48 protein-coding genes and 4 tRNA genes (1 of these 52 only partly in view) are annotated in these 57,177 nt (G+C 68.6%); 29 read left to right on the top strand and 23 right to left on the bottom strand.

Features of this window, described 5'->3' with window-relative positions:
* Both AC3A4E_RS14115 and AC3A4E_RS14110 read left to right on the top strand, forming a co-directional pair.
* Positions 1-1,479, top strand: the 3' portion of a protein-coding gene (locus AC3A4E_RS14115) for an ESPR-type extended signal peptide-containing protein (RefSeq protein ID WP_487632130.1). 8,703 nt of this gene lie to the left of the window's left edge; only the last 1,479 of its 10,182 coding nucleotides appear in the window; its start codon lies beyond the left edge, outside the window; its stop codon occupies positions 1,477-1,479.
* Positions 1,480-1,549: 70 nt separating this feature from the next.
* Positions 1,550-2,395 carry an outer membrane protein assembly factor BamE gene (locus AC3A4E_RS14110; protein WP_487632129.1) on the top strand — a complete coding sequence of 282 codons (846 nt, stop codon included), beginning with the start codon at positions 1,550-1,552 and terminating at the stop codon, positions 2,393-2,395.
* A gap of 73 nt (positions 2,396-2,468) precedes the next feature.
* Here the strand turns inward: AC3A4E_RS14110 and recQ are convergent, their stop codons facing one another.
* On the bottom strand, positions 2,469-4,301 hold the full coding sequence (recQ, locus tag AC3A4E_RS14105; protein ID WP_487632128.1) for a DNA helicase RecQ: 1,833 nt from the start codon (positions 4,299-4,301) through the stop codon (positions 2,469-2,471).
* Between the two features lie 110 nt (positions 4,302-4,411).
* Between recQ and AC3A4E_RS14100 the strand changes: the two genes are divergently transcribed.
* Both AC3A4E_RS14100 and tkt read left to right on the top strand, forming a co-directional pair.
* Positions 4,412-5,764, top strand: coding sequence for a dicarboxylate/amino acid:cation symporter (locus tag AC3A4E_RS14100; RefSeq protein ID WP_487632127.1), 1,353 nt, complete (start codon positions 4,412-4,414; stop codon positions 5,762-5,764).
* A gap of 98 nt (positions 5,765-5,862) precedes the next feature.
* Positions 5,863-7,851, top strand: a complete 1,989-nt coding sequence (gene tkt, locus AC3A4E_RS14095) for a transketolase (RefSeq protein ID WP_487632126.1) — start codon at positions 5,863-5,865, stop codon at positions 7,849-7,851.
* Positions 7,852-8,025: 174 nt separating this feature from the next.
* On the opposite strand, the gene AC3A4E_RS14090 is transcribed toward tkt, so the two are convergent.
* Both AC3A4E_RS14090 and AC3A4E_RS14085 read right to left on the bottom strand, forming a co-directional pair.
* On the bottom strand, positions 8,026-8,343 hold the full coding sequence (locus AC3A4E_RS14090) for a BolA family protein (RefSeq protein ID WP_487632125.1): 318 nt from the start codon (positions 8,341-8,343) through the stop codon (positions 8,026-8,028).
* Between the two features lie 64 nt (positions 8,344-8,407).
* Entirely contained in the window at positions 8,408-10,396 is a 1,989-nt protein-coding gene (locus AC3A4E_RS14085) for an acetyl-CoA hydrolase/transferase C-terminal domain-containing protein (RefSeq protein ID WP_487632124.1), read from the bottom strand.
* Between the two features lie 207 nt (positions 10,397-10,603).
* Between AC3A4E_RS14085 and AC3A4E_RS14080 the strand changes: the two genes are divergently transcribed.
* Together AC3A4E_RS14080 and AC3A4E_RS14075 are read left to right on the top strand one after the other, a co-directional pair.
* A complete protein-coding gene (locus AC3A4E_RS14080) occupies positions 10,604-10,975 on the top strand; it encodes a BlaI/MecI/CopY family transcriptional regulator (protein ID WP_487632123.1) in 372 nt (123 codons plus the stop codon).
* The gene (locus tag AC3A4E_RS14075; RefSeq protein ID WP_487632122.1) at positions 10,962-12,206 is read left to right on the top strand and encodes a M56 family metallopeptidase; all 1,245 of its coding nucleotides are present in this window, start codon (positions 10,962-10,964) and stop codon (positions 12,204-12,206) included. Before AC3A4E_RS14080 ends, AC3A4E_RS14075 begins: the two co-directional genes overlap by 14 nt.
* A gap of 71 nt (positions 12,207-12,277) precedes the next feature.
* Here the strand turns inward: AC3A4E_RS14075 and AC3A4E_RS14070 are convergent, their stop codons facing one another.
* The 7 genes from AC3A4E_RS14070 to AC3A4E_RS14040 all read right to left on the bottom strand — a co-directional run bounded on the left by AC3A4E_RS14070 (position 12,278) and on the right by AC3A4E_RS14040 (position 18,272).
* Positions 12,278-12,892 carry a molybdenum ABC transporter ATP-binding protein gene (locus tag AC3A4E_RS14070; RefSeq protein WP_487632121.1) on the bottom strand — a complete coding sequence of 205 codons (615 nt, stop codon included), beginning with the start codon at positions 12,890-12,892 and terminating at the stop codon, positions 12,278-12,280.
* Positions 12,892-13,602 carry a molybdate ABC transporter permease subunit gene (modB, locus tag AC3A4E_RS14065; protein ID WP_487632120.1) on the bottom strand — a complete coding sequence of 237 codons (711 nt, stop codon included), beginning with the start codon at positions 13,600-13,602 and terminating at the stop codon, positions 12,892-12,894. The genes AC3A4E_RS14070 and modB overlap by 1 nt, the downstream gene beginning before the upstream one ends.
* A 3-nt stretch (positions 13,603-13,605) precedes the next feature.
* Entirely contained in the window at positions 13,606-14,406 is an 801-nt protein-coding gene (gene modA, locus AC3A4E_RS14060) for a molybdate ABC transporter substrate-binding protein (RefSeq protein ID WP_487632119.1), read from the bottom strand.
* Between the two features lie 27 nt (positions 14,407-14,433).
* On the bottom strand, positions 14,434-14,946 hold the full coding sequence (locus AC3A4E_RS14055) for a molybdopterin-binding protein (RefSeq protein WP_487632118.1): 513 nt from the start codon (positions 14,944-14,946) through the stop codon (positions 14,434-14,436).
* Positions 14,947-15,008: 62 nt separating this feature from the next.
* The gene (locus tag AC3A4E_RS14050) at positions 15,009-15,875 is read right to left on the bottom strand and encodes an MBL fold metallo-hydrolase (protein ID WP_487632117.1); all 867 of its coding nucleotides are present in this window, start codon (positions 15,873-15,875) and stop codon (positions 15,009-15,011) included.
* A 72-nt stretch (positions 15,876-15,947) separates the two neighbouring features.
* Positions 15,948-16,769 (bottom strand): S1/P1 nuclease, encoded by an 822-nt coding sequence (locus AC3A4E_RS14045; RefSeq protein WP_487632116.1) that lies wholly within the window; start codon positions 16,767-16,769, stop codon positions 15,948-15,950.
* 120 nt (positions 16,770-16,889) lie between these two features.
* A complete protein-coding gene (locus AC3A4E_RS14040) occupies positions 16,890-18,272 on the bottom strand; it encodes an L-serine ammonia-lyase (RefSeq protein ID WP_487632115.1) in 1,383 nt (460 codons plus the stop codon).
* A gap of 49 nt (positions 18,273-18,321) precedes the next feature.
* Between AC3A4E_RS14040 and AC3A4E_RS14035 the strand changes: the two genes are divergently transcribed.
* The gene (locus AC3A4E_RS14035) at positions 18,322-18,558 is read left to right on the top strand and encodes a glutaredoxin family protein (protein ID WP_487632114.1); all 237 of its coding nucleotides are present in this window, start codon (positions 18,322-18,324) and stop codon (positions 18,556-18,558) included.
* Between the two features lie 15 nt (positions 18,559-18,573).
* Here the strand turns inward: AC3A4E_RS14035 and AC3A4E_RS14030 are convergent, their stop codons facing one another.
* From AC3A4E_RS14030 to AC3A4E_RS14020, 3 genes are read right to left on the bottom strand one after another with little or no spacing between them, the layout of a single operon-like run.
* On the bottom strand, positions 18,574-19,131 hold the full coding sequence (locus tag AC3A4E_RS14030; protein WP_425491070.1) for a YceI family protein: 558 nt from the start codon (positions 19,129-19,131) through the stop codon (positions 18,574-18,576).
* Between the two features lie 4 nt (positions 19,132-19,135).
* Positions 19,136-19,720, bottom strand: a complete 585-nt coding sequence (locus AC3A4E_RS14025; RefSeq protein WP_487632113.1) for a cytochrome b — start codon at positions 19,718-19,720, stop codon at positions 19,136-19,138.
* On the bottom strand, positions 19,717-20,436 hold the full coding sequence (locus AC3A4E_RS14020) for a YceI family protein (protein ID WP_487632112.1): 720 nt from the start codon (positions 20,434-20,436) through the stop codon (positions 19,717-19,719). The genes AC3A4E_RS14025 and AC3A4E_RS14020 overlap by 4 nt, the downstream gene beginning before the upstream one ends.
* A 181-nt stretch (positions 20,437-20,617) precedes the next feature.
* Here AC3A4E_RS14020 and AC3A4E_RS14015 point away from each other — a divergent pair, with 181 nt between their 5' ends.
* The 11 genes from AC3A4E_RS14015 to AC3A4E_RS13965 all read left to right on the top strand — a co-directional run bounded on the left by AC3A4E_RS14015 (position 20,618) and on the right by AC3A4E_RS13965 (position 41,366).
* Positions 20,618-24,181, top strand: a complete 3,564-nt coding sequence (locus AC3A4E_RS14015; RefSeq protein WP_487632111.1) for a sensor histidine kinase — start codon at positions 20,618-20,620, stop codon at positions 24,179-24,181.
* A gap of 124 nt (positions 24,182-24,305) precedes the next feature.
* The gene (locus AC3A4E_RS14010; RefSeq protein ID WP_487632110.1) at positions 24,306-25,307 is read left to right on the top strand and encodes a ligase-associated DNA damage response exonuclease; all 1,002 of its coding nucleotides are present in this window, start codon (positions 24,306-24,308) and stop codon (positions 25,305-25,307) included.
* A gap of 40 nt (positions 25,308-25,347) precedes the next feature.
* Positions 25,348-27,054 carry a cisplatin damage response ATP-dependent DNA ligase gene (locus tag AC3A4E_RS14005; RefSeq protein ID WP_487632109.1) on the top strand — a complete coding sequence of 569 codons (1,707 nt, stop codon included), beginning with the start codon at positions 25,348-25,350 and terminating at the stop codon, positions 27,052-27,054.
* 101 nt (positions 27,055-27,155) lie between these two features.
* Positions 27,156-29,609 carry a ligase-associated DNA damage response DEXH box helicase gene (locus AC3A4E_RS14000; RefSeq protein WP_487632108.1) on the top strand — a complete coding sequence of 818 codons (2,454 nt, stop codon included), beginning with the start codon at positions 27,156-27,158 and terminating at the stop codon, positions 29,607-29,609.
* A gap of 7 nt (positions 29,610-29,616) precedes the next feature.
* Complete coding sequence (gene pdeM / locus AC3A4E_RS13995; protein ID WP_487632423.1) at positions 29,617-30,276, top strand: ligase-associated DNA damage response endonuclease PdeM; 660 nt, start codon at positions 29,617-29,619, stop codon at positions 30,274-30,276.
* 137 nt (positions 30,277-30,413) lie between these two features.
* Positions 30,414-31,337 carry a hypothetical protein gene (locus tag AC3A4E_RS13990; RefSeq protein ID WP_487632107.1) on the top strand — a complete coding sequence of 308 codons (924 nt, stop codon included), beginning with the start codon at positions 30,414-30,416 and terminating at the stop codon, positions 31,335-31,337.
* Between the two features lie 97 nt (positions 31,338-31,434).
* Positions 31,435-32,061 (top strand): hypothetical protein, encoded by a 627-nt coding sequence (locus tag AC3A4E_RS13985; protein ID WP_487632106.1) that lies wholly within the window; start codon positions 31,435-31,437, stop codon positions 32,059-32,061.
* 43 nt (positions 32,062-32,104) lie between these two features.
* A complete protein-coding gene (locus AC3A4E_RS13980; protein WP_487632105.1) occupies positions 32,105-34,108 on the top strand; it encodes a flotillin family protein in 2,004 nt (667 codons plus the stop codon).
* A gap of 81 nt (positions 34,109-34,189) precedes the next feature.
* Positions 34,190-39,523: a DNA repair ATPase gene (locus AC3A4E_RS13975; RefSeq protein WP_487632104.1), complete on the top strand. Its 5,334-nt coding sequence runs from the start codon at positions 34,190-34,192 to the stop codon at positions 39,521-39,523.
* Positions 39,523-40,266, top strand: coding sequence for a hypothetical protein (locus AC3A4E_RS13970; protein WP_487632103.1), 744 nt, complete (start codon positions 39,523-39,525; stop codon positions 40,264-40,266). The genes AC3A4E_RS13975 and AC3A4E_RS13970 overlap by 1 nt, the downstream gene beginning before the upstream one ends.
* Positions 40,263-41,366, top strand: a complete 1,104-nt coding sequence (locus AC3A4E_RS13965) for a toxic anion resistance protein (protein WP_487632102.1) — start codon at positions 40,263-40,265, stop codon at positions 41,364-41,366. The genes AC3A4E_RS13970 and AC3A4E_RS13965 overlap by 4 nt, the downstream gene beginning before the upstream one ends.
* A 66-nt stretch (positions 41,367-41,432) precedes the next feature.
* On the opposite strand, the gene AC3A4E_RS13960 is transcribed toward AC3A4E_RS13965, so the two are convergent.
* From AC3A4E_RS13960 to hemA, 10 genes are all read right to left on the bottom strand, one after another.
* The gene (locus AC3A4E_RS13960; RefSeq protein ID WP_487632101.1) at positions 41,433-41,768 is read right to left on the bottom strand and encodes a hypothetical protein; all 336 of its coding nucleotides are present in this window, start codon (positions 41,766-41,768) and stop codon (positions 41,433-41,435) included.
* A 137-nt stretch (positions 41,769-41,905) separates the two neighbouring features.
* On the bottom strand, positions 41,906-42,979 hold the full coding sequence (gene hemE, locus AC3A4E_RS13955) for a uroporphyrinogen decarboxylase (RefSeq protein WP_487632100.1): 1,074 nt from the start codon (positions 42,977-42,979) through the stop codon (positions 41,906-41,908).
* Positions 42,980-43,018: 39 nt separating this feature from the next.
* Positions 43,019-43,273 carry a WGR domain-containing protein gene (locus AC3A4E_RS13950; RefSeq protein ID WP_487632099.1) on the bottom strand — a complete coding sequence of 85 codons (255 nt, stop codon included), beginning with the start codon at positions 43,271-43,273 and terminating at the stop codon, positions 43,019-43,021.
* 26 nt (positions 43,274-43,299) lie between these two features.
* Complete coding sequence (gene aroB, locus AC3A4E_RS13945) at positions 43,300-44,394, bottom strand: 3-dehydroquinate synthase (protein ID WP_487632098.1); 1,095 nt, start codon at positions 44,392-44,394, stop codon at positions 43,300-43,302.
* Between the two features lie 52 nt (positions 44,395-44,446).
* Positions 44,447-45,040, bottom strand: coding sequence for a shikimate kinase (locus AC3A4E_RS13940; RefSeq protein WP_487632097.1), 594 nt, complete (start codon positions 45,038-45,040; stop codon positions 44,447-44,449).
* 86 nt (positions 45,041-45,126) lie between these two features.
* Positions 45,127-45,903: a polyphosphate kinase 2 gene (gene ppk2 / locus AC3A4E_RS13935; RefSeq protein WP_487632096.1), complete on the bottom strand. Its 777-nt coding sequence runs from the start codon at positions 45,901-45,903 to the stop codon at positions 45,127-45,129.
* Between the two features lie 24 nt (positions 45,904-45,927).
* On the bottom strand, positions 45,928-46,269 hold the full coding sequence (locus AC3A4E_RS13930; RefSeq protein WP_487632095.1) for a helix-turn-helix domain-containing protein: 342 nt from the start codon (positions 46,267-46,269) through the stop codon (positions 45,928-45,930).
* A complete protein-coding gene (gene moaB / locus AC3A4E_RS13925; RefSeq protein WP_487632094.1) occupies positions 46,269-46,790 on the bottom strand; it encodes a molybdenum cofactor biosynthesis protein B in 522 nt (173 codons plus the stop codon). The genes AC3A4E_RS13930 and moaB overlap by 1 nt, the downstream gene beginning before the upstream one ends.
* Before the next feature lie 93 nt (positions 46,791-46,883).
* Complete coding sequence (gene prfA, locus AC3A4E_RS13920) at positions 46,884-47,966, bottom strand: peptide chain release factor 1 (RefSeq protein WP_487632093.1); 1,083 nt, start codon at positions 47,964-47,966, stop codon at positions 46,884-46,886.
* A complete protein-coding gene (hemA, locus tag AC3A4E_RS13915) occupies positions 47,944-49,242 on the bottom strand; it encodes a glutamyl-tRNA reductase (protein ID WP_487632092.1) in 1,299 nt (432 codons plus the stop codon). The genes prfA and hemA overlap by 23 nt, the downstream gene beginning before the upstream one ends.
* A gap of 91 nt (positions 49,243-49,333) precedes the next feature.
* Here hemA and AC3A4E_RS13910 point away from each other — a divergent pair, with 91 nt between their 5' ends.
* The 11 genes from AC3A4E_RS13910 (at position 49,334) to AC3A4E_RS13860 (ending at position 57,023) form a co-directional block, all read left to right on the top strand.
* Positions 49,334-51,028, top strand: a complete 1,695-nt coding sequence (locus AC3A4E_RS13910) for a tetratricopeptide repeat protein (RefSeq protein WP_487632091.1) — start codon at positions 49,334-49,336, stop codon at positions 51,026-51,028.
* Entirely contained in the window at positions 51,025-51,702 is a 678-nt protein-coding gene (lolB, locus tag AC3A4E_RS13905; RefSeq protein ID WP_487632090.1) for a lipoprotein insertase outer membrane protein LolB, read from the top strand. The genes AC3A4E_RS13910 and lolB overlap by 4 nt, the downstream gene beginning before the upstream one ends.
* Entirely contained in the window at positions 51,699-52,571 is an 873-nt protein-coding gene (ispE, locus tag AC3A4E_RS13900; RefSeq protein WP_487632089.1) for a 4-(cytidine 5'-diphospho)-2-C-methyl-D-erythritol kinase, read from the top strand. The genes lolB and ispE overlap by 4 nt, the downstream gene beginning before the upstream one ends.
* A 63-nt stretch (positions 52,572-52,634) precedes the next feature.
* Positions 52,635-52,707 (top strand) — tRNA-Gln (locus AC3A4E_RS13895).
* A 90-nt stretch (positions 52,708-52,797) separates the two neighbouring features.
* The gene (locus AC3A4E_RS13890) at positions 52,798-53,757 is read left to right on the top strand and encodes a ribose-phosphate diphosphokinase (RefSeq protein WP_487632088.1); all 960 of its coding nucleotides are present in this window, start codon (positions 52,798-52,800) and stop codon (positions 53,755-53,757) included.
* Between the two features lie 83 nt (positions 53,758-53,840).
* Positions 53,841-54,497, top strand: a complete 657-nt coding sequence (locus AC3A4E_RS13885) for a 50S ribosomal protein L25/general stress protein Ctc (protein ID WP_487632087.1) — start codon at positions 53,841-53,843, stop codon at positions 54,495-54,497.
* Positions 54,498-54,542: 45 nt separating this feature from the next.
* Positions 54,543-55,121 (top strand): aminoacyl-tRNA hydrolase, encoded by a 579-nt coding sequence (pth, locus tag AC3A4E_RS13880; protein ID WP_487632086.1) that lies wholly within the window; start codon positions 54,543-54,545, stop codon positions 55,119-55,121.
* Positions 55,122-55,350: 229 nt separating this feature from the next.
* A complete protein-coding gene (gene ychF, locus AC3A4E_RS13875; protein ID WP_487632085.1) occupies positions 55,351-56,442 on the top strand; it encodes a redox-regulated ATPase YchF in 1,092 nt (363 codons plus the stop codon).
* Positions 56,443-56,693: 251 nt separating this feature from the next.
* Positions 56,694-56,779, top strand: a tRNA-Tyr gene (locus AC3A4E_RS13870).
* A gap of 58 nt (positions 56,780-56,837) precedes the next feature.
* Positions 56,838-56,911, top strand: a tRNA-Gly gene (locus AC3A4E_RS13865).
* A 36-nt stretch (positions 56,912-56,947) separates the two neighbouring features.
* Positions 56,948-57,023, top strand: a tRNA-Thr gene (locus AC3A4E_RS13860).
* Positions 57,024-57,177: the final 154 nt, after the last annotated feature.

Raw genomic sequence — 57,177 nt, 5'->3', positions numbered from 1 at the left:
GATCTGGACAGCGTCACCATGGGCGACACGTTCATCGACACCACCGGCGTCGCGATCGGCACCGACGTGCATCTGGGCAGCACCGGTCTCGTGATCGCGGGCGGCCCGAGCGTCACCGTCAGCGGCATCCACGCAGGGGGTCTGGTGATCACCGGCGTTGCGGCGGGCGAGATCAGCGCGGGCAGCCAGGAAGCGGTGAACGGCAGCCAGCTGCACGGGATGGGGGATTCGATCACCACCATCATCGGTGGCAATGCTGTCCTCAACCCGGACGGCACCATCACCACGAGCAACATCGGTGGCACCGGCCACGACAACATCGACGATGCGATCCGGTCGGCGAACGAGGCAGCCAATGCGGGCTGGACGGCCACCGATGCCAACGGCAACGACGCCAACATCGGACCGAACGGCACGGTGAACTTCACCGGCGACGGCAACATCAGCGTGGCCCAGACCGGTGCGGACAACAACGGCCAGATCGAGATCACCCTCAACCGCGACCTCGACGTGGACAGCATCACGGCTGGTGACACGGTCATCGATGCGGACGGCGTGCGCGTCGGCGACAACGTGCATCTGGGCGACACCGGTCTGGTGATCGAAGGCGGTCCGAGCGTGACCGTCGACGGCATCGATGCGGGTGGACAGGTCATCGGCAACGTGGCCGCGGGCGTGGCCGACACGGATGCGGTCAACGTCGGTCAGCTCAACGAACTGGCGGGCACCGTCATCGACAACGATGCGCGGGTGACCAACCTGGAGAACGGCGCTTCCGGTCCGTTCCAGGTCAGCCAGGACGCCAGCTTCGTGCCGCCGGCACCGACCGGTGAGAACTCTGCAGCAGGCGGCATCGCCGCAGAAGCCAGCGGTGCGAACGCCACCGCGCTGGGCAACCAGTCGGTCGCCAGCGGTGCGAACAGCACGGCAGTCGGTCAGGGTGCGCAGGCGACCCACGGCAACAGCGTGGCGCTGGGCCAGGGATCGGCAACCACTGTCGGTGCCCAGACCGGTTACGACGCCGCCTACGTGGGCAAGAGCGACTCGGCCGGCGAGGTCAATGTCGGCAATCGCACGATCAGCGGCGTGGCGCCGGGCATGGCGGGGACCGACGCGGTCAACGTCAACCAGCTCAATGCCGGTGTCAGAAGCGCGGTGGTCACCGCGAACGACTACACCGACCAGCGCTTCAACCAGATCCAGGGCGACATGTGGCAGATGAACCAGCGCGTGGATGACCTCGAGAAGAACATCAACTCGGGTGTGGCCACCGCGATGGCCATGCGCCAGGCGCCTTACGTGGCAGGTGCGACCACCTATTACGCCGGCTTCGGTGCCTACAAGGACCAGGGCGCGCTGGGTGTGAGCCTGCGGCGGACGGCCGACAACGGCCGCTGGAGCCTGGAAGGTGGTTTCTCCACCAATCGTGACGGCGCGGGCGGCTACATCGGCGTCAGCGGCGTGCTCGGCAGCAAGTGATCAGGCGCCGCCGCTCCGGCCAGACCGGAGCGGCGGCATCGCTGGATTCGAATCGAAAGGAATGACTCAGATGTCACACAACACCATGATCCGGCAGCCGCTCGCGCTTGCGCTGCTGTCGATGTCCGCACTGCTTGCCCACGCGTCCGACGTGACGCTCCCCGATGGCGAGGTTCCGGTGCAGGGCGTCGTCGGCGGGACCGAATTCCCCGCGATGGACCGCGCCTGGTTGCGCGACGGTGATTTCGTCAACGTTGCCAACCTGCGCCAGATCGGGCGCGGCATGAGCAAGAACCAGATCCGAGCACTGCTGGGCAATCCGCACTTCAGCGAAGGCATTGCAGGCGTCTCGCGCTGGAACTACGTGTTCAACTTCCGCACCGGCGTGGACACCCATGTCACGTGCCAGTACCAGCTCAACTACGGGCGCGATGCGGGACGCTACCAGGTCGAGTCGATCCACTGGGACGGCCCCGCCTGCCTGGACACGCTCAACGCAGCACCTGCACCCGCACCTGTGGCGGCCGCGGTGGAACCGGTCACGCATACGCTGTCGGCCGATGCACTGTTCGCCTTCGACCGCTCCGGCGTGCAGGACATCCTGCCGCAGGGGCGCAACGAAGTGGCCGCGCTTGCAGCCAGCCTCAACGACGCGGGACAGGTGCGCATCACCGTGGTCGGCCATGCCGATCGCCTGGGCGATGCGGCGTACAACCAGCAGCTGTCGGAGCAGCGCGCCGATACCGTCCGGCATCTGCTGGTCGAGAACGGCGTTCCGGCTGCCGGCATCACCGCCTACGGTCGCGGTTCGACCCAGCCGGTGACCCGTTGCGATGCGGGTCTGCCCCGCACCGGTCTGATCGAATGCCTGCGGCCGGACCGGCGGGTGGAGATCCAGGTCAGCGGCCAGCGCTGACCTGACGGACTCCGGCGACGACGGCCCCGTCTTCCGCGCATGCCTCCGGTATGCACGGAGGCGGGGCTTTCGTCTAATCAGCGTCCAGCACTGCTTCCAGCACGGCGTCGCCGTAGCGCTCCAATTTGCCGCTGCCCACGCCGCCGATACCGCCGAGCTGACCGTGGCTGATCGGCCGCAGCCGTGCGATCTCGCGCAGCGTGGCGTCGTGGAAGATCACGTAGGCGGGCACGTTCTGCTCGCGCGCCAGGCGGCCGCGCAATGCACGCAGTGATTCGAACAGCGGGCGGTCGGCCGGTGCGAGGTCGATGTCGGCGCCGGTCGCGGCGCGTGTGGTCCGTGAGCGCTCCTTCGTGTTCGTTGGTTTGCGCAGCATCACCTGCGTCTCGCCCTTGAGCACGCCGCGGCTGGCTTCGGTCAGGCGCAGGCCGCCATAGCCTTCGGCGTCGACATCGAGCAGGCCTTGCGCGACCAGCTGGCGCAGCACGCTTTTCCAGACGCGCGCGTCGACATCGGTGCCGACGCCATAGGTGCTGAGCTGGTTGTGGCCGAACTGGCGGATACGCTCGCTTTCGCTGCCGCGCAGGATGTCGATGATGTGCGCGGCGCCGAAACGCTGGCCGCTGCGGTAGACGCAACTGAGCGCCTTCTGCGCGGGTACGGTCGCGTCCCACGCGGCGGGCGGGTCGAGGCAGTTGTCGCAGTTGCCGCAGGGCTGGCCTGCGCCCTTGGCCGCGTAGTCCTCACCGAAGTTCGCCAGCAGCACCTGGCGACGGCAGCGCATCGTCTCGCAGTAGCCGACCAGCGAATCGAGCTTGCGGTGTTCGAGCCGCTTGCGTTCGTCGCCGGATTCGGACTGTTCGATCATCTGCCGCAGCAGCACCAGATCGCCGAGGCCGTAGCACATCCACGCATCGGCGGGCTCGCCGTCGCGGCCGCCGCGGCCGGTTTCCTGGTAGTAGCCCTCGATGGATTTCGGCAGGTCGGTGTGCGCGACGAAGCGCACGTCGGGTTTGTCGATGCCCATGCCGAACGCGATCGTCGCGACCACCACCACGCCGTCGCTGCGCAGGAAACGTCGCTGGTTGGCCGCGCGCAGCTCCGCGTCCATGCCGGCGTGATACGGAATCGCGTCGATGCCCTGGCCAGCGAGATACTCGGCCGTTTCTTCGACCTTGCGCCGCGACAGGCAGTAGACGATGCCGGCTTCGCCACGATGCGACTGCACGAAATCGAGCAGCTGGCGCTTGGCGTTTTCCTTCTGCACCACGGTGTAGCGGATGTTGGGCCGGTCGAAGGAACTGACGAAGCGGCGCGCGTCTTCCAGTTGCAGGCGCTCGGCGATCTCGCGCTGGGTCGGCGGATCGGCGGTCGCGGTCAGCGCGATGCGCGGCACGTGTGGCCAGCGCTCGTGCAGGATCGTCAGCTCGCGGTACTCGCGGCGGAAGTCGTGGCCCCATTGCGACACGCAATGCGCCTCGTCGATCGCGAAAAGCGCCAGCGGTGCGCGGTCGAGCAGCGACAGAAAGCGTGGGGTCAGCAGACGCTCGGGCGCGACGTACAGCAGGTCGAGTTCACCGGCCAGCAGCTCGCGCTCCACGCGCTGCGCGGTCTCGCCGTCGAGCGTGGAATTGAGGAACGCCGCGCGCACGCCCGACTGCAGCAGCGCGTCCACCTGGTCCTGCATCAGCGCGATCAGTGGCGACACCACGATGGCGACGCCGTCGCGCAGCAGGGCGGGCACTTGGAAGCACATGGACTTGCCGCCGCCGGTGGGCATCAGGACCAGCGCATCCTGGCCGGCGGCGACATGCGAGACGATCGCGGCCTGTTCGCCGCGGAACGCGGCATGGCCGAACACGCGCTGCAGGACCTCGAGCGCGGCGGCATCTGGAGAAGAAGACATCGCACAAGGATACCGGCTGTCCGGCGCGCGCCGGTCGCGCGCGCAGGTCGGATTTCCGGCCGCCCGGATGGTGTTTGTTAAGCTGCGCGATCTTCCAGCAGGACCCCCGCATGACCTCGACGCCCGGATCCGGCGGCATGCCGCTTCATACCAAGATGCTGATCGGCTTCCTCATCGGCGCGATCTCCGGTCTGGCGATCAACCTGCTGACCGGCCATCTGACCGTCGATGGCGTCCCGCCCGCGTTCTCCGGATGGGTCGAGGGCCTGATCCAGTACGTCACCGAACCGGTCGGCCAACTGTTCCTGCGTCTGTTGTTCATGCTGGTGGTGCCGCTGGTGTTCTCGGCGCTGATCCTGGGCGTGGTCGAGATCGGCGATCCGCGCGCGCTCGGCCGTCTCGGCGGCAAGACGCTGGTGTGGGTGTTCGGTACGACCTTTATCGCGGTAATCATCGGTCTGGTGGTGGTGTCGATCATCCAGCCGGGCGCGGGCATCGACCCCGCTCTGCGTGACGCGATGCTGTCGGACTCCGTCGCTACGGGCGCCACGATCGCCGAGCCGGCGAAGATCGGCCTCGTCGACATGCTGCTCAACATGGTGCCGCGCAACCCGATCGCCGCCGCCGCCGCGACCGATCTGATCGCGGTGATGGTGTTCGCGCTGCTGTTCGGCATTGCCGCGACGGTGGTCAACTCGCCGGGCACGCGCAGCTTCGTCGGCGCGGTGCAGGGCATCTACGACATCAGCCTGAAGCTGATCGACTGGGTGATCCGTCTGGCGCCGTACGCCGTGGCCGCGCTGCTGTTCACGCTGACCGCGCGCATGGGCCTGGGCTTGATGGTGCAGCTCGGCTGGTTCGTACTGACCGCAGTGCTGGCGCTGGCGCTGCACTTCTTCGGCACGTTCTCGCTGCTGATCGCGGTGCTCGGACGGCGCTCGCCGTTGGAGGTATTCAAGAAATCCCAGCCGGCGCTGCTGACCGCGTTCTCCACCTCGTCGAGCGCGGCCACGCTGCCGACCTCGCTGAAGACCGCGGAGGAAAACCTCGGCGTGCCGCGGCGCGTGGCGCGCTTCGTCTGCACGCTGGGCGCAACGGTCAACATGAACGGTACGGCGCTCTACGAGGGCGTGACCGTGCTGTTCCTCGCCCAGTTGTTCGGCATCGAACTCACCTTGCTGCAGCAGGCGATGATCCTGGTGATGTGCATCATGGGCGGCATCGGCGCGGCCAGCGTGCCGGGCGGCTCGCTGCCGGTGATCGCGACGATCCTGGTGATGTTCGGCATTCCGCCCGAGGGCATCGGCATCATCCTCGGCGTCGACCGTTTCCTCGACATGTGCCGCACGACGGTCAACATCGGCGGCGACATGGTCGGCTCGGTGGTGATCGGCCGCGGCGAAGCGGACGAGGACGACGACGCCGAACCGGTGACCGACCAGGCGCTGCCGCGCCCGGCCTGAGGTCGCATCACGCCGCTGCCGGGACATCCGCCGGGCAGCGGCGCGGCGCTCGTGGGACAATTGGCGGCTCCCGCCCGCTGCCGCCCGTCTCCGAGCCCATGACCACGTCGAACCGTCGCGAACTCGCCAACGCCATCCGTTTCCTCGCCATCGACGCCGTCGATGCCGCCAAATCCGGCCATCCCGGCATGCCGATGGGCATGGCCGACATCGCCGAAGTGCTGTGGAACGATCACCTCAGCCACAACCCGGCGAATCCGCAGTGGTTCAACCGCGACCGTTTCGTGCTGTCGAACGGCCACGGCTCGATGCTGCATTACGCGCTGCTGCACCTGTCGGGTTACGACCTGCCGCTGGAAGAGCTGAAGAACTTCCGCCAGCTGCACAGCAAGACCGCCGGTCACCCGGAGCGCCACGAGACGCCCGGCGTCGAAACCACCACCGGTCCGCTGGGCCAGGGCTTCGCGAACGCCGTCGGCTTCGCACTCGCCGAGCGTCTGCTCGCGCAGCGCTTCAACCGTCCCGAGTTCGCCGTCGTCGATCACCGCACCTGGGTGTTCATGGGCGACGGCTGCCTGATGGAAGGCATCTCGCACGAGGCCGCATCGCTCGCCGGTACGCTGGGCCTGGGCAAGCTGGTCGCGTTCTGGGATGACAACCGCATCTCGATCGACGGCAACACCGAAGGCTGGTTCACCGACGACACCCCGGCGCGTTTCGAGGCCTACGGCTGGCGCGTGATCCGCGACGTCGACGGCCATGATGCCGACGCGATTTCACGCGCGATCGAAGCCGCCACCGCCGAAGACGACAAGCCGGTGCTGGTGTGCTGCCGCACGACGATCGGATTCGGCTCGCCCAACCGCGCCGGCAAAGAGTCCTCGCACGGCGCGCCGCTGGGCAAGGACGAATCCGATGCCACGCGCGCCGCGCTCGGCTGGAACCACGGACCGTTCGACGTGCCGCAGGCACTGCGCGACGGCTGGCGCGCGGTCGAAGCCGGCCAGGTGCGCGAGTCGGAGTGGAACCAGCAGTTCGATGCCTACCAGGCCAAGTACCCGGACCTCGCTGCTGAACTGGTGCGCCGCTCGCACGGCGACCTGCCGGACGGCTTCGTCGAAGCGGCCGATGCCTTCATCGCCAAGCTGCAGAGCGACGGCCCGACGATCGCCTCGCGCAAGGCCTCGCAGATGGCGATCGAAGCGTTCGCGCCGCTGCTGCCGGAAATCATCGGCGGCTCGGCCGACCTGGCGCATTCCAACCTGACTCTGTGGAAGGGCAGCACGTCCGCAGCCAGCACCGATGCCAACGCGAACTACGTCTATTACGGCGTGCGCGAGTTCGGCATGAGCGCGATCGCGAACGGCCTCGCCCTGCACGGCGGTTTCATTCCGTTCGACGCGACGTTCCTGGTCTTCAGCGATTACGCACGCAACGCGGTGCGCATGAGCGCGCTGATTCCGGCGCACGCGATCCACGTCTACACGCACGATTCGATCGGTCTCGGCGAAGACGGCCCGACCCATCAGCCGGTCGAGCATCTCGCGTCGCTGCGCTACATCCCCAACAACGACGTGTGGCGTCCGTGCGACGCCGTCGAATCGGCGGTGGCGTGGAAGTCGGCGATCACCCGTCAGGACGGCCCAAGCTGCCTGATCTTCTCGCGCCAGAATCTGCCGCACCAGGCACGCGACGCGGCGCAGGTCGCCGACATCGCGCGCGGTGGTTACGTGCTGAAGGATTCGGTCGGCACGCCCGAGATCATCCTGATCGCGACCGGTTCGGAGATCGGTCTGGCGACCCAGGCTGCCGAACAGCTGGGCGATAACGTGCGCGTCGTGTCGATGCCCTCGACCGACGTGTTCGATCGTCAGGACGCGGCGTACCGCGAATCCGTGCTGCCGAACGCCGTGCGCAAGCGCGTCGCGATCGAAGCCGGCGTCACCCCGTTCTGGCGCGCCTACGTGGGTCTCGACGGCGCCGTGATCGGCATCGACACCTTCGGCGCCTCGGCACCGGCCGACAAGCTGTTTGCGCACTTCGGCATCACGGTCGAGAAGATCGTCGAGGCGGCGAAGGCGCTCTGATCGGAGGCTGCGATCTGCAGCAGTGAACGAAAAAGCCCGCGCAAGCGGGCTTTTTCATGGACATCTTTCCCATCGCGATGATGCGGTGCGCTTGAGTGCCACCGGTGCGGGGTTCCGGGTCACGCACGCAGGACGGGGCCCACTTCGCTGCGTCCGTTCTGCGCGGGCGCTGCCTCAAGCCGCCGGCTTGTCGTGCTTGCTTCCACCCCGGCAATGCGGCGAATCGGGCACCTGCACTTCGGCTGCCCATTCCTCGGGCGTGAACGTATGCAGCGCCAGTGCGTGGATCTGCTGCATCTGTGGGCCGAGCGCGCGATACACCGCCTGGTGACGCTGCAGCGCACGCTTGCCGTCGAACGCCGCGCTGACCACGACCGCCTTGTAATGCGTTTCCAGTCCGCGGCTGTGCATGTGGCTTTCGTCCTCGACATCGAGGTGCGTGGGCTCAAGTGCGGCAAGCGCATCGCGGAGCTGGTCGGCGCGGGTGGTCATGGTCGGGTCCTGCACGGGTGTCGTCGAACGAGATGGAGGCGCACTGCGCGTTCGCAACCGTGCCTCAGGCAGCGGATGTCGGCGCGATCACATCCTGCGGCGCACTGGGACGCTCAGTGCGGCTAAGTCCGAGCGACACCAGCCGCGCCATCAGATGTTCATTGAGGCCGCTGGGCGCCTGCAACCGCATGCGCGCGAGTGCCGGCGTGTCGTCGCCGATGCCTGCGCGCAGCGCGTCGAACACGGTCGCGAGTTTCCCGCGTCGCGTCGCGGTCTGCGTGCGCAGCCAGGCCAGTGCACGCAGCAGGCGCTGTTCGACGACATCGAAATCGCTGCCCAGCGGGTAGTCGGGCAGGCTGCCGTCGGCGCGCAGCGGCGCCAGCAACGTGCGCAGCGTGTCCGGCGTGTTGCGCTGCCAGGGTTCGGGCACGACGAAGCGCGCATCGAGCTTGCCGGCTGCCTGCGCACGCTTCACGAGTCCGGCCTGATGCGGGGCTTCGGCGACGCGCACCATCGCGCGGGTGCAGTCCTCGTCGGTCGCGCCGCGGATGTCGGCGATGCCGTACTCGGTGATGTAGACGTCGCGCAGATGCCGCGGGATCGTCGTGTGGCCGTAATTCCAGCGGATGTTGGCCTCGCGGCCGCCGCCCGCATCGCGCGCGGCGCGCAGCAGCAGCACCGAGCGCGCGTCTGGCAATGCATGGCCCATCGCGACGAAGTTGTACTGGCCGCCGACGCCGGACACCACGCGGCCGTCCTCCAGCGCGTCGGATACCGCCGCGCCGAGCGCGGTCGCCATCATGCAGCTGTTGAAGAAACGCGCATCGCGTCGCTGCAGGCGCTCGAGACCTTCGTCGAGACCGTAGAGCTCGTTGACCTCACCGACGCGTTTCATGCCGATGCCGCGACGGGTCTCGTCGTCGAGTCCGCGCAGCCAGGCATAGAAATCCGGCGAGCCGAGATAGAACGCGCCGTGCAGGAATTCACCGTCGCGGTCGATCAGCTCGCGGTCGAGCGCACTGAGCGTGCCGTCGTTGGCGCGCCGCATCAGCCCCGCCTTGTCGACGACACGACGCTTGATCACGCCCACTTCGACCAGGCGCTTGAAGCCCTCGTTGATCATCTCGCTGCAGCCGTAGAGGCCGGTCTCGAACGGGTCGAGTCCACCGACGGCCTGCACGGTGCGATGGGTGGCGAGATCGGGATCGAGCGCGTGCAGCACGCGCCGGTACGCCGCGTTGTCGGTGTGGCGCAGCGCCAGTGCATGGCACAGCGCATCGGCGAGTGCACCGATGCCGATCTGCAGCGTGCCGCCGTCGCGCACCAGCGTGCTGGCGTAGAAGCCGATCGCGTAGTCGGCATCCGACACCGGCTGGCGCGGCAGGCCGAACAGACGCGGGTAGGGCGGTGGCGGTGCGATCACGACGTCGAAGAACGCGGCGTCCACCGCCGCGGTGCCGTCGAGCCAGGGCAGCGCGGGATCGACTTCGCCCACGACCAGCGGCCGTGGATGGCCGGCCGCCACGAGCGCATCGATCGCATCGAACGTCAGATCGGTGTTGGACGACAGCGAGAACCGCGAGCCGTCGTCGTTGGCGGCGACCTTCTGCACCAGCACGTTGACGCCGCGGTCGGCGAGCGCGCGCGCCACATGCGTGTAGTTGAGGCTGGCGTAGCGGCGCTGCGCCTGGCGGGAGCCCAGCATCGCGCCGGACTGCATGTAGAACTCCTCGACCTCGACATGCGGCGGCAACGCGTTGCGGCGCAGCGCATCCACATACTTGAGCCGCACGAAATCCTCGCCGAAATGCCGCTTGGCGAAGGGCCCGATGAAGCGGCCTTCGAGGTCGTCGCCGGCAGACGGCGGATCGAGGGACAGCGCGGTGTAGAGGGTGAACGGGCGCGCGGGGTTCGCGATGGCGGCATCGAAGAGCGCGTTGAGCAGACGGTGCGGTTTGCCGATGCCGAGCGGTACGCCGACGTGCAAGGGGCCCTGCGTATGGCGTTCGATCCGCTCGACCGCGTGTTCCATGGAATCGACGAATTCTGTCATCCGTCGAGGATACGCAGCACGACGTGAATCCGGGGCCGGTCCTGCGCGACCTGCAGGGGCTGCGCACTGTCCGGCGAGCACCGGGTGGACCGGCGGGCTGCCGCGTGGACCGCATCCCATGGCGTCCGGTCGGATCGCCCGCACGGCTTGACAGCCGGTGCGTTTACGGGCGTAATCGAATATCGGATTACAGGTGTAAACGCAGTCATGCAGATCAGCGACGCCGAGGCCACCGTCATGGAAGTCCTGTGGGCACGCAGCCCATGCGGGGCCGATGACGTGGTCGCAGCCCTGGACGGGCAGCAGGACTGGGCGGAACCGACGATCAAGACGCTGCTCAACCGGCTGTTGAACAAGGGCGCCATCAGCGCAGGGCGTGAGGGGCGACGCTACCTCTACAGCCCGGTGCTGCAGCGGGAGGCGTGGCTGGCGCGGCAGAGCGATGGACTGCTCGATCGCCTGTTCGGCGGGCGCGTCACACCGCTGGTCGCCCACTTCGGCGAACGCCGGAAGCTGTCGAAGGCCGATATCGCCGAACTGCGCCGCCTCGTGGAGACACTCGACGATGCACGTGACTGACGTCCTCGCCGGGCTCGCCGCCGCCACGCTGGGGGCCAGCGGCGCCATCGTGCTGGTCGTGCTGGCGTCGCGCCCGTTGCGCCGTGCCTGCGGTGCGCGCTGCGCGTATCTGCTGTGGGCTGCGGTGCCCCTGGCGATGCTGGCGACGTTGTTGCCGGCGCGCGTGGTGCAGGTCGCGCCTGCGGAGGCCGCAGCCACGGCGACCCGTATCCTGGATGCGACCGGACAGGCCGGCGCCGTACTGGCGCAGGCAAGCGGGCCTGACATCGCCGCGTGGGGGCTGGCGATCTGGGCGTGCGGCGTGGTGCTGATGACCGCGCGCTGCCTGCAGGGGCACCGGCAGTTCCTTGCGGGACTGGGCAGGGTGCGTGCACGGCGCGATGGCCTCTACCAGGCCGATGCGGTGGAGGGCCTGCCGGCGGTGGTCGGCCTGGGGGCCCGCATCGTGTTGCCGGCCGACTTCCGCACCCGCTTCGCCCGGGACGAGCGTGCGCTGGTGCTCGCGCACGAACGCGTGCATGTGGCCCGCGGTGATGTCTGGTGGAACCTGCTGGCCGCCACGCTGTGGGTGCTGCAGTGGTTCAACCCGCTGGCGTGGTGGGCACTGCACCGCTTCCGCATCGATCAGGAACTCGCATGCGATGCCGCCGTGCTCGCACGTGCGGGTCGCCACCGTCGCAGTTACGGCCAGGCCCTGCTGAAGACCCAGATGCCGGCACATCCGGCACTGCTGGCCTGCCAGTGGCCCGGCGCCCATCCGCTGAAGGAGAGAATCGAGATGCTTGCACACACCGCACCACACCGCATTGCACGTCGCCTGGGCACCGGGCTCGTCGTCGCCTCCTCGCTGGCGTTCGCCACGGTCGTCTGGGCAGCGCAGCCGCCCACCACGGAGGTCCCGCCGCTCACGCCACCCGCGGTCGCGTCCGGCGAGGTGACCGTGACCTATGCCGCCGACGCCGGCACGGTCGACATCGACGGCGCGGCTGTCCCGGTCGGCGACCTCCTGCGCCGGCTTGCTGCGGCCACCGGCCGCACCCTGGATGTCGCGCAAGGCGTGGACCTGTCGATGCTGGTGACGATGCGCTTCCGGAGCGTGCCTCTGGCCGATGCCGAGACGCTGATCGACAGTGAACTCGAAGAGGCGCGCCTGCAGCTGGACGAGCGCGTGATCCGGGTCATCCCGGCGCCCGGCAAGCGCGGCGGACCGGATCCCTCGCCGGGGCGCTGAGCGAAAGGCCGGGCCGGTCGCTGCGCAGTTGCTGCGGCCGGTTCCGGCATGTAGTCGGCACGCGTACGGCGTCAGTCCAGCGTGTGCACCGCGTCGGCCAGACGCCGCACGTCGTCGCTGGTGTGGCTGACGTAGAGCATCGGCAGACGCACTTCGTCGCGTACGCGCTGCAGCCACGGAATCAGTTCTTCGCGCCGCGCTTCGTCGAGCGCCGACAGCGGTTCGTCGAACAGCAGCACCGCCGGCTGCGAAAGCAGCGCACGGCCGATTGCCACGCGTTGTGCTTCGCCGCCGGAGAGATTCGCCGGCTGGCGCTGCAGCAGCGCGCCGATGCCGAGCAGTTCGACCACGTGATCGAGTTCGAAGGTGTCGGCGCCGGCGTGATGGCGGCCGTAACGCAGGTTGCGCAGCACGTCGAGATGCGGGAACAGGCGCGCGTCCTGGAACACGTAACCGACGCGCCGGCGATGTGCGGGCACGTCGATGCGCGCGGCGCTGTCGAACAGCACGCGGCCGTCGATCTCGATGCGGCCCGCGCGTGGACGCACGAGGCCGGCGATCGCATTGAGCACACTGGTCTTGCCGGCCCCGGATGGGCCGGTCAGCGCGAGCACGCGCTGCGTGGCGTCGATGCGGATGTGGCGCGCGAAGCTGCCGCGGCGCAGGTCGAGGTCGACGTGCAGCATCAGTCGTGCACCTCGCCGCGCTGGCGACGCACCAGCCATTCGGATGCCATCAGCGCGGCCAGCGAGATTGCCACCGAGACTGCCGCGAGTCGCCAGATGCCGGCTTCGCCATCGGGCACCTGCATCAGCCCGTAGATCGCCGACGACACGGTCTGCGTTTCACCTGGGATGTTGGAGACGAAGGTGATCGTCGCGCCGAACTCGCCCAGCGCCTTCGCGAACGCGAGTACCGCACCAGCGATCACGCCCGGCCACGCCAGCGGCAGAGTGATCGTGATGAAGACCCGCAGCGGACTGGCGCCGAGCGTGGCTGCGGCCTGTTCGAGACGGCGGTCGACGTTCTCGATCGACAACCGGATCGTGCGTACCAGCAGCGGGAATCCCATGATCGCGCTGGCCAGCGCCGCGCCGGTCCAGCGGAAGGCGAACGAAATGCCCAGCGTCTCTTCGAGCCAGCGGCCGATCACGCCGTTGCCGCCCAGCAGTACCAGCAGCGCGTAGCCGACGACCACCGGCGGCAACACCAGCGGCAGATGCACCAGCGCGTCGAGCAGCGACTTGCCGAAGAAGCGACGGCGCGCGAGCAGCCACGCGATCGCGATGCCGAAGGGCAGGCTGCACAACGCGGCGGCGGCCGCGACCTTCAGGCTGAGCCGGATCGCGACGAGTTCATCGGGCCCGAAGCCCAGCAGCGTGCCCGGGTCCGCCATCGATCAGCGGATCGAGAAACCGTGCGCGCGGAAGATCGCCGACGCGGCCTCGCCGTCGAGCCAGCGCACGAAGGCATCGGCCTGGCGGTTGCGACTGGCCGCGACGCGCGCCACCGGATAGACGATCGCCGGATGGCTGTCGGCCGGGAACGTGGCCAGCACCTTGACCCGCGGTTCGGCCTTCGCGTCGCTGCCGTAGACCACGCCCAGCGGCGCCTCGCCGCGCGCGACGAGGGTGAGCGCAGAGCGCACGCTGTCGGACTCGGCCACGCGCAGTTGCAGGGCCGACCACTGGCCCAGCGATTCGAACGCCGCCTTGGCGTACTTGCCGGCCGGCACGCTCGCATTCAGTGCCAGCGACAGGCGCCCGCGTGCGCCGAGCAGGGGCAGCAGATCGGTGCCGCGCGCGAGCGTCAGCGGCTGCGCGGCGCTGCCGGCCGGCGCGACCAGCACCAGGGTGTTGCCGAGCAGCACGCGGCGCGAGTCGGTATCGATGAGCTTGCGTGCCTGCAGCCAGTCCATCCATTCCAGATCGGCGGACACGAACACGTCGGCCGGCGCGCGCTGTTCGATCTGCCGCGCGAGCGCGGAACTGGCGGCATACGACACGCGCACCGGCTGGCCGGTGTCCCGCTGATAGCGCGCGGCCGCGGCGTCCATCGATTCCTTGAGGCTGGCGGCGGCGAAGACCGTGATCGGCGCGCGCTCCTGCGCGATCGCCGGCAGGACGGCGAGCGCAGCGAGAACGGTGAGCAGCAGGGCGGCGGACGTGCGCAACCAGCGGGGGGAGCGGAGAGTGTGCATGGCGATTCCGGTGGGAGGACGACAGGATCAGGGCGCGGCGATGACGGTGATGCGTTCGACCTGACGCACGCCGCGTGCCGGGCGTGTGTCGTCGGGGACCAGCAGGCGCAACGGACCGCTGTCGGCGTCGAGCGGGGCACCGTCGCAGCGGTCGACCAGATAGACGCCACGGTTGCCGAGCGTCGCGTCGAGTTCGCCGAGCGAGAACACCGCGCGGTAGCCGTCGCGCGCGCTGACCAGCACGTAGCGATCGAGATGCGCGCCGCGCAACGGCGCGTCCGGCATCGCGCCGCTGGATTGCAGTAATGCAGCCAGCGACACGCCTTCGCAGCGCAGGGTGTTGCCGTGGGCGGTGGCCTCGACCGTGTGACGGGTCAGCGTGGCGCGTGCGGCGTCATCCAGCGGGACGACGACCGGGGAGGGGTCTACCGGCGTGGCAGCACGCTGGTGCGCGCCATGGGCGTGCACGTCCGGCGTCTGGCCGTGGACCGCAGACGCGCACAGCAGAAGCAGCGCGGACAGATGACGGCCACGGACCATGGCGATTCCCCTCGTTATGAACGGCCGAGCATAACGGCCAGGCACAGCCTCGACAACGTGGCTCAGACCGTGTCGATCGGCAGCTTCAGATACCGCACGCCGTTGGCATCGGCCTCGGGCAGGGCACCGGCCCGGATGTTGGTCTGCACCGAGGGCAGCAGTAATGCCGGCATCGGCAGCGTCGCGTCGCGGGCCTCGCGCAGGGCGACGAATGTGGCCGCATCGATGTGGTGGCCGACGTGGATGTTCTCGCGCTTCTGCGCGCCGATCGTGGTCTCGCAGGCCACCGCGCGGCCGCCTGGACCGTAGTCGTGGCAGACGAACACGCGGGTGGCGTCGGGCAGTTCGAACATGCGCTGGATCGAGCGGTACAGCGTGGCCGCATCGCCGCCGGGGAAATCGCAGCGGGCGGTGCCGCCGTCAGGCATGAACAGCGAGTCGCCGGTGAACAGCGCATCGCCGATCAGGTAGGCATTGCTGTCGCTGGTGTGGCCGGGCACCGGAATCGTGCGGCCTTCGAGCGCACCGATCGCGAACGTGGCGTCGGCCGAGAACAGCCGGTCGAACTGCGAGCCGTCGACCGGAAAATGCTCGCCGAGATTGAAGATGGGCCGAAAGGTCTTCTGCACCGTGCGGATGCCGTCACCGATCGCCAGGCGCGCGTCGGGCAACTGATGGCGCAGCCAGTCGCCGGCCGACAGGTGATCGGCGTGCGCGTGCGTCTCGAGAATCCACCGCACCTCGAGCCCGTGCGCCTGCACGTGCTCGAGCAGCACCATCGCCGAGGCCGTCGACGTGCGCGCGGAGGCCATGTCGAAGTCCAGCACCGGATCGATGATCGCCGCCGCGTTCGATGACGGATCGCGCACGATGTAGCTCCACGTGCCGCTGCCGGCGTGGTGGAACGGGGTGACCTGCGGTGGCGGCATCGCGAACTCCTGACCGTGTACGCGACCGATGCTAGTCCACGCGGCCCGGGCAAACGTTGCGATTGCGTCAGCTCAGCGTTGCGCAGGTGCGGCGAGCGCGGTGTTGAGCACCGCCGCCAGACGGGCGCCTGCATCCCGCAGCGCCTGCTCGGCCATTGGCAGATGGGTGGTCACGTAGGCCTCGCCGACGCGTGCGCCGCGGGGATAGACGCCGGGCGTCAGCGCGACGCGACAGGCAGCCTCGGCCCACTCGGCGGCAGGCGGCGGCAGGCGCACCGGTCCCGTGGCGCTGGCAGACGGGGACCGTGCGTTGATGCGTGCCAGCCAGGCATCGCCCGACAGCTGCCGGCTGTTGAGCATGCCGCTGTCCCAGAACGCGTGCAGGTTGGTGCCGCGGCGACGGAAGCTGATCTGCTGGTCGTTGCCGCCGCGGTCGTGTCCGTAGCCGGCGTGCATCGGCTGGTGCGCATCGCCGGTGAAATGCACCACGAACTTCAGCGCCCGTGCCCGATCGGCGCGCGAGCGGCTGCGGTCGGCCAGGATCGCGGTCTGGGTCTTCAGCGCCTCGACCACGCAGTTGCCGCCCGGGCAGTCGCGCCGCGCCTCGTAGCGGCAGTTCGATTCGCCGATGTTGACGTAGTGCCAGGACGCAGAGCGTCGACCCAGATCCGGATTGTGCGCACGCAGTTCGTCCGCCCAGCTGGCGACGCCGGGCAGGGTGGGATCGGGTTCACCGGCCAGCAGGCGGCGCACCTCGGCACGTGCGGCAGGCGTGAGGTCGCGCTCGGCGACCTGCGCGACCAGACGGTGGCCGAGCTTGCCCCAGGCGAGGGCGGATGACGGGAAGGCAAAGGCGGCCAGCAGACCGCCGCACAGAAGAATTCGACGCAGCATCGGCGCAGTCTAACCGGTGGGTGTGCCGCGGACCGTCCCGCTGCCCGGTCCGAGCCGCACGCGCATCGCGCGACGGACTGGAGACACAGGCAGGACCGCGTCACGCCTCACGCGGACGGCTCAGCACTCGATGACGTTGACCGCCAGACCGCCGCGCGAGGTTTCCTTGTACTTGTCTCGCATGTCGCGGCCGGTGTCGCGCATCGTGCGGATCACCTTGTCGAGGCTGACCTTGTGCTTGCCGTCGCCGCGGAAGGCCATGCGCGAGGCGTTGATCGCCTTGACCGCGCCCATCGCATTGCGCTCGATGCACGGAATCTGCACCAGGCCGCCGATCGGATCGCAGGTCAGGCCGAGGTTGTGCTCCATGCCGATTTCGGCCGCATTCTCGATCTGGCTCGGCGTGCCGCCGAGTGCGGCCGTGAGGCCGGCGGCGGCCATCGAACAGGCCACGCCCACTTCGCCCTGGCAGCCGACTTCCGCGCCCGAGATGCTGGCGTTTTCCTTGTAGAGGATGCCGACGGCGGACGCGGTGAGCAGGAAATCGAAGATGCCCTGCTCGGTGGAGTTCGGGCAGAAGCGGTCGTAGTAATGCAGCACCGACGGCAGGATGCCGGCCGCGCCATTCGTCGGCGCGGTGACGACGCGGCCACCGGCGGCGTTCTCTTCGTTGACGGCGAGCGCGTAGAGGTTCACCCAGTCGAGCACGGTCAGCGGATCGCGCATGCCGGCTTCGGGCTTCGACGACAGTTCGGCATGCAGTGCCGGCGCGCGGCGGGTGACGTGCAGGCCGCCGGGCAGGGTGCCGGTCTGGCGGATGCCGCGTGCGACACAGGACTGCATCGCCGCCCACAGTTCGCGCAGGCCTTCGCGGATCTCGTCCTCGCTGCGCCAGACCTTCTCGTTCTCCAGCATCAGCTTGGCGATGCTCAGGCCGTGCGTTTTCGCCTGCGCGATCAGCTCGTCGCCGCTCGAGAACGGGTAGGGCACGTCGGTGGTGTCGGCGACGATGCGGTCTTCGGCCGCCTCGTCCTCGTTGACCACGAAGCCGCCGCCCACCGAGTAGTAGTCGCGCGTCGCGATGACCGCGCCCTCGGCGTCGTACGCGGTGAAGCGCATGCCGTTGGTATGAAAGGGCAGCTTCTGCCGCTTGTTCATCACCAGATCCGACTTCTCGTCGAAGGCGATCTCGTGCGTGCCGCCGAGGCGGATGCGCTTTTCGCCACGGATGCGGATCAACGCATCGGGAATGATGTCCGGGTCGATCAGATTCGGCATGTGGCCTTCGAGGCCCATCATCACGGCCTTGTCGGTGCCGTGGCCGCGACCGGTCAGCGCGAGCGAACCGAACACCTCGGCGCGCACGCGGACGACATCGTCCAGCCGCCCTGGCACGTCGAGCCAGCGGCGCACGAAACGCGCGCCCGCGCGCATCGGCCCGACGGTGTGCGAGGAACTCGGCCCGATGCCGATCTTGTAGAGGTCGAACGTGCTGACTGCCATGTGGCTATTCTACGGCTCGCGCCTGCATCCAGGCCTGCCGCAACGCGACATGACCGCTCCGACCCTGATCCTGTACCAGCGCGACGACTGCCATCTCTGTGATCTGGCGCTGGATGTGCTCGCCAGCGCCGGCGTGCCGGCGTTCGAGAGTGTCTTCATCGACGATGATCCGGCGCTCGAGGACCGCTACGGCGTGCGCGTGCCGGTGCTGCGCGACGCGCGCGACGGGCGCGAACTCGACTGGCCCTTCGATGCCGACGCGGCGCGGCACTGGCTGCGCCGCTGACCGCACTGCGCGGCGTTACCTGGCCGGCTGCAGATAGACCCGGGTACTGACCGCGATCTCGTTCGGGATCGTGCCGGTGTCGGCCCAGTCGCCACCACCCACGCCGAAATCGAGACGGCGCACGGTCGCACGGCCCGACAGCAGCGGGCGCGCGCCGTCGGTCCAGGTGAAGGTCAGGGTCACCGGCTTGCGCACACCGCGCAGTTCCAGCGTGCCGTCGGCGGCGTACTGGCCGTTGCCGAGATCGCGGAAGCCGGTCGCGGTGTAGGTCGCTTGGGCGAACTTCGACGCGTCGAAGAACGCATTGCCGCGCATTTCGGTGTCGTAGTCGGCGTTCTGCGTGGTCGCGGTGGCGACCGGAATGGTGACAGCGAGCTTGCCGGCGGCCAGATCGGCCGGATCGAAGCTCACCGTCGTGCGGAAGCCCGGGAAGGTGCCGGAGAACGTCTCGCCCTGGTACTTGCCGGCGAACGCCAGTGAGGAGCCGGGCGCCTGCACGTAGTCGGCAGCGAAGGCGGGCAGGGCGAGTGCGGCGGTCAGTACGCCGAAAGCGAGGGAGCGGATCATGCGCATGGAGTCAGTCCTGCAGAGGCGGAGTCGGAGTACGGGCGCGCAGCCAGCCACGCGGCAGCATGCGCGCCAGCGTGTCGTCGCGCTGGAAGATGTGGTGGTACAGGGCAGCGGCCGCGTGCAACAAGGCCAGGCTGACCAGGGTCCAGAACAGCAGTTCGTGCACGTTGCCGGCGAGCTGGCGCAGGTCCGCGTCACGCGTCACCAGCGCAGGCAGGTTGAACAGCTTGAACCACTGCAGCGGATAGCCGGCGGCGGAATTGAAGGTCCAGCCGCTGAGCGGAATCGCGAACAGCAGACCGTACAGAAGCCAATGGGTGACCGATGCGACCCGGTCCTGCCAGTGCGGCGTGCCGGGCACCGGACGCGGCGCGCCGGCGTACAGGCGCCACAACAGACGCAGCGTGGCCAGCGCAAGGATCGTCAGCCCCAGCGATTTGTGCAGCGCGTAGATCTCGATCTTGGTCGGGCTGTTGCGCATATCGCCCATGACCAGACCCAGGGTGCCGGTCGTCAGGATCAGGGCCACGACCAGCCAGTGCAGCAGCTGGCTGACGCCGCCCCATCGGTCGGGTGGATTGCGGAACGTCATGGCGTTGGCTCTGTCGGGGGTGTCGCGGGTGTGTCCTCGACCGGCGCGTCGGGTGTCGAAATTTCATCGTCGGGTGCATCGTCCGCGGCATCCGCATCCGCATCCGCATCGTCACCGGTCCCGGTGCCGCCGCGACTGCGCGAAGCTTCCACTTCCAGCCGCAATTCGACGGCATCGCCGATCACCGACTTCCACGCATCGATGCCGAACTCGGCGCGGGACAGTGCGGCGGTCGCGGAGAAACCCACGGTGAGACGGAACGGTGGCAGCGGATAACGCTTGAGTCCGTTGAGCACGACCTGCAACGCGACCTCGCGGGTCTCGCCGCGCAGGGTCAGATTGCCGTGCACGATCGCGCGCTGTGCGTCGATCGGCTCGATCCGGGTGGAGACGAAGGTGGCGACCGGATGGCGTTCGCCGTCGAGCAGGTTGCGCGCCAGCGTCGCCTGGTTCCATTTCGCATCGCCCAGATCGACGCGTGCGATCGGAATCGACACCTCTACACGCGCAGTGCTCCAGTCGTCGGGGTCGAACACGATGGTGCCGGTACTGCCCGACACCGTGCCGATCGCTTTCGAGAAACCGGCGTGGTCGATCGCGAACTGCACGCGGGTATGGACCGGATCGAGCGTGTAGTGCGCCGGCGCAGCCAGTGCAGGCGGGCCGAACGCGGAGAGCAGCAGGCAACTGGCGAGAAGCGGGCGCAGCGATCGCATTCGGGCGTTCCGGATGGCATATGTCGGGCGGGCGGTCCGATTCTAGGCACGTTCGCGCTGCGAAAACCGCCACGCGCATGAATCGCGGCGCTTGCATCCGCAACGCAGCGTTGCGAGCATCCGGGCAGGGAAGGCGCGTTGCGCGCGGTGCGACTCGGGGAGCGGAATGCGGTTTGCATGGATGGCCCTGTGTCTGTGGTGCAGCCTGTGGGGAGGCGCGGCATGGGCGATGCAGGTCAAGGTGCCGACTGCCAGTGCGCCACAGCCGCGCCAGTTGAACGTGCTCGACGGGCTGCCGTCGAACCGGGTCAATGCGCTTGCGGAGGACCGGCAGGGCTATCTGTGGGTCGCGACGCGCGACGGGCTCGCACGCTACGACGGCGCGGGGTTCCGGGTCTGGCGGATCGAAGACGGCCTGCGCGACAACCATGTCTGGACGGTGCACGTCGATCGCCAGGACCGGGTGTGGCTGGGCACCCGGCGAGGCGGTCTGTCGATGCTCGACACCGACCGCATCACGTTCACCCACTACAACCACGAGACCCATCCCGGCATCGGTGTCGACGACATCTGGACCGTGCTGTCGATGCCGGACGACTCGGTGTGGTTCGGCACGGCGGAGTCCGGCCTGTACCGGCTGATGCCGGACGGGACGCTGCACCGGTTCAATGCGGATGCGGACGATCCGCGCAGCATGCCTGCCGATGGTGTGGGCTTCCTCGAAACCGATGCGGACGGCGCCCTGTGGGTGGGCACGAAAGGCGGCGTCGCGCGCTGGACCGGAAACGGTTTCGACCACGTGCCGATGCCGCCGGAAGTGTCGTCCCTCGTCAACGGTCTGGTGTTCGACGCACAGGGCGATCTGTGGATCGGCGCCCAGGGTGGCGGCGTGGTGCGACGCGTGGACGGCCGCACCGAACCCATGCCCTGGAACGACCCCGTCCTCGACAAGCCCGTGCTGCACATGCTGGTGCAGGACCGGGACGGCGCGCGCTGGTTCGACACGCGCAGCGGGCTGGCGCGCGAGTCCGACGGCCGTCTGGTGGATGTGCCGCTCTTCAGCTTCACCAGTCGCGGTGCGGTGCGGCCGTCGTGGTCGTCGGCGTTCCAGGACCGCGAAGGTGGACTGTGGTTCGCGAGCGTTGACGCCGGGCTCTGGTACCTGCCCGCCAACTGGCGCAACTTCACCGTGCTGCAACGCGTGGTCTCCGACCCGGCATCGCTGGCGAACGCGTTCGTCTACGGCGTGGCGCCCTCGAACGAGGGTGGATTCTGGCTGGTCGGTTCCGGGGGCGTGCTCGACCATCTCGACCCCGCGACGGGTGCGATCGAACACCGTCTGGCGCAGGTCTGCGGCAGCCAGCTCAACCGGACCGTCCACCAGACCCGCGACGGCATGGTGTGGATCGGCTGCCTGCGGCAACTGGTGCGCTTCGATCCGGCGACCGGGGCGGTGCGCCGCTGGCACGATCACGATGTCGAGAATCCGGCGCCGGGCGGACACCACATCGACAGCATCGTCGAACAGGGCGACGGCACGGTGTGGATCGCGAGCGATCTGATGGTGCAGGCGCGAACGCCGGATGGCCGCGTGATCGAGTCGGTGCAGTCCGGGGACGGGCGCGGCATTCCGCCGATGGTCCGCCCGCTGCAGATCCTCAACGGTCCCGACGGCGATCCCTGGTTGACCACCACCGGTGGCCTGCTCATGTGGGACGCCGCCGCCCGTCGCTTCAAACCCGTGCCCGGGAGCCCCGCGGACAGCTTGACTGCCGCGACGTGTCCCGACGGGGCACGGGTCTGGCTGGCAGGCATGGGGACCCTGGTCGAGTACCACTGGGACGGCACTGCGCTGGCACGGCAACGGGCGTTCGGCACGCGCGAGGGTCTGCCCCGGGTGCGGCCCGGGGGCATGGGCGTCGACGACCGCGGCACGGTGTGGATGACGGGAGTCCGCGGTCTGGTCCGCTTCGAACCGTCGACCGCGCGCGTACGCGTGTTCGGCCTGCGCGATGGCCTGCCGAGCCAGGAATTCAGCGAACAGCAGCTGGGCATGTCGCGTGCCGGCCATTTTGCGGTCGGCACCGGTGAGGGTCTGCTGCTGTTCCATCCCGACGCCGTGCACCGGCGCGAAGAGATGCCGCGACTGGTGCTTGAGACGCTCAGCCTGCGCCGTGGCGAGGATGTGGTCGATCTCCCGCTCGAGGGCCCGGTCGAACTGCGGCATGGCGACCGGGACCTGCACATCGCCGCGCGCCTGCTGTCGTTCACCGATGCGCACGCGCACCACTACCGGTTCCGGCTCGAGGGCTACGAGCCGGACTGGGTGCACGCCGACATCACCGCCGACCGCGTCTTTCCACGGCTGGAGCCGGGCCGCTACACGCTCCAAGTGGAGGCGCGCACCGAAGACGGCCAGTGGACGGCGCTGCCGCCGCTGGCGATCCACCAGGCGCCGCCGTGGTGGCAGACGGTGTGGGCGCTGTGCGCCGCGGTGCTGATCGTCTGCGTCGGACTGTGGCGGCTTGCGCAGGGCTATCGCCGGCGTCTCAAACGCCGCCACGCCTGGCACCTGGCGGAGGAAAAGCGCGATCTGGCCGAGCAGGCATCGGTTGCCAAGACCCGCTTTCTCGCCACCCTCGGGCACGAAGTGCGCACGCCGATGACCGGGGTGCTCGGCATGAGCGAACTGCTGCTCGACACGCCGCTGGACGACCGGCAGCGGGGATACGCCGAGTCCATCCGGCGTGCGGGCGACCACCTGATGCGGCTGGTCAACGACGCGCTGGATCTCGCGCGCATCGAGGCCGGTCGTCTGGACCTGGATCCGAAGCCGTTCGATCCGGCCCGGCTGGTCCACGACGCCGTCTCGCTGTACGCGCCCGCGTCGAACCAGAAGTCACTCGTCCTCGAATGCGCCGTCGATCCCGACGTGCCCGGATGGGTGGTGGGTGATCCCGGTCGCGTCCACCAAATCCTGCTCAACCTGCTCGGCAATGCGGTCAAGTTCACCGAGCGGGGGCGGGTGGGCGTGCATCTGGGCGTCGACGACACGGGCGCGCTGGTCTTCGTCGTCAGCGACACCGGACCGGGCCTTAGTGAAGAGCAGCGCGAGCGGCTGTTCCGCAGGTTCGAGCAGGCCGAAGGCGCGCGGACCGCGTCCCGGTACGGCGGCAGCGGGCTGGGGCTGGCGATCAGCCAGGAACTGTCGGCGGCGATGGGCGGACGCATCGAAGTGGACAGCGCGCCGGGGAAGGGCACGCGGTTCCGGGTGGTGCTGCCGCTGCCCGCGGCGTCGGACCCGCCGCCGGCCCTGGCCGAGCACGGACACGCGCGGATCACCGCCGCGGTGGCGCTCGAGATCCTGCTGGTCGAGGACGACCCGATGGTGTCGGAGGTCATCATGGGCCTGCTGCAGTCGCAGGGGCACGAAGTGGTGCATGCGCCGCAGGGATTGGCCGCGCTGTCGGAGATCGCCTCGCGGACATTCGATCTGGCGCTGCTGGATCTCGATCTGCCCGGCATCGATGGACTGACCCTGGCGGGGCTGATGCGCGCCCACGGTTTCGTCCAGCCGATCGTCGCCGTCACCGCACGCGCAGACGACGACGCCGAGGCCGCGGCGCGTGCAGCCGGCTTCGACGGCTTCCTGCGCAAGCCGCTGACCGGCGAGATGCTGTACGACACGCTGGCGTGGAGCTGGCGTCCGATCCGCGAGGACAGCCCGACGGACGCGGACCCCTGACGATCCACCCGTCCGGCTCGCGCGGATGAACGGTCGCGCCGGCCGGAAGATGCGTCGCGGCTGACGAGACGGCGCCGTTCCAGGCTTGGCGTCTCGTGCACAACGCCGCGACCAGACTGCGCCGATGCCCCCGCTGTCACACGATCTGATCCAGTTGCGTCCCGAAGGCCTGTACTGCCCGGCGGGCGATTTCCATATCGACCCGTGGCGCCCGGTGCCGCGCGCGGTGATCACGCATGGCCACGGCGATCACGCCCGGACCGGCATGGGCGCGTATCACACGACCCGGATCGGCCTGCCGATCCTCGAATGGCGACTCGGCGAGCAGATCTACGCGGCGCACGAATACGGCGCGCCGTTCCAGATGGGCAATGCCACGGTGTCGCTGCATCCGGCCGGCCACGTGCTGGGCTCGGCGCAGGTGCGCGTCGAGGTCGACGGCGATGTCTGGGTGGCCTCGGGCGACTACAAGCGCCAGCACGATCCGACCTGCGACCCGTTCGAAGTCGTGCGCTGCGACACCTTCATCACCGAAGCGACGTTCGGGCTGCCGGTCTATCGATGGCCGGACACGTCCGAGGTCGCACGCGACATCGTCGCCTGGCGCGACCACTGCGCCGAACGCGGCGAGGCGGCGATCCTCTACTGCTACGCGCTGGGCAAGGCGCAGCGCGTGCTGGCCGAACTCGCGGTGCATACCGACGAACCCGTGCTGTTGCATGGCGCCGTCGCGACCGGCGTCGAGGTGTACCGCCGCGCGGGCGTGGCACTGATCGAGACCCTACCGGTGGCCGACACCGACAAGGCTGCCGACTTCGCAGGCAAGCTCGTCCTCGCGCCGCCGTCTGCTGCAGGCAGTTCCTGGATCCGCCGCTTCCGCCGCGCGCAGCAGGGCTTCGCATCCGGCTGGATGCAGATCCGCGGCAACCGGCGTCGCCGCAACTACGACCGCGGGTTCGTGGTGTCCGATCACGCCGACTGGCCGGACCTGATGCGGACCGTGCGCGAGACGGGTGCGTCGCGCGTGATCGCCACGCACGGCAATACCGACGCGATCATCCGCGCGCTGCGCGAGGACGGGATCGCGGCCGAGGCGTTCCGGACGGATTTCGGGGGCGAGGAATGACAGGGCTTGGCAGTGCGCCCGCCGCTTCGAAGCGGTCGATATGAAGCGCTTCGCGCAGCTCTACCGCGAGCTCGACCAGAGCACCGCCACGTTGGACAAGCGCGCGGCGTTGATCCGCTATTTCCGTGAGGCGCCGCCACGCGATGCGGCGTGGGCGCTGTATCTGCTGTCGGGCGGCAAGGTCGCCAGTGCGCGCAAGAAGATCGCCAACACGCGCGAACTGCGCGAATGGATCGCGGTCGAGTCGGGCACGCCGGACTGGCTGGTCGACGACAGCTACGACCAGGTCGGCGATCTGGGCGAGACGCTGGCGCTGCTGCTGGGCGATCCGGCCGAAGCATCGCCGGACATCGCGCTCGCGGACTGGATCGAGACAAAGCTGCTGCCGGTCGCCAACAAGGACGTCGAGATCCGTCGCGCGGTCATCGTCGAGGCCTGGCGCACGCTGCGCTTCGATGAGCGCCTGCTGTTCAACAAGCTGCTGACCGGCGCCTTGCGCGTCGGCGTGTCGCAGCGGCTGGTGCAGCAGGCGCTGGCGGAGCTCACCGGCATCGATATCGCACGGCTCGCGCAACGCATGCTCGGCAGCTGGGCGCCGACACCGGAATTCCTGCGTGATCTGCTGTCGCCCGAGAAACTGCCTGGCGATCGCCAGCAGCCGTATCCGTTCTTTCTCGCCTCGCCGCTGGAGTCGGCATTGCGCGCGGAAGCAGGCCTGCCCGAAGCGGAGCCGGTCGAGGACGACGCGCCGACGGTCGCGCCCGACATCATTGCGCTCGCCAACGATCCCGATGCCGTCGCGCGTGCGCTCGGGCCGATCGAGGACTGGCTGCTCGAATGGAAGTGGGACGGCATCCGGCTGCAGCTGTTGCGCCGCGATGGCGAGGTCGCGCTGTGGTCCCGCGGCGAGGAACGTCTGGATGGACGTTTTCCCGAGATCGAAGCGGCAGCGATGTCGCTGCCCGACGGCGTGGTGCTCGACGGCGAACTCCTGGCCTGGCGCGCGAACGACGATGCACCGCTGCCGTTCACCGCATTGCAGACCCGCATCCAGCGGCTCAAGCCCGGACCGAAGACGCTGGCCGACACGCCGGTGCGCCTGCAGGTCTATGACCTGCTCGAACGCGACGGCGAAGACTGGCGCGCGCGGCCGCAGCACGAGCGCCGCGCAGCGCTGGAAACTCTGATCGCGGCACATGGCGATCCGCGCATCGTGGTCTCGCCCCGTGTCGACGTCGCGGACTGGTTGGCGGCGGCGCAGTTGCGCGAGGAAGCGCGCGACCGCGGCGTCGAAGGGCTGATGCTCAAGCGCGCCAGCGCGCCGTACCAGACCGGTCGGCGTCGCGGTGACTGGTGGAAGTGGAAGATCGATCCGCTGACCATCGATGCGGTGCTGCTCTACGCGCAGGCCGGGCACGGTCGCCGCAGCACGCTCTATACCGACTACACCTTCGGCCTGTGGGACGGCGACACGCTGGTGCCGGTGGCAAAGGCGTATTCCGGTCTCGACGACAGCGAGATCCTCGCGCTCGACAAGTGGATCCGCGCGCACACGCTGGAACGCTTCGGACCGGTGCGCTCGGTGCGTGCACACCACGTGTTCGAACTCGGCTTCGAAGCGGTCAACGTGTCGAAGCGGCACAAGTCCGGCATCGCGGTGCGGTTCCCGCGCATCCTGCGCTGGCGGCACGACAAGCCGATGGCCGAGGCCGACCGGCTGGATACCTTGAAGGCACTGGCGCGATGACGCCACGCGCCACGCGCACGCGGGCATCCGTAGACGCGGCGGCCCCGCAAGATGACAGCGCGAAGCCCGCGACCCGGCGTCTGCGCGGCCCCGATGCGCCGATGCGCGAATGGTTCGAAGCGCAGGGCTGGACGGCGGCACCGTTCCAGCGCGAGGTCTGGAAGCGCTATCTCGCCGGCGAATCCGGCCTGCTGCAGACACCGACCGGCAGCGGCAAGACGCTGGCCGCGATCGGCGGTCCGCTGCTCGAAGCGTTCGCGTCCACACCGCGTGCCGCAGCACCATCGAAACTGCGCAAGCGACCCGCAACCCGGCCGCCCGGCAGCCTCAAGGTGCTGTGGATCACACCGCTGCGCGCGCTCGCGGTCGACACCACGCGCGCACTGCGGGCGCCGATCGAAGCGCTTGGGCTGGACTGGGTGGTGGCGATGCGCACCGGCGATGCGAGCGCGCGCGACCGGCGCCTCGCGCGCAGCGGGCAGGCTGATGTGCTCGTCACCACGCCCGAGTCGCTGTCGTTGCTGCAGTCCTACGCCGACATGGCGCCGCAGCTGTCGCAGCTGCAATGCGTCGTCGTCGATGAGTGGCACGAACTGCTCGGCAACAAGCGCGGCGTGCTGCTGCAGCTGGCGCTCGCGCGCTTGCGTCGCCTGAATCCTGCACTGCGGATCTGGGGCGTTTCGGCGACGCTCGGCAATCTGGACGAAGCGCGTGACGCCTTGTTGCCGCATCTGCCGGATGCGCCGCTGATCGCCGGCGTCGCGCCGAAGCGGTTCACGCTCGACACCCTGTTGCCCGGCGAGGACGAGCGCTTCCCATGGGGCGGTCATCTCGGTCTGGCGCAATTGCCGCGCGTGCTCGAACGGTTGATGGCCGAGCGCACCAGTCTGCTGTTCGCCAACACGCGTTCGCAGGCCGAGCTGTGGCATCGCGCCTTGAATGCTGTGTGGCCGGAAGCGCCCGAAACGCTGGCGCTGCACCACGGCTCCCTCGATCCCAAGCTGCGCGCTGCCGCCGAAGACGGCCTGCGCGACGGCAGCATCCGCTGCGTGGTCGCGACGTCCAGTCTCGATCTGGGCGTCGATTTCCCCGCCGTCGACCAGGTGCTGCAGATCGGCAGTCCGAAAGGTGTCTCACGTCTGCTGCAGCGCGCCGGCCGCGCGCGGCATCGTCCCGGCGAAGCGGGGCACGTGGTCTGCGTGCCGACGCATGCGCTGGAACTCGTCGAATACGCCGCCGCGCGTGCCGCGGTCGCCGCCGGCACCATTGAATCGCGACCGCCGCCGGTGCTCAGTCTCGACGTGCTGGCCCAGCATTGCGTCACGCTGGCGCTCGGCGGCGGCTTCGAGGCCGATGCGCTGCTCGCGGAGGTACGCGACACCCACGCCTTCCGCGCACTCGACGACACCGCGTGGCGCGCGGTGCTCGATTTCATCGTGCAGGGCGGTACCGCGCTCGCGCACTATCCCGAGTTCCGCCGCGTCGTGCGCGACGAGGACGGCGTCTATCGCGTCGACGACCGGCGCATCGCGCTGCGCCATCGCCTGTCGATCGGCACCATCGCCAGCGATGGCTCGGTCCGGGTGAAGTTGATGCGCGGCGGCGGTCTGGGCTCGGTGGAAGAGAGTTTCATCGGCCGGCTGCGACCGCGCGACAAATTCCAGTTCGCCGGACGCACGCTGGAACTCGTGCGGCTGGAAGACATGACCGCGTATGTGCGCGTGGCGAAGTCCGGCAGCGGCACCGTGCCGAAATGGTCGGGTGGGCGCATGGCGCTGTCGGGCACGCTGGCGCACGAAGTCGAGCGCCTGTTCGAAGCGCCGCGCGACGTGCCGGAACTGCGCGCGATCGGGCGTCTGCTCGATCTGCAGCAGCGCCTGTCGGCGCTGCCGGCGCCGGGCCGTCTGCTGGTGGAATGGATCCACGTGCGCGGCGGCCGGCATCTGTTCCTGTATCCCTTCGCCGGCCGACAGGTCCACGAGGGTCTCGCCGCGCTGTGGTCGCTGCGCTGGGGACGGCGTCATCCCAACAGCTTTTCCTTCTCGGCCAACGACTACGGACTGGTGCTGTCGCCCGCGCAGGACGTCGAGCTCGATGTCGACGACATTGCTGCGCTGCTGACGCCGGAATCGCTGCTCGAGGATCTGCGCGAGAGCCTCAACCTTGCCGAACTCGCACGTCGCCAGTTCCGCGACATCGCACGCGTCGCCGGTCTGCTGCCGCCGTCGCTGCCGGGTCGCGCGCCGCGTTCGATGCGGCAGGTGCAGGCGTCGAGCGGTCTGCTGTTCGACGTGCTGCGCCGCCACGATCCCGACCACATGCTGCTGGCGCTGGCCGAGCGCGAAGTCTTCGCCGCGCAGCTAGAAGTCGTGCGACTGCGCGAGACGCTGGAAGACTGCAGCGCGCGCACGCTCGCACTGCATCCGCTCAAGACGTTCACGCCGATGTCGTTTCCGTTGTGGGCCGAGTCGCTGCGCGGCCAGCTCAGCACCGAGGACTGGCGCACGCGCGTGCAGCGCGCTGCCGCGCAGCTGGAGAAACGCAATCGTGGTTGAGGTGCCGGTGCCCGGCAGTCTCGGCATCACGCTGGCCGGCGAATCAGTGGTGCTGCTGGCCGACCGCGCGCTATGGTGGCCGCGCATGTCGCTGCTCGCGATCGCCGACCTGCATCTTGGCAAGGGCGATCATTTCCGCCGCGCCGGTATTGCGTTGCCCAAGGGCGGCACGGCACACGACCTCGAACGGCTGGACGCGTTGATGACGCAGACCCGCGCCACGCGCCTGCTGGTGCTGGGCGATCTGCTGCATGCAGCCGTCACCGACGCGCATTGGCGCGATGCGTGGATGCACTGGCGCGCGGGCCGCCAGGCGCTGTCGGTGGAACTGGTCGGCGGCAATCACGATCGTGCACTCACCGCGCGTCCGGCTGCCGCCGATGCGCTCGGTATCCATCTGCATGGCCACGCGCTGTCGTTCGCCCCGTTCCTGTTCGTCCACGATCCGGTGCAGGGCGCGGATGCCAGGGGTTACCGGCTCGGCGGCCATCTGCATCCCGTCGTCCGCCTGCCGGGCGTGCCGCGCCTGCCGGCGTTCCTGTTCGGCGAATCGGCCGGCGTGCTGCCTGCCTTCACCGCCTTCGCTGGCGGCTGGCGTGTCGACCGCGAGCCCGGCACGCGTCTGTTCGCGTGCGCACCGGACATCGTGGTCGACGTGTCGGGCTGACCGTACGCGCGTGCTATGCCAACCGGTGCCCGGCAGCTCCTGTCGCAGATGGGTCCGGCACGGCACGATCCGGTTAGCATCGCTACAGGACAGTGGAGGTCTGCATGGCGCCGGATCGGAATCAGACAGGTTCACGTGTGTTTGTACTGGCGTGTCTCGCGCTGCTGGTAGCAGCCGCACTCCCGTCAACCGTCATCGCCGCCGATGACGACGCGCCGACATCGCTGCTCGGCGGTTATCTGCGCGAAACCCGCATCGTGTATCCGCTTACGGTGCAGGGCTGGCAAGCGCAGGGTGAAAAGCGTCTTGAGCAGCCTGAACTCGGCATCTCGGTGCGTTACGCGCGGGACGCGACGCCCGGCTGGATCGATGTGTTCTTCTATCCGGTCGGGCAGGCCGACACCGCATTGCTCGACGCGCACATGCAGGGGTCCATCGCGGACATCGGCATGCTCGTCGGGCGGCAGGATTTCGTCGCGGTACACTTCGACGCGATACGTGCGCGTCGGATCGCACTGCAGGGTGTCGAGCCCGAAAGCGCCGATGGTGAGGTCAGGAGCGCCTCCGGCTGGATCGAACGCACCTCGGGTCGCTACGACACTGCGATGACGATCGGGCTGCGCCAGCTCCATTTCATCAAGGGCAGGTACTCGCGCCCGGTGGACGAGGGCGATGGTCTCGTCGGCGAGCTTCTCGATACGTTCGTGGACGCACTGTTCGAGGACGTCGCGATACAGAGCACGGGCGACTGCGCCCTTCCGCTCCCGATCCACGTGATCGCATCTGGCGAGACCCTGGCGGATGGGGGCGTCGCATGGATCGACAACGATGACGGGATGCGCCGTGCCGTGCTGACGCCGGATGGACGCGTCCTGTCGCTGGATGCGGATGACCCCGCTGCGCAGGCGCTTGCCGAAGCAGGAATGGCAATGCACAGGCAACGCTTTCCCGGCTGCATCGGCGAAACACCTGTCGAGCCGGAGGTGTCCGACGGCCATCGTGAGATCCGGATCGAGTACCGCACGCCGTCACGACCGCGTGCGCTGGTGTCCACCAACTGAGCTTCCGATGGCGCCGTGGCCTGTCGCGCTGGCATGATAGGAATGATGGATGGGGAGCGGGCGCATACGCGCTTGCCACAGGGAGCGGAAACCGGAGATGGCGGAGTTCGTGAGTACGGCGCTGGGCTATCCCACGCTCGTGTACAGCATCGTGCTGGCGTTCTGCACGATCTACTGGCTGCTCGCGGCCACCGGTCTCGTGGACCTCGATCTGGACGGCCTCGATGCCGTCGAACTCGGCGAAACCAATGGCCTGGCCGGCATGCTCGGCCGCTTCGGTCTGGACCGGTTGCCGCTGATGCTGGTCGTCACCCTGGTCGCCTTCATCGCCTGGTTCCTGACGTATTTCGTGCATCTGTTCGTCCTCGGACAGTTCGCCGGCTGGCTGCGCTGGCTGGTCGGCAGTGGCGTCGCGCTGGTCGCGTTCGTCGCGTCGGTGTTCATCGCATCGGCCGTGTTGCGCCCGGTGCGTCTGTGGCTGCTGTCGCGGCGCACGCCGGCGCAGCAGTCGCTGCTCGGACAGGTCGCGGTGGTGCGGACACCGCTGGTGTCCGAGCACGTCGGCATGGCCGATGTCGACGACGGCGGTGCCGGCCTGATCCTGCAGGTGCGCGCCGATGCCGGCGCCGATCTGCGTCGCGGGGACCGGGTGGTGCTCGTCGACTTCGACGCCGCCACGCACGCCTGGCGCGTGCTGCCCGAAACCCAGTACCGAACCCTTTGATCCCTCGGCCCGCGCCCGCGGGTCTCATGTGCAAGGAGCTGCAATGAGCGTTGCCACGATCGCCCCCTTCCTGATCGGCCTGGGTGTGCTGCTGGTCGCCCTGCTGGGCATCGCGGGCTTGTTCAAGGCCTTCTACAAGAAGGTCGACCAGGGCACCGCGCTGATCGTCAACGACATGAGCGCACAGCCGAAGGTGCACTTCACCGGCGCGCTGATCATCCCGGTGCTGTACCGCGCCGAGCACATGAAGATCAGCCTGATCACGCTGCAGATCGATCGCCGCGGCAAGGAGGGCCTGATCTGCCGCGACAACATGCGCGCCGACATCGCGGTCGCGTTCTATCTGCGCGTCAACGAGACCCAGGCCGACGTGCTGCGCGTGGCCAAGGCGCTCGGCGCCGATCGCGCGTCGGACAAGCACGCGGTCGACGAGCTGTTCAACGCCAAGTTCTCCGAAGCGCTGAAGACGGTGGGCAAGAAGTTCGACTTCACCGATCTGTTCGAGAAGCGCCAGGAATTCCGCGACGAGATCATCGCGGTCATCGGCAACGACCTCAACGGCTATGTGCTCGAGGACGTCGCGATCGACTATCTCGAGCAGACGCCGAAGAACGTGCTCGACCCGCACAACATTCTCGACGCCGAGGGCATCCGCAAGATCACCGAGCTGACCGCCTCGCAGAACGTGGTGACCAACGAACTCGAGCAGAACGAGCGCCTGGCGATCACCAAGAAGAACGTCGAGACCCGCGAAGCGACGCTGGCGCTCGAACGCCAGCAGGCCGAGGCCGAGGCGCGGCAGAAGCGCGAGATCGACACCATCCAGGCGCGCGAGACCGCCGAGACGCAGAAGGTGCAGGAAGAGCAGCGCCAGATGTCGGAGAACGCGCGCATCGAAGCGCAGCAGCTGATCGACATCCGCGAGGAGAACCGGCTGCGTGAAGTCGAAGTCGCCACCCAGAACCGCCAGCGCGCCGTCGCCATCGAGGCCGAGCGCGTCGAGCGCGCGCGCAAGCTCGAGCAGGTCACGACCGATCGTGAAGTGCAGCTGCAGGGCGTGGAACGCGACAAGGTGGTCGAACAGGGCCTGATGGATGTGGCCAACATCACCCGTGAGCGCATCACCATCGACCGCACCGTCGCGGCCGAGGAAGAGCGCATCAAGGAACTGCGCGAAGTGTCCGCAGCCGACCGCCTGAAGCAGGTCACCATCCTGGACGCCGAAGCCAAGGCGCAGGAATCGCTGGTGCGCCAGGTCAAGGAAGCCGAGGCGCGCGAGACCGCGGCCCGTCACCGTGCGGTCGAGATCACCACGCTGGCGCAGGCCGAGTTCGATGCGTCCGGCAAGCAGGCCGAGGCCAAGAAGCTGCTCGCCGAAGGCGTGCAGGCCGAGCGCGCCGCGCCGGGTCTGGCCGAAGCGCAGGTCAAGGAAGCGGGTGCGACGGCGATCGAGAAAGTCGGCATCGCAGAAGCCCGCGTGGTCGACGCGATGGCCGATGCCAACCTCAAGCAGGGCGCCGCCGAAGCCAAGGTGCTGGCCGAGCAACTGGCCGCGCGCGCGCAGGGCGAAGAGCAGATGGGCCGCGCCAAGGCGACGGCGACCGAGTCGCTGGGCCTGGCCGAGGCCAGCGTGATCGAGAAGAAGCTGTTCGCCGAGGCCGAAGGCCTGACGAAGAAGTTCGGCGCGATCGATGCGCTCAGCGATACCGCGCGCGGACACGAGGAATTCCGCATGACCCTGGACACCAGCCTGAAGCAGGCGCTGGCGGCGTTCGAAGCCGGCAAGGAAGTGTCGAAGGAGAATGCCGAGGTCATCGCAACCGCACTGCGTAACGCCGACATCGATCTGATCGGTGGCGACGGCGGCATGTTCGAGAACGTGGTCAAGGCGGTCTCGCTGGGCCGCTCGATCGAAGGGCTGACCGAGAAGAGCCCGATCCTGCAGGATCTGCTGCAGCGCTATCTCGGTGTGTCCAGCGCGGCGCTGCCTGCGGCGCGCGGTGGCGGCACGCCGGCGCCTCGCGTTGTCGAGGGCGATCCCGCCTGAACCCGCATGCGGCCCAGGTCGCCATCTCGAACGCTGGGCGCGTGTTGATCACGCGCCCGCGCCAGCCCGGATCGTGAGCCGATGACCGAACAACCCCAGGACGCCGCGTCGGCGTCTCCCGAAGACGCCCATATCGACCAGGCGGTCGCCCGCGGCGGTGCCTACGAGGTGCTGCGTCGGCGCCTGGTAGAGCAGGGCACGCGCCTGCGCACGCTGGCCGAATCGCTCAATACGCGTCGCCTCGACGAGTTCGGCGACAGCCGCATGGAGGTGATCGGGCGCTTCCGCATCCGCAGCGAGAACAACTGCGTCGGCCGCGACATCGTGCAGATTCCCGGCGACCAGGTGCTGTTCGGCTACAACGTCTACATCGGGCTCAAGAGCAAGACCCGGATCGAGGATGTGTTCGGCCTCTATCGGCTGGTCGAGGCCGACGGCGGCTACGACGTGGTGCCGGTCGACCACGCTGGCACGTTCCTCGCTCAGCCCGGGTTTGTCCACGATTTCACCGAGCTCTACGCCTATTACAAGCACGCGCGGCTGCTGCAGCTGATCGTGCGTGAGGGCCGGCTGCTCGCCGCGTTCCAGATCGGCGAACGCAGCACCGACGTGCGCGTGTTCCGCTGGTCGATCACCAACACCGGCGAACTCACCTATCTCGATTCCCGCGGCGAGCGCGACATCGCGCTGCCGCCGCCGTTCGATTTCGAATGGACCCGCGCCACCCGCGAACTCGCGGTCGATGGCCGTCATCCGCATCTGGACATCCTCGACACGCTGTTCGTCGAGACCACCGGCGGCGATCTCACCGTCAAGGTCGAGAACAACACCGAAACCGGCGCCGGCATCTACAGCGAGCCGGTCGACGACCGCACCCAGTCAATCGACGATGCGACCTTCGATTTCGCGAGGGTCGGCACGCTGATCCTGCTGAAGGTGCTGCCCTACAGAGAGCAGCAGTGGCGCGGGCTGATCTACAACACCATCACCGGGAAGATCGTCCGCAACGACGCCATCGTGCAGGCCTGCGTCCAGCTGCCCGAAGACCACGGCATCATCTTCCCCGGCGGCTATTACCTGCAGAACGGTGACCATCGCGCATTCGATGCGCAGATGGACGGCATGCAGTTCAAGCGCGCGATCCGCTCGCCCAACGGCGAAGACGTGATGTACATCTTCTATGACCGCGCGGCAGGGCGGTCGGCGCTGTTCGTCTACAACACCATCCAGCGCGCACTGCAGAACCCGGTGTTCGGACATGGCTATGCGCTGCTGCACGACGGACGCATGGTGCTGTTCCATGCCGAGGGCGATGCGCCCACGCGCGTGCATCCGATGCAGGTCTGGCAGACGCCGTTCACCAGCGACGAGTTCGCAGCGCATGTGCCGGTGGGCAACAGTTTCATGGGGCGGATCGGCAATCCGGAGCTGGTGCGCGGCATTTCCAACCTGCTCGATCTCGCGCGCACGATCGACGGCCGCGATGTGTCCTTGCAGCGTTACCAGCTGCTGGTGCACGACACCCGCCGCATGTTCGATGCCCATCACTGGCTGGAAGACACCGACAGTGAAGGCGCGGGCGCACTGCTGCACGAGATCGCTGCGACCGGCGAATCGGTGCTCGACGAGTACGAGAAGGTCGAAGGCATCCGGCGCCAGTCCGATGCGGCGATGCGCGAGGCGGAGACTGCGCATCGCGCATTGCTGGGCCGGCTGCAGCCCGAGAGCTGGAACCGCATCGAAGAGTTCGTCGAGGCACTGAACGAAATCTCGAAGCAGCGCGGGCATCTGCTGACGATCCGCGAGCTGCGCTACGTCGACACCGGCGCCATCGATGCGATGGGCGAGGCGCTGCAGGCCGCGCAGGACACCGTGGGCGCGGCGACCGGTACCTTCCTCGCAGGCGAACGTGCGCTGCAGCCGGTGTCCGAACGTCTGAAGGTGCTGGATACCGAAGCGCAGGCCGCGACCACCGCAAAGGTGTTGGCCACCTCGATCGGCGAGATGCAGGCGCTGTCCGGCGATCTCGACATGCTGTCGGAACTGATGGCGACGCTGAAGGTCGATGACGCGACCGAGCGTACGCGGGTCGTCGATGCGATCTCCGGTCTGTACGCGCGGCTCAACCAGGCCCGCACACGCGCCGACCAGCGCCGCCGCACGCTCGGCTCGGCAGAGGCCGTCGCGCAGTTCGGTGCGCAGTTCGCACTGTTCGGCCAGGCGATTGCCGGCGCACTGTCGCTGGCCACCGATCCCGAACGTGCCGACGAGCAACTGTCGCGGCTGATGGTCCAGCTCGAGGAACTGGAGAGCCAGTTCGGCGAGCACGAACAGTTCCTCGGCGACATCCTCGCCAAGCGTGAGGAACTGCTGGAGACCTTCGAATCACACAAGCAGTCGCTGCTCGATGCGCGCCAGCGCAAGGCGCAGGCCGTGTTCGACGCCGCCGCGCGCATCCTTGACGGCCTGCCGCGGCGCACCGAGCGTTTCGAGACCGCCGACGAACTCAATGCCTTCTTCGCTGGCGATCCACTGATCCTCAAGCTGCGCGAGCTCGCCACGCGTCTGCGCGACTATCGCGATACGGTCAAGGCAGACGACGTCGAAGCGCGCCTGAAGGCCGCACGCGACCAGTCGGTGCGCAGCCTGCGCGACCGCAGCGATCTGTTCGAGGGCGGCGGCCAGGTGATCCGTCTCGGGCCGCGGCATCGTTTCAGCGTGAACACGCAGCCGCTGGACCTGACGATCCTGCCGCGCGGCGACGGTCTGTCGATCCATCTGACCGGCACCGATTTCTATGCGCCGATCGAAGATCCCGAGCTCGAAACGCTGCGCCCCTACTGGCAGGTGACGCTTGATTCCGAATCGCCAGACATCGCCCGCGCCGAATACCTCGCCGGCCTGGTCCTGCAGGCCGCGATCGAAGGTCGCGAGGGTCTCGATCTCGACCGGCTGCAGCGCGAACTGCCCGAGCCCGATGCACTGGAGCGCAGCGTGCGCGCATTCGCTGCGCCGCGATATCGCGAAGGCTACGAGAAAGGCATCCACGACCACGACGCCGCGCTGATCCTGCGCGCATTGCTGCCGCTGCATGGGCAGGCGGGCCCACTGGCCAAGCAGCCGGCCGCGCGTGCACTGGCGATGGCGTTCTGGGCCTTCGGCCGCGACGGGACCGCCGCCGACCGGTGGCCCGAGCGGAGCGCAGGTGCACGTGCGATCCGCGCGCTGTTCGCGTCCGATGCCGGCGTCGATGCATTGCGCGCCGAGATCGCCGATGCGCTCCGGGCGTTTGTCGAAGCGGAGGCATTGGCGTTCGACATCACGCTCGCGCCGGTCGCGGCCGATTACCTGTTCGAGGAACTCCGCGACGGCGCGCCGACGTTCGGCATCAGCCATTACGCGCGTGACCTGCGCGAGGCGCTGCGCAAGGCGCTCGACAGCGCAGGCCTCACCGCCGATGTCGAGCGCGCGCTCTCCGATACGGCGGCACCGCTGGCGCAGCGCTGGTCACTGGCCGCGCAATGGCTCGGCGCGCTCGGCGCGAGCGAGACGCATGCGGCGCTGGCCGGTTACGTGCCCGAGGCCATCGTGCTGCTGCTTGCCGCCGACACGCTGCCGCACGCGGTACGCGAGGTCACGCTGATCACCGATGTCAATGGCCTGCTCGGCGAGCACCCGCGCGTGCACGCAGGCCGCCTGCGGCTGTCGCTCGACGGCTTCCTGCAGCGTTTCGATGCGCACCGGCTGGCATTCGTGCCGGCGTTCCACCGCTATCAGACGGTGCGCCAGCGCATCGCCGCGCGCGAACGCGATGCACTGCGCCTGTCGGAATTCAAGGCGCGGCCGCTGACCTCGTTCGTGCGCAACAAGCTGATCAACGAGGTCTATCTGCCGCTGATCGGCGACAACCTCGCCAAACAGATGGGCACGGTCGGCGAGAACAAGCGCAGCGACCTGATGGGCCTGCTGATGCTGATTTCGCCGCCCGGCTACGGCAAGACGACGCTGATGGAATACATCGCCAGCCGGCTCGGCCTGGTCTTCATGAAGATCAACGGCCCGGCGCTGGGACACGAGGTGCGCTCGATCGATCCGGCGCAGGCACCCGACGCGACATCGCGCCAGGAGCTGGAGAAGCTCAACCTCGCGCTGGAGATGGGCAGCAACACGATGCTGTATGTCGACGACATCCAGCATACGCATCCCGAGTTCCTGCAGAAGTTCATCTCGCTGTGCGACGGCACGCGCCGCATCGAAGGTGTGTGGAAAGGCCGCACCAAAACCTACGACATGCGCGGCAAAAAGTTCTGCGTGGTCATGGCCGGCAATCCATATACCGAGTCCGGCGAGGTGTTCAAGATTCCGGACATGCTGGCCAACCGCGCCGACATCTACAACCTCGGTGACGTGCTCGGCGGCATGGAGGACTCATTCAAGCTCAGCTACATCGAGAACAGCCTGACCTCCAATCCGGTGCTCGCACCGCTGGCGACGCGCGACATGGCCGACCTCTATCTGCTGGCCGAACGCGCCGCCGGCAAGGACGTCTCGACCAACGACCTGTCGCATGCCTACAGCGGCGCCGAGGTCAACGAACTCACCGCGACGCTGCAGCGTCTGCTGCAGGTCAGCGAGATCGTTTATCGCGTCAACCAGCAGTACATCGCCAGCGCCGCGCAGGCCGACCGCTATCGCACCGAGCCGGCATTCCGGCTGCAGGGCAGCTACCGCAACATGAACAAGCTGGCCGAGAAGATCTCGCCGGTAATGAATGCCGCGGAGCTCGAACAGCTGCTCGACGACCACTACATGGGCGAGTCGCAACTGCTGACCACCGGCGCCGAAGAGAACCTGCTCAAGCTGGCCGAGTTGCGCGGAAAGCTCGACGAGACAGCCGCCGCGCGCTGGACCCAGATCAAGCGCGACTTCATGCGCGACAAGGCGATGGGCGGCGAGGATGCCGACACCGGCGCACGCGTCGTTGCGCAGCTTGCCGACATCGCCGCGGGCCTGCAGTCGATGGGGCAGGGCAGCGAGACGCCGGTCCCACCTGCGCCGTGGGACCAGTTGCTGGCCGCGCTGCACGGGCTGCGCGCACCGGCTGCACCGACGCCTGTCGAGCCGGCGCCGGTGGTCGGGCCAGACGACACGGCAAGGGCAGTGGCAGGCGAGCTGCAGACGGTGCTGCGCGAAACGGCGGGTCCGCTGCTCGCGCAGCTCGGCCAGTCGGTCGCCGGACAGGCCGCACTGAATGCCGCGCTCGCGGAGCTGGCGCAGTGGCTGCGTACACGCGGCACGACGCTCGACAGCAGCACGCCCGCGCGCCGCCGCGAACGCACCCCGGCCGAGCGGCGTCTCGATGCCGCGCTCGATCGTCTGGGCGCGGCCGAATCCGACCCGGACACGCAGGCCTGATGTCGACCGGCGACGACATCGACGCGGTGCCCGCCGATGCGCCCGGCATCACGGCCTATGGCGATTCAGCCATTGCCGAGCTGGCCGCCATCGATGTCGCGGACACCCTCGACGCCGCGCCTGCGGCCGCGCTCGTCGCGCGGTTGCGTGATCTGCACATCGCCATGCGCGCCGCGCTTCCGTCGCGTGGCCGGCCGCGTGCCGGTCTGCTCGCGCGCCTGACCGGTCGCGATGTCATCGAGCAGCACGATGCGGAAGCACTCGGTGCGCGCATGGGCGTGCTGCTGATCGACGCCGATCGCGCCGCCGCCGCGCTGCGCGCCGACATCGCGGCGCATCGCGCGCGTCTCGCTGCATCTGCACCTGCACTCGACCGGCTGGACCGGGCCGCGGCTGCATTGCGCGCCGGCAGTGCCGAGGACGAGGTCCATCAGGATCTGCGGCTGCGCCGCGCGCAGCACCTCGACACCGTGCGCGCCACGCATGCGCTGTCGGCGCAGCAACTGCAGCTGATCGCCGAGCAGCACGAAGCCGTGCTCGCGCACTACCGCAACGTCCGCGATGTGCTGCTGCCACTGTGGCGGCAACGCGCCGTCGGTGAGCGCGCCGCGCAGGGCGCCGCACATGCGGTGACCGCCGCCGACATCGAGGCCGATGTCGCCCATGAACTCGACGCCATGACCGCTACACTCGCCCGACGCGCGCCCGATCGCGCCGCCAGGCCCAAGGAGACCGACGCATGACCCAGGACACCGCCTATCCCACGCACGTGCCGTCGGCGACGCCGGTGACCGACGATGCCGCGCTGCAGTCGCTGGGCCTGGTGCCCGCCGACCGCGCCGACATCGAGGTCGTCGGCCGCAGCCTCGCGGACATCACCCCCGGCAACCTGCACGTGTTCGGTCGTGACGCCGCGAGCAAGACCGCCGCGTTCTCCAGCCAGCTGCTCGACCAGGTGCGCAACAGCGATCTCGACGCGACCGGCGACAAGCTGGGCGAAGTCGTGCGGATCGCGCGCTCGCTCGATCTCGGCAGCTTCGCCGGCCGCTCCAAGGTGCCGGTGCTCGGACGCCTGATCGACAGGATGCGGTCCGGCCGCGACGAACTGGTGCAGAAATTCAGCAACACCAACCAGCAGATCGAACGGCTGATGGGCGATGTCGGCCGCCAGCAGGATCTGCTGACGCGCCGCATCACGGACTTCGACCGCATGCACGACGTGGTGCTCGACGAACGCCGCGCGCTGAGCGTGCACGTGATCGCGGGCCGCGAACGGCTGGCGAGCCTGGCCGCCGAACAGGCGACGCTGGCCGGTGCGGAAGATCCGCAGTCGCGCACGCGCCGTGCGGAGATCGAGAATGCGGTCCGCCTGCTCGACAAGCGCGTCGGCGATCTGCTGGTGATGCAGCACGCCGCCGACCAGTCGCTGCCGATGATCCGCCTGATCCAGGCCAATGCGATCCAGCTGGTCGAGAAGTTCAACACGGTCCGCAACATCACCATCCCGTCTTGGAAGCGGCAGTTCGCGATCCAGCTGTCGCTGGGCGAGCAGAAGAACGCGGTGGAACTGTCGAACGCGATCGACGACGCCACCAACGAACTGATGCGCAGCAATGCGGACCTGCTGCGTCAGACCTCGGTCGAGACCGCGAAGGCCAACCAGCGTGCCGTCATCGACATCGGCACGCTGCGCCACGTGCACGAGCAGCTCATCCAGACGGTCGAGGAAGTGCGCAGCATCCATCGCGACGGCATGCAGCAGCGCCGCGAGGCGGAGGGCGAACTCGCGCGCCTGCGCGACGACGTGCAGAAGCGGTTGGCGGCGCCGACCGAAGGCGTCTGACGCCGGCAGCAGACAAAAAAAGCCCCCGATACGATGCGTCGGGGGCCGTGCCGTGCGCGCCTGCGGTCAGTCCATGTCGCTGCTGCGGGCGGTGATGTCCTGGCGCGCGACATCGACATTCCAGAAGGTGTAGGTGTCGCCCTCGGTATCGACGAGCTTGATGTCGAACACCGAGCTGTTGTAGCCGCTCAGCGTGATGCGGCGCGAATCGTTGTCGGCCAGCACCTCGCGGCCGAGCACATCCTCTTCCCAGTCCGACGCCTTGGCGGGACTGACGAAGACCTGCAGGATCGTGTAGCCGGTGCGGTTGTTGATGTCGACGTAGTAGTCGGCAGCCGATGCCACCGAGGCGCACATCATCAGCGCGATGGACAGCAGGAAGGTACGGGCGAAAAGACGCATGGAAGAAGTCCCCTGAGATCTGCCGGATCGTGTCGCGACCAGCAGGTACTGCAGGGGTCCGCTGCTGGCAGGACGGGCAGCGCGGGGCGACCGCGGCACTATGGCTGCGGTCGACGCTCCGGATCCGACATTCCGTCTCAGCGCGCGCTGTAGGCGTGTACTTCGTCGACCAGCACGCCGACGTGGTCGGGGTTCATGTCCGGCGACATGCCGTGGCCTAGATTGAAGATGTGGCCGTCGCGCGAGCCACCATTGCCGTGCGCGTAGCTGTCGAGCGCGTGGCGGACCTGGACGCGGATCGCATCCGGCGCGCCGTACAGCGTCGTCGGATCCAGGTTGCCCTGCAGCGCGACGCGGCCTTCGGTGCGACGCGCGGCGTCGCCGAGTTCGATCAACCAGTCGACGCCAACGCCCTCCGCCCCTGAGCGCGAGAGCTCGTCGAGATACGCGGCATTGCCCTTGCCGAACAGGATCAGCGGTGTGCGCTCGGCGCCGTCGCCGCGCTGCAGTTCCTGGGCGATACGGGTGAGATACGGCAGCGAGAACTCGCGGTACATCGCCGGCGACAGCACGCCGCCCCAGGTGTCGAAGACCTGCAGCGCCTGCGCGCCTGCTGCGCGCTGCGCGGCGAGATACGCGATCACCGCATCGGTATTGACCGACAGCAGTGCGTGCAGCGCCTTGGGATCGTTGAGCGCCATCGCCTTGATGCGGGCGAAATCCTTGCTGCCGCCGCCTTCGACCATGTAGCAGGCCAGCGTCCACGGGCTGCCGGAGAAACCGATCAGTGGCACGCGGCCGTCGAGTTCGCGGCGGATCACGCGCACCGCGTCCATGACGTAGCGCAGGTCGGTTTCCATATCCGGCACGCCGAGCTTGGCGATGCTGGCCGCGTCGCGCACCGGATGGCGGAACTTCGGACCTTCGCCTTCGACGAAGTACAGGTCCAGCCCCATCGCATCGGGAATGGTCAGGATGTCGGAGAACAGGATCGCCGCGTCGAGATCGAAGCGCGCCAGCGGCTGCAGCGTGACCTCGCAGGCGAGATCGGGATTCTTCGCCATCGCCAGGAAGCTGCCTGCGGCCTTGCGCGATGCGCGGTACTCCGGCAGATACCGGCCGGCCTGGCGCATCAACCAGACGGGCGTGCGGTCGACGGGTTCACGGCGGAGGGCGCGGAGGAAGCGGTCGTTCTTCAGGACGGCAGACATCGGGGCTGGAATTTCCTGGTGGAGGCGGTGGTCGCGCGGTCAGGCCGGCGCGTCGCTGCCGGGGGTGGGCATCAGCGCGAAGCCACGCTTGAGCTGCGCATCACGTGCGGCTTCGAGCGCCTTCTGTGCGCTGGGCTGGTCGAGGTACTGGTCGCGTCGCAACGCGCTGCGTCCGCCGACCTGGCCGGTCTCACGCAACAGCACCCAGCCGCCGAGCAGATCGGGCTGCAGGGTCAGCTGCACGAATCGGGGGAACTCGTCGCCGACAGGGGGTTGCTGCAGGAACAGGCGCATGGCGCGCATTGTACGGCGCGGGGTGTTCAGGCCTCTTGCAGGACAGACAGAACGGAGGATTCCGGCACGTCGCCCAATACCTCGGCGCGCCCCGCACCACGCCAGACGATGAAACGCAGGCCGCCGGCGACCGCCTTCTTGTCCAGTCGCATGTGCGCGAGCAGGCGCTCGGGATCAAGTCCTGCCGGCACGTCCACCGGCAACTGCAGGCGCACCAGCAGATCGCGCAGGCGCTGCGTATCGGCCGCCGGCGCCAGGCCCAGCGCTTCCGACAGCCGCGCGGCCAGCACCATGCCGACCGAGACCGCCTCGCCATGATTGAGCCCGCCGTAGCCCTGCTCGGTCTCGATTGCATGACCGAAGGTGTGGCCGAGGTTGAGCAGGGCGCGCTCGCCATGTTCGAAGGGGTCGCGCGCGACGATCGCCGCCTTGTGCGCGCAGCTGCGGGCGATGGCTTCGGCCAGCGTCGCGTCGTCCATCGCCAGCAGGGCATCGGCGTGGTCATCGAGCCAGTCGAGGAAGTCCGCATCGCCCAGCGCGCCGTACTTCACCACCTCGGCCAGGCCGGCGCGCAGTTCGCGGGCCGGCAGCGTGCGCAGCGCGGCGGTGTCGGCGATCACCGCGCGCGGCGGGTGGAAGGCGCCGACGAGGTTCTTGCCCTGCGGCAGGTCGACCGCGGTCTTGCCGCCGACCGACGAATCCACCATCGCCAGCAGCGTGGTCGGCAGTTGCACGCAATCGATGCCACGCATCCAGCAGGCCGCGGCGAAGCCGGCGAGATCGCCGATCACGCCGCCACCGAGCGCGAACAGCGTCGCGTCGCGGCGCATGCGCGCATCGGCGAGTGCGGTGGTGACTTGCGCGAAATGCGCGAGCGTCTTGGCCGCTTCGCCCGGCGGCAGCACGTGCCGATGGATGCGCAGGTCCGGTCGCGCCGCCTGCAGCGCCGCGGCAACGCGATCGGCGTACAGCGGCGCGACGTGCGCATCGCTGACGAGCATCGCGTCGCGCCCGCGCACGCTGCGCGCCAGCAGCGCGCCGTCGTCGAGCAGGGACGGGCCGATATGGATGGTGTAGGGCGTGTCGCCGGCGACGGCGACCTCTCGGGCACTGGTGGTCATGCGATCCGGATACAGGTGGGGGATACGGCCGGCGCGACGTCTGCGACGCGGCTCATGAAGCGTGTGTCGACGCCACGTCGGCGGCGGCGTCGGAAATGGAGGTCTCGATGCTGCCGGCTGGCGGGTGCCAGTGCGCCTCGACCAGATGGCCGAGCTGGGCGGCAGCTTCGTTGCAGGCATGCGGCCCGGTGTCGAAACGCAGATGCGCGGCGTCGGCGTACAGCGGTGCACGTTCGATGGCGAGCCGCTGCAGGACTTCGGTGCGGTCGTCGCCCGCGAGCAGCGGCCGCGTGCGGTCGCGCGCCAGTCGGGCAAGCTGGGCATCGACATCGGCATGCATGTGCACGACGAAACCCCGGGACCGCAGCAGGGCACGATTGGCGGGATCGAGCACCGCGCCGCCACCGGTCGCGATCACCTGGCCGCTGCCGGCGAGGATTTCGAGCAGCGTCGCCCGCTCGCGCGCGCGGAATCCGGTCTCGCCTTCGCACTCGAAGATCATCGCGATCCGCGCGCCGGTGCGCACCTCGATCTCGTGATCGACATCGACGAAGACCACGCCGAATCGCGCCGCGATGCGACGGCCGATCGAGGACTTGCCGGCGCCCATCGGGCCGACCAGCACGAGGTTGGGGGCGGAGTGCATGTCTGCATGCTAGCAGCGGCGCGCGGCACGTCGACGGTTGCAGTCGCAAGCGTCACCCGTGCGCGCCGCGAGTTGCGTCCGCGGACTCAGTCCTCGAACAGTGGCAGGGGCGCCAGGACTTCGTAGCGCTCGCGCAGGGGTTTGCGCCTGAGGCGGGGGAAGCGGAGCGCCGGCGCGTCGACACGGGAGTCGGGTAGACGGTCAAGCAGGTCGCGGATCAGGGTCAGGCGCCCGCGGCGCTGATCGTTGAAGTCGACGAGCGTCCACGGTGCGTGTGCGGTATGCGTCGCGCGCAGCATGACGTCGCGGGCGCGGGTGTAATCGTCGTAGCGCGTGCGCGCGGCGACATCGACCGGCGACAGCTTCCAGCGCTTGAGCGGGTCGTGCAGGCGCTCGGCGAACCGTGCTTCCTGCTGCGCCTGGTCGCAGCCCAGCCAGTACTTGAACAGCAGGATGCCGTCGTCGACCAGTTGCTGCTCGAATGCCGGGGTCTGGGCCAGGAAGGTGTCGACCTGCGCGGGCGTTGCGTAACCCATCACCGATTCCACGCCGGCGCGGTGGTACCAGCTGCGGTCGAGCAGGGTGATTTCGCCCGCTGACGGCAGGTGGGTGACGTAGCGCTGGAAATACCACTGGCCGGCCTCCCGGTCGCTGGGTTTCGGCAACGCGACGACGCGGCACTGGCGTGGATTGAGGTGCTCGGCAATCGCTTCGATCGCACCGCCCTTGCCGGCGGTGTCGCGGCCTTCGAACAGCACCAGCAGGCGACGGCCGCTGTGCTGCAGCCAGCGCGCAACGGCTGCCAGTTCGATCTGCATCGGGTCCAGAGCGGCCTCGTAGGCCTTGCGCTTGAGCGGTTGCATCGCGGGCTCCTGTGCGGTGGATCGCTAGTCGCGTGACTTGCGCGGTGGCGCCTGCGCCATCGTGCGCGCGACCTCGAGCAGCGCGCCCTGCTGGCGTGTGTTGAGCGCGCGGTAGGCGGCAAGCAGGTCGTGCTCACCCCGGGTGCGCGCGGGGTCGAGCGTGGCGGCGAGAGTCGCCAGCAACGCGCCGGCCGGCACGCCGAACGCACGCGCCAGGGCATCGAGCTGCGCGCTGCCGGGTGTCTTCTCGCCGCGCATCCAGGCAGACACCGTCGCCGCGCCGACGCGTGGAATCGCGGCGGCGATCTCCGCAGCGGTCAGGCCACGCGCCTTGGCGAGCAGGCGCAGCGTCTGGTCAAGTGACATCAGGCTTCTTTCAGGCGCGGACGGATCGTCGCCAGATTGCAGGGCTTGGTGCGCGCGTCGAGCTGATGGCGGACGATCTTCTCCCACGCCGTGCGGCAGGCCGATGTCGAGCCGGGCAGGGCGAACACGAAGGTCGCATTCGCCAGGCCGGCGAAGGCGCGCGACTGCAGCGAGGACGTGCCGATTTCCTCGACCGACACCGCGCGGAACAGTTCGCCGAAGCCCGGCATCTCTTTGTCCAGCAATGGCAGCAGCGCTTCGGGTGTGGAGTCGCGGCCGGTGAAACCGGTGCCGCCGGTGACGAGGATGCCGTCGACCGTGGGATCGGCGATCCACTTCGACACCAGCGCGCGCATCGCGTAGCGGTCATCGGCCAACAGGGCGCGCTCGGCGATCCCGTGGCCTGCGCCGGTCAGGGACTCGACGAGGTAGTCGCCGGAGCTGTCGGTGTCGAGGGTGCGGCTGTCGGAGACCGTCAGCACGCAGATCTGGAGGGGGATGAAATCGGTCTGGCTGCTCATGCGGCGAGGGTACCCCACCGGTGTGGACAGCCGCATGGGGATGCGCAGTCGCTGGCACGCATCGAAACCGCGCGCTTCAGGCCGCGTTGCGACTCACTGCGCGGTCATGCGCGCCAGTTCGTCGGCCTGGTGTTCCTGCGACAGCCGCGCGATCAGGCCGTCGAGACTGCCTTCGAGCACGTTCGGCAGGTCGTACAGGGTGAGACCTTCGATGCGATGGTCGGTGATCCGCCCCTGCGGATAGTTGTAGGTGCGGATGCGCTGGCTGCGGTCGCCGCTGCCGACCTGCAGCTTGCGCACCTCGGCAGTCGCGGCCGCGCGGCGCTCGGCTTCGGCGTCGGCCAGCATCGCGCGCAGGCGCTTCATCGCCTTGTCGCGGTTCGCGTGCTGGCTGCGCTCGGTCTGCGATTCGACGACGACGCCGGTCGGCATGTGGGTGATGCGGATCGCAGAATCGGTCTTGTTGACGTGCTGGCCGCCGGCGCCGGACGAGCGGAAGGTGTCGACCTTGAGGTCGGCCGGATTGAGCTCGATCGGTTCGCCCGCGTCCTCGATCGGAATGATCGCCACGGTCGCGGCCGAGGTGTGGATGCGGCCCTGCGACTCGGTCTCCGGCACCCGCTGCACGCGATGCGTGCCGGATTCGAACTTGAGCCGCGCATAGGCGCCGCTGCCGTCGACCGCGGCGATGACTTCGCGGAAGCCGCCGTGCTCGCCCGTGCTCGCCGATTCCACCTCGACGCGCCAGCCCTGCCGCTCGGCGTAGCGCTGGTACATGCGGAACAGATCGCCGGCGAAGATCGCGGCTTCGTCACCGCCGGTGCCGGCGCGGATCTCGAGATAGAAACCGCCATCGTCGCGCGCGTCGCGCGGCACCAGCAGGGCCAGCAGATCGGCCTCCAATGTTTCCAGGCGCGCATCGGCGGCGGCGATCTCCTCCTCGGCCATCTCGCGCATGTCGGCATCGTCGAGCAGGCTGCGCGCAGCCTCGCGATCCTCGAGCGCGCGGCGCTCGTCGGCCAGCGCGCTCGAAAGCGGTTCGAGCTGGGCAAACTCGCGCGACAGCGCACGGAACCGCGACTGGTCCGCGACGGTCGCAGGATCGGACAGCAGGCGTTCGAGTTCTTCGCGGCGTTCGGCCAGCGCTTCGAGCTTACGGCGCAGGGTCGGCAGCATCGGGTGTCCGGGACTCGGGTTCGGGCGGCAGCAGCGCATCGAGGCTGTCGGCCAGGGTGTCGTCGCCGCGCAGCGCGGCATCGCGCAGCGCGGTGGTCGGCAGATGCAGCAGCCGGTTGGTCAGTGTGTGCGCCAGCAGTTCCAGCACCGCGTCGGGGGACTGGCCGGCGGCGAGTTGCTGGCGGGCGCGGGCGAGCGCTTCACCGCGCACTGCCTCGCCATGCGCACGCAGACGCTTGACCGGCGCGAGACGCCCGCGCGCGGCACTCGACTCGCCGAAGCGGGTGACCTGCAGGTCGATGATCGCGTCGGCATCGGCCGCGGCCTCGCGGCGGCCACGGCGGTTGTCGTCGAGCGTGCGTTCCAGATCGTCGACGGTGTAGAGGAACACGTCGCGCAGTTCGGCCACGTCCGGCGCGATGTCGCGCGGCACCGCCAGATCCATCAACAGCATCGGCCGGTGCTTGCGCGCGCTGAGCGCCGCGGCGACCTGGGCGCGGCCGATGATCGGCGTGCGGCTCGCGGTGGCCGACAGCACGATGTCGGCGAGGAACAGATGCCGGTCCAGTTCGTCGAGCGGCAGCGCGATGCCGCCGTGGCGCGCGGCCAGTTCCTGCGCGTGCGCGTAGGTCCGGTTGGCGATCAGCAGGCGCTTGACGTTGGCTTGCGCGAGATGGCGCGCGGCCAGTTCGATGGTCTCGCCGGCGCCGATCAGCAGCACCGCCGAATCGGCCGGGCGCGCGAACGATTCCTGCGCCAGCCGCACCGCGAGCGAGGCCACTGAGACGGGGCTGTTGCCGATGCGGGTCTCGCTGCGCGCGCGCTTGGCGGTGACGAATGCATGCTGGAACACGCGGTCCAGCTCGCTGCCCAGCGTGCCGGCCGCGCGCGCGCTGGCCCAGGCCTGCTTCACCTGGCCGAGGATCTGCGGCTCGCCGAGCACCAGCGAATCGAGCCCGGTCGCAACGCGGAACAGATGCCGCACCGCGTCGGCATCGCGGTGCCGGTAGAGATAGGCATGCAGCGAACCGCCGACCGCCGCGTCGTCATCGCCAGGATGGGTCGCCAGCCAGTTGGCCAGCGCACTGCCGTCGTCATCGGCGACCGCGTAGAGCTCGGTGCGGTTGCAGGTCGACAGCAGCGCGACCTCGCGCACGCTGGGCAATGCACGCAGCTGCGCCAACGCCGCGCCGAGCGTGTCGCCACCGAACGCGACACGCTCGCGCAGGGCGACCGGCGCGGTCTGGTGGTTGATGCCGAGTGCGAACAGACTCATGGGCTGGCGTGTCCTGGGCGGCGCAATTCCGTTCAGGCGCTTGCGATAAGCTGCGGAAGAAGGCGCCCATTTTACGGCCCGGTTGCCCCAGATGCCCGTTTTCTCTCCGCTTCCCGTTGCGCGGCTCCGCGTCGCGCTGCTCGTCTCCCTGTTCGCACTGTCCGGCGTCGCCCAGGCGCAGCGCGATGGCGGGGGGGGCGATCCGTTGCACCAGGATCTGCTGGGCGCGACGCTGGCCGGCGAGTTCGCGGTCCAGGCCGGCCGCCTCGACGAAGCCGCGGACTGGTATCTCGACGCCGCACGTCTGTCCGGCGACGACGCCGGGCTGGCCGAGCGGGCGACCCGGATTTCTCTGCTCGCCGGCAACGACCGCCGGGCGTCGCAGGCGCTGGACCTGTGGCGCCGCAACGCGCCGGACTCGCTGCCGATGCGCGCGGCCGAAGCCACGCTGTCGCTGCGTGCCGGGCGCGACCGCGTGGCCCGTCGCCAGATCGAGGCCCTGCTGCGCAGTGAAGATCCGGCCGGCTGGCGGCACGCGTTCACCGTGCTCGGCAGTGGTGGCCGGAACCCCGCCCAGGTGGCCCGCCTGCTCGGCCAGATCGTCGACAGCAACGCGATTCCGGAGGTGCTGCAGGCCTGGATGGCCTTTGGCGGACTGGCGCAGCGTCTGGACCGGAGTGATCTCACCGAACGGATCCTCGAGCGCATCGTCGCCCGATTCCCCGGCGATCCGCGGGTGGCCCTGCTGCGCGCCAGCCAGTTGCGTGAATCGGGCCGTGCCGACGAGGCGCGCCAGGCGCTCGTCGCGCTCGGTGACGCCGCGCTGATCGCCCCGGACCTGCGTCTGGCGATCGCCGGCGAGTACGAGGCCCTTGGCGATCTGCGCGATGCCGAACGCACGCTGGCGATGGGACCTCAGGACGGCCGCACCTATGTACTGCGCGCGTCCCTGCTCGCGCGCGAGGAAGACAAGCCCGCGCTGGCCGACCTGTATGGGGAGGTCAAGGCGGTCGCGCTGGCGCCGAACCCGGCGCAGCGGCTGCTGCTCGGCCAGATGGCCGAATATCTGGAGCAGTACGACGAGGCGCTGGAGTGGTACCAGAGCGTGCCCGGCGGTCCCGAGCGTGCGCAGGCGCGCTTGCGCGGTGCGCGTGTCCTGCACGAGCTCGGCCGGCAGGACGATGCCTGGAAGCGGCTGCGCGAGCTGCAGTCCGACGGCACCAGCGACGAGGACATGCGCCGCAACGCGTATCTGCTCGAAGCCGAACTGCGGCAGAACGGTGACGACCCTGCGGAGCTCGAGGTCTACAACCGCGGCCTCGCCGCGATGCCCGACGACCCCGCGGTGCTCTATTCGCGTGCCCTGATGTGGGAGCGACGCGACGACATCCCGCGCGCCGAGGCGGACCTGCGCCGCATCCTCGCCATCGACCCGGAAAACATCGCCGCGCTCAATGCGCTCGGCTACACGCTGGCCGACCGCACCACGCGCTACACCGAGGCGCTGGAACTGATCGACCGCGCACGCGTCGCCGAGCCCGACAACGCCGCGATCATCGACAGCTACGGCTGGGTGCTCTACCGGCTGGGCCGCCACGAGGACGCCCTGGTCGAATTGCGGCGCGCGTTCTCGATGATGAAGGACGCCGAGGTCGCGGCGCATATCGGCGAGGTGCTCTGGGTCATGGGCCGCCACGACGAAGCGCGCAGGTACTTCGACGAGGCGCGCGGCATCGATCCGGACAACCGCTCGCTGATCCGCGCGCTGGAGAAGACCGGCGCATGAAGATCCGGATCGTGTGCGCCGCGGTCGCGGCGTTTGGGCTGGCCGCCTGTACCAGCGTGCCGGTGCGCCCGCCGCTGCAGACCGTCGATCTTGCGCCGGCCGCGCTCGCCGATGCGCAGGCGCGACTCGCTGCCCGCGAAACCGCCGTCCGCGCTCTGCCGCAGCTCGCGTTCAACGGACGCGTCGCGATGTCCAACGGCCGCGATGGCGGCAGTGGTCGCATCGAATGGCAGCAGACGGGTGCCGTGTACCGGGTGACATTGAGTGCACCGGTCACCCGGCAGAGCTGGCAGCTGCAGGGCGGTCCGCACGGCGCGCGTATCGATGGCCTCGATGGAGGGCCGCGTGAGGGTGCCGACGTCGGCCTGCTGCTGCGCGAGGCCACCGGGTTCGAGATGCCCGTGGCGGCGATGGCGGCATGGGCTGCGGGCGCGCGGGCCGATGTTGTGGTGTCCGGTCCGGCCGAGGTGGCGTTCGACGCCGGCGGTCGTCTGGCGCGCGTGCAGCAGGACGGCTGGACCATCGACTATCTGGAATGGCAGCCCGACCCGGCCCCGGGCGATGCGCCGGCGCTCCCGACACGCATCAACGCCCAGCGCGGCGATGCGCGGGTCCGCCTCGTCGTCGACAGCTGGACGCCGGGCGCCGCCGCGGACGCAGCTTCGACGCCATGAGCGATGCGGAGACGCCCGGCGACTGGTCGACGTGGCCGGCGCCGGCCAAGCTGAATCTCTTCCTGCGCATCACCGGCCGTCGCAAGGACGGCTACCACGCGCTGCAGACCGTGTTCCGGATGCTCGACTGGGGCGATACGATCCGGCTTCGGCCGCGCGCCGATGGCCGGATCCGCCGTGTGGGCGATTCGGTGCCGGGGCTCGCCGAGGCCGACGATCTCGTCGTGCGTGCCGCATTTTTGCTGCAAAAAGAAGCGAAAACGCATCAAGGTGTCGATATCGCCGTCGAAAAGCGGATTCCGTCCGGCGCCGGTCTTGGCGGTGGCTCGTCCGATGCGGCCACCGTTCTGCGGGCTCTCGACCGTTTGTGGCGTACGGATCTGGGTGAGGACCGGCTGGCCGCCCTCGGGCTCGCGCTCGGTGCCGATGTGCCGGTTTTCGTGCGCGGCCGTAATGCGTGGGCGGAAGGGGTGGGGGAGTCGCTGGTGCCGATCGACCTGCCGCCGGCCTGGTATCTGCTCGCCGACCCCGGCATCCACGTGAATACCGCGGGCCTGTTCCAGACCCCTGAATTGACGCGAAATGCTGCACCCGCGACAATGGCGGACTTCGTTTCAGGTACGTCGCTCGGGAATGCGTTCGAGCCGGTCCTGCGTCGCCGGGAACCCGCCGTGGAGGCGGTGTTCGAGGTGCTCGCAACGGTCGGGTCGCCTCGTCTGACCGGCACGGGCAGCGGCTGCTTCGTCGAGTTCGCCACGCGCGAATCCGCCGAGGCAGCGCAGGCGCAGGTCGCGTCGCGGCTGTCGTCGCGTGTGGTCGGCGGTGCGGCACGGTCGCCGTTGCTGGATGCGCTCGAAACGGGAGGTTGAGGGCGGTGGCTGGTGGCTGTCGATTCGCATGCCGAGTCGACAGCCACGAATCACCGCTTTTCTAGGGGCGTCGCCAAGTGGTTAAGGCACCGGGTTTTGATCCCGGCATTCGCAGGTTCGAATCCTGCCGCCCCTGATATCCGTGTCGGATCCTGCGTGGTGATCGCCACGTGCCGGTACGGCCACTCCTCCATCCGCTCGGTCAGAGCGACGCGGAACCGCAGACATGAAAGAAGAACGCAATCTCCTGATCTTTTCGGGCAACGCCAACCGCGCGCTGGCCAAGTCCGTGTGCCGCGAGCTGGGCGTGCGACAGGGCCGTGCGCTGGTCTCCACGTTCTCCGACGGCGAAGTGCAGGTCGAGATCGAGGAGACCGTGCGCCGCCAGGACGTGTTCGTCCTGCAGCCCACCAGCGCACCGTCCGCCGAGAACCTGATGGAGCTGCTGGTGCTGATCGACGCGCTCAAGCGTGCGTCGGCTTCCAGTGTCACCGCGGTCATCCCGTACTTCGGCTATTCGCGTCAGGATCGTCGCCTGCGTTCGAGTCGTGTGCCGATCACGGCCAAGGTCGCCGCCAGGATCATCACCGCCGCCGGCGCCGACCGCGTGCTGACGGTCGACCTGCATGCCGACCAGATCCAGGGCTTCTTCGACATCCCCGTGGACAACGTCTACGCCTCGCCGTTGCTGCTGGCCGACATCTGGCGCGCACACGGCACCGACAACATGGTCGTGGTCTCGCCCGACGTCGGTGGCGTGGTCCGCGCCCGCGCGATCGCCAAGCGCCTCGACGATGCGGACCTGGCGATCATCGACAAGCGTCGTCCGCGCGCCAACGTCGCCACGGTGATGAACATCATCGGCGACGTGAACGGCAAGACCTGCGTGCTGGTCGACGACATCGTCGACACCGCCGGCACGCTGTGCGCCGCGGCTGCCGCACTCAAGGCGCAGGGCGCCACCAAGGTCGTCGCCTACTGCACCCATCCGGTGCTGTCGGGCGCGGCGATCGACAACCTCAACAAATCGCAGCTCGACGAGATGGTGGTCACCGACACCATCCCGCTGTCGGAGGCCGCGCGCAATTGCTCGCGCATCCGTCAGCTCAGCGTCGCCGAGCTGCTGGCCGAGACGATCCGCCGGATCGCGTTCGGAGAATCGGTCAGCTCGCTTTACGTCGACTGACCTGCTGCAACGTCTCGTCTGGTCGCGGACGAGACGCTTCACCGCCGCGAGGCGGTTTCAATCCTGAAAAGTGAATACAGAACATGGCTACCACGCATGAAATCAAGGTGCAGCGCCGCGAAGACGAGGGGAAGGGTGCGAGCCGCCGCCTCCGTCTTGCCGGCAACGTGCCTGCCGTCGTCTACGGCGGCGACCTCAAGCCCGTCAGCATCGAGCTGAGCCACAACGATGTCTGGCTCGCCAGCCAGCACGAGTGGTTCTACGCCTCGATCCTCGACCTGAGCCTCAACGGCGACGTCCAGAAGGTGCTGCTGCGTGACATGCAGCGTCATCCCTTCAAACAGCAGATCATGCACCTGGACTTCCAGCGCGTGAACGCGAACGAGACGATCCGCACCGCCGTGCCGCTGCACTTCATCAACGAAGACACCTCGCCGGCCGGCAAGGCTGCCGACGTCGTGATCACGCACGAGCTCAACGAAGTCACCGTGACCTGCCTGCCGGGCGACCTGCCGGAGTTCATCGAGATCGATCTCGGTGCGATGGTCGTCGGCGATATCGTCCACCTCTCGCAGGTCAAGCTGCCGAAGGGCGTCGAGATCCCCGAACTGGCGCTGGGCGCGGACCACGACGTTGCCGTCGTCGTCGCCAAGCACGGCCGCGTGGAAGCCGAGCCGGAAGAGACCGACGAAGCGTCGGCCGATGTCCCGGCCACCAAGGCCGCGAAGGACGACGAGTAATCGTCGCGTGGGCGCGCCTTCGGGCGCGCCCGCGTTGCCGTATCGATGGCAGGACTGCGACTGATCGTCGGGCTGGGCAATCCCGGTCCCGAATATGCACGGACCCGGCACAACGCCGGGTTCCGTTTTGTCGACGCACTCGCCGCAAAGGCGGGGGCGTCGTTCCGGGTCGACAGCAAGCTGTTCGGCGAGACTGCGAAGATCGACATCGCAGGTCAGCCGGTCTGGCTGTTGAAACCGGCCACCTTCATGAATCTCAGCGGCAAGTCGGTCACCGCCGCGCTGCGGTTCTGGAAATTCGAACCCGAACAGGCGCTGCTGGCGCACGACGAACTGGATCTGCCGCCGGGCACCGCGCGGTTGAAGTTCGACGGCGGCCATGGCGGCCAGAACGGGCTCCGCGACACGATGCAACTGCTGGGTCACGGCCGGTTCCACCGGCTGCGCATCGGCATCGGTCACCCGGGCAGCAAGGACAAGGTCACACCCTGGGTGCTGGGGCGTGCGAACGCCGATGACGACATCCTGATCGGACGCGCGGTGGACGATGCGATCGACGTGCTGCCGCTGGCGATGGACGGCAATTTCATGGATGCGATGACGCGGCTGCATACGCAGCGGTAACGCCGTCAGGGCGCGCGTTGGGCGCTGTCAGCGCACCTCCGGCGCGGTCGGTCGCGTCGGTGGCTTCAGCGCCATGACCCGGCTGGCGATAGAATTCCCGCTCTTCCGGACGCCGTATCGCAGCGTTTCCTGCTGCCGCTGGGGCGTTCCACCTTTTCTCTGACGCAGGCGGCGCAGTCGCCCGCTGATCCCCTCACAAGCGGCGCAGCCGCCATCTGACGGATTCCACATGGGCATCAAATGCGGCATCGTCGGCCTGCCGAACGTCGGCAAGTCGACCCTCTTCAATGCGCTGACCAAGGCGGGCATCGCTGCGGCCAACTTCCCGTTCTGCACCATCGAGCCGAACGTCGGCATCGTGCCGGTGCCGGACCTGCGCCTCAATGCGCTGGCGGCGATCGTCAAGCCGCAGAAGGTGCTGCCGACGGCGGTCGAGTTCGTCGACATCGCCGGTCTCGTCGCCGGCGCGGCCAGCGGTGAGGGCCTGGGCAACAAGTTCCTGTCGCACATCCGCGAGGTCGACGCGATCACGCACGTGGTGCGCTGTTTCGAGAATCCGGACGTCATCCACGTCAACAACAAGGTCGACCCGATCGCCGATATCGAGACCATCGATACCGAGCTCGCGCTGGCGGATCTGGATTCCGTCGAGCGCGCGCTGCAGCGTGCCGAGCGTTCGGCCAAGACCGGCGACAAGGACGCGAAGGTCCGCGCCGAAGTGCTGGGTCGCGTGCACAAGGGCCTGGCCGACGGTCAGCCGGTGCGCGCGCTGAAGCTCTCCGACGACGACAACGCGGCCATCCGCGACCTGTTCCTGCTGACCGCCAAGCCCGTGCTGTACATCGCCAACGTGCTCGAGGACGGCTTCGAGAACAATCCGCACCTCGACGCCGTGCGTGCGCGCGCAGTGGGCGAGGGCGCGGAAGTGGTGCCTGTGTCTGCGGCGATCGAGGAAGAGCTGTCGCAGCTCGACGATGCCGACCGCGACGCGTTCCTGACCGATCTGGGCCTCGACGAGCCGGGCCTGAACCGCGTGATCCGCGCGGCCTACGGCCTGCTGACGCTGCAGACCTACTTCACCGCGGGCGTCAAGGAAGTGCGCGCGTGGACGGTCAGGATCGGCGCGACCGCGCCGCAGGCGGCTGCGGTGATCCATACCGATTTTGAGAAGGGCTTCATCCGCGCCGAAGTGGTCGGTTACGACGACTTCATCCGCTACAACGGCGAATCCGCCGCGAAGGAAGCGGGCAAATGGCGTCTGGAAGGCAAGGAGTACATCGTCAAGGACGGTGACGTGATGCATTTCCGCTTCAACGTCTGACCGGTCGTCGGTCCTCGTCGTGTTGTGGAAGGCGCCTGCGGGCGCCTTCCGCGCGGATGGATCGTGGAAAATGCATCGAATCATGCATTCGCCCATGGCGCCGGCGCGCCGGGCCGGTTAAGATGCGCCCCCGTCTGCACAGGCTCTCGCCGGTGCAACGGGTCCGGTGAAATCAGACGCGTTCCAGCGTTGACAGAACCGGGAACTGGCCCCAAAATCGCGGGCTGTTTTCACCGGCAAGACGAAACGCCGGAGGGATACCCAAGCGGCCAACGGGGGCAGACTGTAAATCTGCTGGCTTACGCCTTCGGTGGTTCGAATCCACCTCCCTCCACCATTTCGACGGTGGAACAATTGCAGTGCGACAGGTTGTAATGCGGCAAGCGGGTCCCGGTGCGGGAGTAGTTCAATGGTAGAACCTCAGTTTTCCAAACTGATTACGAGGGTTCGATTCCCTTCTCCCGCTCCATTGAATGTTCCAGGCGGTTCCCGTTTTCACATCGTTGCTCACGTAGCTCAGTCGGTAGAGCACCTCCTTGGTAAGGAGGAGGTCGAAGGTTCGATTCCTTTCGTGAGCACCATCCTCCGCGGCTCCGCACCTCACGCGGGTCCGACGCGGCACGCAATCACCACTTTCACCAGATTCGAGTAGAGCAGCCATGGCAAAGGGTAAGTTCGAGCGCACCAAGCCGCACGTCAACGTCGGCACCATCGGTCACGTCGACCACGGCAAGA

The organism is Luteimonas sp. Soil_N_1, assembly GCF_057656255.1.
Note: the sequence above shows the minus strand (reverse complement) of the source record. Positions and strands in the feature narration are given on the sequence as shown.

Coding starts and splice junctions, on each gene's coding strand:
- AC3A4E_RS14110 (WP_487632129.1), top strand. CDS start 1,550: ATGTCACACAACACCATGATCCGGCAGCCGCTCGCGCTTGCGCTGCTG.
- recQ (WP_487632128.1), bottom strand. CDS start 4,301: ATGTCTTCTTCTCCAGATGCCGCCGCGCTCGAGGTCCTGCAGCGCGTG.
- AC3A4E_RS14100 (WP_487632127.1), top strand. CDS start 4,412: ATGACCTCGACGCCCGGATCCGGCGGCATGCCGCTTCATACCAAGATG.
- tkt (WP_487632126.1), top strand. CDS start 5,863: ATGACCACGTCGAACCGTCGCGAACTCGCCAACGCCATCCGTTTCCTC.
- AC3A4E_RS14090 (WP_487632125.1), bottom strand. CDS start 8,343: ATGACCACCCGCGCCGACCAGCTCCGCGATGCGCTTGCCGCACTTGAG.
- AC3A4E_RS14085 (WP_487632124.1), bottom strand. CDS start 10,396: ATGACAGAATTCGTCGATTCCATGGAACACGCGGTCGAGCGGATCGAA.
- AC3A4E_RS14080 (WP_487632123.1), top strand. CDS start 10,604: ATGCAGATCAGCGACGCCGAGGCCACCGTCATGGAAGTCCTGTGGGCA.
- AC3A4E_RS14075 (WP_487632122.1), top strand. CDS start 10,962: ATGCACGTGACTGACGTCCTCGCCGGGCTCGCCGCCGCCACGCTGGGG.
- AC3A4E_RS14070 (WP_487632121.1), bottom strand. CDS start 12,892: ATGCTGCACGTCGACCTCGACCTGCGCCGCGGCAGCTTCGCGCGCCAC.
- modB (WP_487632120.1), bottom strand. CDS start 13,602: ATGGCGGACCCGGGCACGCTGCTGGGCTTCGGGCCCGATGAACTCGTC.
- modA (WP_487632119.1), bottom strand. CDS start 14,406: ATGCACACTCTCCGCTCCCCCCGCTGGTTGCGCACGTCCGCCGCCCTG.
- AC3A4E_RS14055 (WP_487632118.1), bottom strand. CDS start 14,946: ATGGTCCGTGGCCGTCATCTGTCCGCGCTGCTTCTGCTGTGCGCGTCT.
- AC3A4E_RS14050 (WP_487632117.1), bottom strand. CDS start 15,875: ATGCCGCCACCGCAGGTCACCCCGTTCCACCACGCCGGCAGCGGCACG.
- AC3A4E_RS14045 (WP_487632116.1), bottom strand. CDS start 16,769: ATGCTGCGTCGAATTCTTCTGTGCGGCGGTCTGCTGGCCGCCTTTGCC.
- AC3A4E_RS14040 (WP_487632115.1), bottom strand. CDS start 18,272: ATGGCAGTCAGCACGTTCGACCTCTACAAGATCGGCATCGGGCCGAGT.
- AC3A4E_RS14035 (WP_487632114.1), top strand. CDS start 18,322: ATGACCGCTCCGACCCTGATCCTGTACCAGCGCGACGACTGCCATCTC.
- AC3A4E_RS14030 (WP_425491070.1), bottom strand. CDS start 19,131: ATGCGCATGATCCGCTCCCTCGCTTTCGGCGTACTGACCGCCGCACTC.
- AC3A4E_RS14025 (WP_487632113.1), bottom strand. CDS start 19,720: ATGACGTTCCGCAATCCACCCGACCGATGGGGCGGCGTCAGCCAGCTG.
- AC3A4E_RS14020 (WP_487632112.1), bottom strand. CDS start 20,436: ATGCGATCGCTGCGCCCGCTTCTCGCCAGTTGCCTGCTGCTCTCCGCG.
- AC3A4E_RS14015 (WP_487632111.1), top strand. CDS start 20,618: ATGGCCCTGTGTCTGTGGTGCAGCCTGTGGGGAGGCGCGGCATGGGCG.
- AC3A4E_RS14010 (WP_487632110.1), top strand. CDS start 24,306: ATGCCCCCGCTGTCACACGATCTGATCCAGTTGCGTCCCGAAGGCCTG.
- AC3A4E_RS14005 (WP_487632109.1), top strand. CDS start 25,348: ATGAAGCGCTTCGCGCAGCTCTACCGCGAGCTCGACCAGAGCACCGCC.
- AC3A4E_RS14000 (WP_487632108.1), top strand. CDS start 27,156: ATGCGCGAATGGTTCGAAGCGCAGGGCTGGACGGCGGCACCGTTCCAG.
- AC3A4E_RS13985 (WP_487632106.1), top strand. CDS start 31,435: ATGGCGGAGTTCGTGAGTACGGCGCTGGGCTATCCCACGCTCGTGTAC.
- AC3A4E_RS13980 (WP_487632105.1), top strand. CDS start 32,105: ATGAGCGTTGCCACGATCGCCCCCTTCCTGATCGGCCTGGGTGTGCTG.
- AC3A4E_RS13975 (WP_487632104.1), top strand. CDS start 34,190: ATGACCGAACAACCCCAGGACGCCGCGTCGGCGTCTCCCGAAGACGCC.
- AC3A4E_RS13970 (WP_487632103.1), top strand. CDS start 39,523: ATGTCGACCGGCGACGACATCGACGCGGTGCCCGCCGATGCGCCCGGC.
- AC3A4E_RS13965 (WP_487632102.1), top strand. CDS start 40,263: ATGACCCAGGACACCGCCTATCCCACGCACGTGCCGTCGGCGACGCCG.
- AC3A4E_RS13960 (WP_487632101.1), bottom strand. CDS start 41,768: ATGCGTCTTTTCGCCCGTACCTTCCTGCTGTCCATCGCGCTGATGATG.
- hemE (WP_487632100.1), bottom strand. CDS start 42,979: ATGTCTGCCGTCCTGAAGAACGACCGCTTCCTCCGCGCCCTCCGCCGT.
- AC3A4E_RS13950 (WP_487632099.1), bottom strand. CDS start 43,273: ATGCGCCTGTTCCTGCAGCAACCCCCTGTCGGCGACGAGTTCCCCCGA.
- aroB (WP_487632098.1), bottom strand. CDS start 44,394: ATGACCACCAGTGCCCGAGAGGTCGCCGTCGCCGGCGACACGCCCTAC.
- AC3A4E_RS13940 (WP_487632097.1), bottom strand. CDS start 45,040: ATGCACTCCGCCCCCAACCTCGTGCTGGTCGGCCCGATGGGCGCCGGC.
- ppk2 (WP_487632096.1), bottom strand. CDS start 45,903: ATGCAACCGCTCAAGCGCAAGGCCTACGAGGCCGCTCTGGACCCGATG.
- AC3A4E_RS13930 (WP_487632095.1), bottom strand. CDS start 46,269: ATGTCACTTGACCAGACGCTGCGCCTGCTCGCCAAGGCGCGTGGCCTG.
- moaB (WP_487632094.1), bottom strand. CDS start 46,790: ATGAGCAGCCAGACCGATTTCATCCCCCTCCAGATCTGCGTGCTGACG.
- prfA (WP_487632093.1), bottom strand. CDS start 47,966: ATGCTGCCGACCCTGCGCCGTAAGCTCGAAGCGCTGGCCGAACGCCGC.
- hemA (WP_487632092.1), bottom strand. CDS start 49,242: ATGAGTCTGTTCGCACTCGGCATCAACCACCAGACCGCGCCGGTCGCC.
- AC3A4E_RS13910 (WP_487632091.1), top strand. CDS start 49,334: ATGCCCGTTTTCTCTCCGCTTCCCGTTGCGCGGCTCCGCGTCGCGCTG.
- lolB (WP_487632090.1), top strand. CDS start 51,025: ATGAAGATCCGGATCGTGTGCGCCGCGGTCGCGGCGTTTGGGCTGGCC.
- ispE (WP_487632089.1), top strand. CDS start 51,699: ATGAGCGATGCGGAGACGCCCGGCGACTGGTCGACGTGGCCGGCGCCG.
- AC3A4E_RS13890 (WP_487632088.1), top strand. CDS start 52,798: ATGAAAGAAGAACGCAATCTCCTGATCTTTTCGGGCAACGCCAACCGC.
- AC3A4E_RS13885 (WP_487632087.1), top strand. CDS start 53,841: ATGGCTACCACGCATGAAATCAAGGTGCAGCGCCGCGAAGACGAGGGG.
- pth (WP_487632086.1), top strand. CDS start 54,543: ATGGCAGGACTGCGACTGATCGTCGGGCTGGGCAATCCCGGTCCCGAA.
- ychF (WP_487632085.1), top strand. CDS start 55,351: ATGGGCATCAAATGCGGCATCGTCGGCCTGCCGAACGTCGGCAAGTCG.